Raw genomic sequence first — 57671 nt, forward strand, 5'->3', positions numbered from 1 at the left:
TTCTTGTCCCCCCCTTTTTGGTGGGTGCCCATTGGTGTCAACAACTAGGGCAAAAACCTTTATATCTCTCGTTTGTCGCGGAGCCTAGATCCCCCTAAATCCCCCTTCTTAAGGGGGACGCAAGAGCAACTTCTTGTCCCCCCCTTTTTAAGGGGGGCTAGGGGGGATCGGAGGCTAGACACAGCTCGATCGCCTAAGTGCCAAATATCAGTAAAAAAACAGCAAAAATTTCCAATTCTGTGAGATAATTTACCAAAGGCAAACACAATGCTAAATGTCCAAATCGCACCCCACCGCGAATTCTTACCAGCCGATTCCTCAGAACAAAAACTATTTGTAATGTTGAAGCTGCGGCCGAAAAAAGAAGTAGCAAATACGCGCCCGCCCACAACCTTTGTTTTTCTAATTGACACCAGCGGTTCCATGCGTGAAGTTGTCGTCGGTGATGTCGTACCCACTGGCAATACCTTTATGGTGGATGGTCAAGAGTATATGGGAGTCACCGGAGGGGAAACCAAGATAGATATTGTCATTGAGTCCCTCAACAGACTGATTCATTCTGGCAAACTAAGCGCGATCGATCGCATAGCCATTGTCAAGTTTGATGACTCGGCGGCTACTTTGATTCAACTCACTCCAGCTACTCAAACCAGTCAGTTAGAAAGTGCGATCGAACAACTCCGGGATTTTTCCGGCGGTACGCGCATGGGATTGGGTTTGCGCGGCGCATTAAGCTTGCTCTCCGGGCAAAGCATGACCATCCGGCGCACCTTGCTATTCACCGACGGTCAAACCTTTGATGAAGATGTATGCAGGGCGATCGCCAGCGAATTCGCTTCCAATAATACCCCCATTACCGCATTAGGAGTTGGAGAATTTAACGAAAACTTACTCACCTATCTCAGCGACACCACTGGCGGAATTCCGCTTCACATTGTTGCGGAAGAAAACCCAGGCGGTGCAGCAGTTTCCATTAGCAAACTGCCAGATACAATCATTCAAGAATTCACCCAAGCGCAACAAGAAGTCATCACCAATTTAGCCTTAACTGTGAAAACAGTAAAAGGAGTAAAACTAACTCGCATTGTCCGCGCCTATCCCTCTCAAGCCGAATTTTCCCTCACTCAAGACCCCTATCCCATTGGCAATGCTGTAGGAAACGATGAAACCGTTTTCATCTTAGAATTCAGCATGGAAAGTCGCGCCGCCTCCCGCGTCAGAATTGCCCAACTTGGCCTAACCTATGATGTCCCAGGACAAAACCGACGCGGTGAATTGCCCCCTGCAAATCTACTCGTACAATTTGTCGCCGGACAAGTAGCAGCCCAAGTTGATCAAGAGGTAATGGGTTATGTACAACAGTGCAGTATTACCACATTCGTTAATGAGGCTACTCGCATTGCTGAAAGCAATCCTCAAAAAGCGGAAGAATTGCTAGAAACTGCCCGTCGGATGACTGTAAGAATTGGCAATGATGCTATGACTCAATCTCTCAATCAAGCTCAAGACGAGTTGCGAAAAACCCGCAGAATTTCCGATGGAACTCGCAAAACCGTCAAAATGGGTTCCAAAGGTAAAACCGTCAAAATGGGCGGAGATATCAATGATGAGCTTTCGGAAGAACAAATTCGGAATCTATCAGGAACCTAGACAAAAATTACCCAGTTGGTTGAGCAAAGCGGCGCACTGAGCGTAGTCGAAGTGTCGAAACCCTATCCTTCGACTACGCTCAGGAACCGGCTAGTCGAATTAACACTTACAAATTCCCACATCACGCTTACAAACAAAGGAACTAAAACTATGACAGTTACTTGCCCCGCCTGTAGTTATGACAACGCCACTGATGCAGAATTTTGCGATGCTTGCGGCTATGAACTAGGATCGCCCAGCGCACCGCCTGTAAGTGCCCCTGTTAACGCCCCTTTTACTCCACCTGTATCGTCATCTTCAGCCCCTACTGTGGTTCTGCCAGACCCAATTTCTCCTCCGCCACCAATTCCCCCTACTTTCACACCTTCCACTGGAACTGCGAGGCTGATTTCCAAACAATCTAATGTGCCTACAAGCGAATTTTTGCTAGATGGAAGCAATGCAGTTATCGGCAAATTTGATTCAGATACCGGGCCTGTAGATGTTGACTTAGAAGGGTTTCCGGGAGACGAAACTATTTCTCGCCAGCACGGAGAAATTTATCAGGAAGGAGGAATGTGGAAAATCAAGGATCTTGGATCGACTAATCATATCTTTATTAAACGGGCTGGTCAGTCAAAATTCGGGGCCATGATTACCATGCCTGAAATTTTGAATAGTGGAGATGAAATTGCGATCGCCAAAATTCGCTTCCTCTTCCAAAGTCCTTAATTAGGATTGGCCGACTTCGCCAAAGAAACCGGGTTTTTATCGCATCTGCCGGCTGTAACGAATTTTTTTCGTGAAAACCCGGTTTCTGAACTCTCAATCTGCTGCCAAAATCTACAACTAAATCACTGCCTACTCCTATGACAAATACTTTGGTAATTCAAGAAAAAACTCAGTTTTCCATCGATAACTTCAAATTAGAGGTTTTATCCTATTTGGGGCAACTGAGAGCAGGAATTCACTACTTTAAAGTGAAGATTCAAGCCGATGATGATACTGCTAAAACAAACAATTTTGGATTGTTGCGTGTCGGTGCTTGCGAAGGTGCATTAAAGCAAGAAGTTGAACTAAGGGAGGTTTTGAGTGGCTATAAAATGATTGGAGAACTACTGGCGAAAACTACGAAAGATTCTGTGAAGGTAGATTGGCGATCCGTTGAACATCCTCATAATTTACAACCAGAAAAGCTGGAAAAAAAGAATGATTTAGACCAGGTAGAATCCTTGGCTAATTCAGCAGAGCCAATCTCCAATGCAGCGGAGGAAAATGACGAAAAACCTGCGAGTGCAGCCGAGAATGCTACTGATGAAACCAATCCGCAATCAGAAAGATTAGGGGAGACAGAACTTACGCCTGGGGGCACAGAAACCGGGTTTTTTGATGATACTTCGTTGCAACTCGCAGATTCCGTAAAAAACCCGGTTTCTTTGGTTGGAGTGCCTAAGTCCTGGGAGAATACTACTGATGCAACTAATGCAGCATCCGAGTATTTAGAGGAGGAATGCTACCCAGAAGAGGAAATGTGTGCAGATGAGGGCGATCGCAAACTACTACTACTAACCTATCTCCCTGAAGACAACACAACTTTAGAATCTTGGCTAGGAGAAGATAACTCCTTGGAATCCTGCTTATCCATAACCAGTCAAGTTTGTCAATTCTTTCGCTATATTCACAAGCACGGGTGGTGCTTCGTCCAAATCCTGCCCCAATTTATTGAACTAGGAACTCCCATCAAGTTTTTTGATTTAACAGGAGCTTATCCATTGAATGAAAAATTGCGATCGGGCTTATCAGAAAATTACGCCGCTCCTGAACTCGCCTATGGCAGCCATCCCATCCAAGAGACAATGAGCAGCTATACAGTAGGAGCCTTATTGTATCATGCCATTCACAAACAACCCCTTTCCTCCACCAACCAAATCGACCTGAAAATTAATCCCATTCCCCGAATTTACCAACTCCTAAAAATTGCTCTTTCTCCCTTACCGGAAGAACGTTTTCCCTTGTCTCAACTCTTAAGTCTCTTGGTAGAAACCAGGCAATCTTTACAAGGTACTAAAATTGACTGGAATGTCGCCAGCCGATCGACTACTGGTTTGTCAACCAGTCGCTTGCAAAATGAAGATAGTTATGGCATTCGTCAAATGCAGTTAAGCAATTCCGAAACCTTCATATTAGGAGTAGTTGCTGATGGCATGGGTGGAATGTCTCAGGGCGAAGTTGCTAGTAAATTGGCAGTTCAAACAGTCCTAGAAGAACCCATTCCTGCTGAATTCAACACTATAGAACAAAAAGCTGCATGGCTGGTTTCATTAGTGCAGAAAGCCAATGAATCTGTAGCTACTCAGGTGCGCGACGGTGGAACCACATTAAGTATCACTTTAGCAGTGGGACGAGATTTGGCGATCGCCCATGTTGGAGATAGCCGCATATATCTTCTCAGACAAGGAGAAATGCGCCAATTAAGCGAAGACCATTCGCTGGTAGCCATGCTGGTAGCCAGCGGTCAAATCACCCAGGAAGAAAGCTTAGATCACCCAGATCGCAATGTGCTCACAAAGTCGATCGGCTCAAAACGCAGATTAAGCGATGGCTACGTCCAACAATTAAGCCGTTCAGATCAAAACCTATCCTTAGCCTTAGAAAACGGTGACATCTTGCTACTATGTTCCGACGGCGTATGGGATTTAGTATCAAATGCAGAAATAGCTCAATTTTTTACCCATAACAAAACTTTGCAAACAGCAGTTGATGAAGTCATTAATTGCGTCCTTCAGCGAGGAGCATCAGACAACGCCACACTTCTAGCCTTAGAACTTAGCAGCCATCCAGACAACCGTTACTAAATCAATCGGAGTAGATATTAGTCATGTCAATCATCTGTCCTTATTGTGCTACAGAAAATCATGAAAATGCCCTAGCTTGTATGAGTTGCGGTGCTCCTTTTTCCGTGCAAACATCTGGCTATTACTTATCTGCTGGCAGTTCCCTCCAGCAAGGAAAGTATAAAATTGAAACCTTAATTGGCGAAGGTGGATTTGGCATTACCTACAGAGGTATTGACCTAGTAAATTCTCGGACTGTCGCCATCAAAGAAAACTGGCCAGAAAAAGCTAGCCGACAGGGAACCACAGTAGTTTGGCCCCACACAGTCACTCCAAAAGATAAAGACTGGCAACTCAAAAAAGTAGCAACAGAAGCTCAATATTTATCTCAGTGTCAGCATCCAAACATTGTCAGAGTCTATGATTATTTTCAAGAAAACAGTACCGCCTATGTGGTGATGGATTTCATTACAGGTAAACCCCTTTCTAAAATCCTGGAAGAAGAGGGGCCGCTACCTATGCAACGAGTGAAACGTTACTTACTGCAACTATCAGCAGCACTCACAATCGTTCACGGGGCAAAATTGCTACATCGAGATATAAAACCAGAGAATATTCTGATAGATGGCCAAGACAGAGCAATTCTGATTGATTTTGGTGCAACAAAAGAATTCATTGCCGGACAAACTAGACAAATGAGCGTCACCCTAACGCGGGGATACGCACCCCTAGAACAATATAGCTACAAAGCCAAGCGATGGCCTGCTACAGATATTTATGCGTTGTGCGCTTCCATGTATGAATTGCTAACAGGTCAACTTCCCCCAGAAGCAACAGAAAGAATTCAATCAGACAGCCTCACTCCACCGGGACAATTAATCCCCGGCATCGATCCTGTATTAGAGCGAGTGATTGTTACTGGCATGAAAATGCGAGTAGAAGAAAGGTGGCAAACAGCAGTGGAAATCATTGAACTTTTGACAAAAAATTCCACAGTTAAGCTAACTAACAACTCTATTACTTGTCCTGCTTGCATGACAGAAAACTCCGAAAGTGCATTGTCTTGTATTACCTGTGGCTCTTCTCTCACTTCTGCTGGCAGCAGCCGTTCATCTTCCTATCATTTGCCTGCTGGCACATTACTCAAACAGGGGCGATACCAGATTGAAAAAACTTTGGGAGAAGGCGGATTTGGCATTACTTATAAAGCTACTGATTTGACAAGTTCAGTTAAGGTAGCCATCAAAGAACTTCGGCCTGAAAAAGCAATAAGACAGGGAACTAGCATTAGTTGGCCAGATTCTATCACTTTGCAATTCAAACAGCAAGAACTATCTAAATGGCAGCGAGAAGCTCATTATTTATCAAGATGCGTTCACCCTAATATTGCTAAAGTCTACGACTGGTTTGAAGACAATAATACTGCTTATATCGTGATGGAATTCATTTCGGGTAAGTCACTGTACCAAATATTACAAGACGAACAACCTTTATTAGAAGAAAGAGTCAAACGCTATACGATCAAAATCGCAGAAGGCTTGAAAGTTGTTCACTTCCATAATCTTTTACACAGAGGTATTAACCCCGACAATATTCTCATTGACGATCGCGATCGGGCAGTTTTAATTGATTTTGGTGCAGCCAGAGAGTTTATACCAGGTATAACCTCCAAAATGGATATAACTTTAACCCCCGGATATGCTCCCCTAGAACAATACAGCTACAATGCCAAACGCTATCCCGCTACAGATATCTATGCTCTCTGTGCCTCAATGTATGAATTGCTAACAGGTGAAACTCCCCCACCAGCCACAGATAGAATACTCTCAGAAACCCTAATTCCCCCTCGTCAATTACGCCCAGAACTCAGCCCTTTAATTGAACAAATCATTTTAACAGGAATGAAAATCAAGGTAGAGGAGAGATTTCAAACAGCCGATGAACTCATTAAAGTTTTGAGAGGAAGCAGTGTCACACCCAAACTAATTCCTCTCAAATCGGTTAGTTCCATCACAGAATTTTTATTAGATAAAAGCCGATTAGTTGTAGGCAGAAGTGAGCCTGGAGGTGAATTACCAGATATCGATTTAGATAGTTTTCCAGATGCCAACACAGTATCGCGCCCCCACGCTGGAATTTATCAAGAAGCCAGAGGGTGGAAAGTCACAGATTTAGGTTCAATTAATGGAACTTTCATCAAACGCGCCGGACAATCTAGGTTTGGCAACAGAATTACTGCCCCTGAGATTTTAAATTCAGGGGATGAGATTGCCTTTGGCAAAGTTCGCTTTCGATTTGAGAACATTTAAAAAACCAACTCTCAGCCCCTGAGCGAAGTCGAAGCCGCAACCAACTCAAATTGAGAAAATTTTAACTGAGGTAACTAAAATGTATATTACTTGTCCCACTTGCATAACAGAAAACTCCGAAAGTGCATCGTCTTGTATTTCCTGTGGATCTCCTCTCACTTCTGATGGCAGCACCACCGGTTCATCTTCCTATCATTTGCCTGCTGGTGCATTACTCAAACAACGCCGCTACAAGATAGAAAAAACCTTGGGAGTAGGCGGATTTGGGATTACTTATAAAGGTACTGATTCAACAAACTCAATGGGTGTTGCTATCAAAGAACTGTGGCCAGAAAAAGCATTCAGACAGGGGAAAACTATTACTTGGCCGAATTCTATTTCTCCGCAAATCAAACAGCAACAACTGTCTAAATTTCAGCTTGAAGCGAATTATTTATCGAGATGCGTGCACCCTAATATTGCGAAGGTTTATGACTGGTTTGAAGAGAACGACAGTGCTTATATAGTTATGGAGTTTATTTCGGGTAAGTCATTATACCAGGTGGGAAATGAGGAAAAACCTTTATCAGAAGAGCGGGTGAAATGCTATATAATTGAAATTGCATCAGCTTTAAAAGTTGTTCACACTAATAATCTACTTCATAGGGACATTAAACCAGATAATATTATTATTGATAATCAAAATAGAGCTGTTTTGATTGATTTCGGTGCAACTAAAGAATTTATAGCTGGTCAAACCCGTGAAATGAGCCAAGTTTTAACGCCGGGTTATGCTCCTCTTGAACAATATAGCTTAAAATCTAAACGCTATCCCGCTACAGATTTTTATGCCTTGTGTGCTTCAATGTATGAATTATTAACAGGAGAACAACCAGCCGCCGCTACTGAGAGAGTACCATCAGAAACTCTGACTCCACCTAGACAATTACGCCCCGATATCAGCCCTTTAACTGAACAGGTTATTTTAACCGGTATGAGAATGAAGGTAGAGGACAGATTTCAAACGGCTGATGAACTCATTGATGCGCTCAAAGGTAACTTTATCACGCCTCTGCACAGGAAATCCCTGGATTTTGTCAAGCAAGGAAACTTAGCAGAAGCTGTTGAAGCTTACGAAAGATGTTTAACTACTGAGCCTAATAATGGTGAAGCAGCGGTAGAATTATCCCTGGTTTTGATTCACCTCAATCACTCTCAAACAGAAGTTGCTGCACAGAGAGCGATTCAATTGAAACCGAATGATGGCAGGGGCTATGGAGTGCTGGGTTTGATTAATTGCCGCAAATCAAATTGGCAAGAAGCGGTTAGACAATTGCAGCAAGCGGCAAATCTTTTATCTCATGAGAGTTGGGTACAAGCTAACCTAGCTTGGGCTTTGGGCAAAACTGGAAATTGGCAACAGGCAGAAAGTGCGATCGATCGCGCCATTCAAATCGATCAGGAAGGTGCTGTCGATCCCAAAATTAAAATCCAGCGTACATCACCTTTTGTACTAGGATTAAAAGGGTGGATTGCGGTGAATCACAAAGACTGGAAATTAACTATTAGTCATGCTACACCAGCTATTACTAAGTCGAAGCAGTCTAATTCTCAGGGCGATCGCGAATTGCTACGCTGGGCATATCCTTGTCTAATTATCGCCTTAGATAGAGCAGTAATTACTCAACAAGCGCGAGATATAGAGCGACGCACCCAAGAGTTTATTACTCAGGTTCCTGACAGCAGTTTTGCCTGGGGTTTTATAGGCTGGAAACAAGCTTTGCAGGGGCTATGGACTGATGCTATTCCTAATTTTGAAAAAGCGGCGCGCTATCCACAAGCCGCTGCTTGGGTATTGAAAAATTTAGGCATTGCTCGCGAACAAGTCCAAAATATTCCTGGTGCTATCCAAGCTTATGAAGCTTACAATCAGAAATTTCCACCCCATGCTTTTATCCAATTTCGTTTAGGTACATTGTTGGGGCGGCAGGGACAGTGGCGGCCAGCGCAGTCCTATTTGGAAAAAGCCGTTCAGCTACAACCGGATTATGCTGAGGCTCATCATAATTTAGCTTGGGTTTTGTTCAATCTTAAAGATAGAAAAGGTCAAATTGAGAATTTGCGGGAGATGCGATCGGCTTATCGGACAAGTTTTGAACTCTACAGCCAACAACAAAAATTTGCTTTAGCTCAGGGCATTAAACAAGCTTTTCAAGTAATCGACGTTGAGATGTAGTGCTATTAAGGGCTATATCGCAATCCTTCTAGACACCAAAAAAGAATTTTCCTCTAAACACTTGACAAAGTGACGCATATACCATACATTAGTAAATCGTGGTTGATGCGGAACTGGCGGAATTGGTAGACGCGCATGATTCAGGTTCATGTGGTGCAAGCCTTCCGGGTTCAAGTCCCGGGTTCCGCATTCTCAAGGCAGGCAGTAGTTTGGGGTGATGCCGAGGCAGGCAATAACCCCATCCACTCTGCTAAATTAAACAATGCTGACAAGTATTCAAAATCCCCTAGTCAAGGAAATCCGCAAGCTCCATAGCTCGAAGGGACGCAGGGAACAACAATTATTTTTACTGGAAGGGACTCATCTGCTGGAGGAAGCTTGTGGGGTGAATTACCCCCTGGCTACGGTTTGCAGCACTCCTGAGTGGGTTGAGCAACATGGGAAATTGTGGGAGCTGGCTTGTAGTTTGGCCGATCGCACAGAATTAGTCAATAGGAAGGTGTTGGAGTCGATCGCCACTACAGTCCAACCCGATGGTATAGTCGCCACCGCACGTCGCACCGCTACTCCACCAGCAGAATTCTCCACTTTGGGGATAGCTTTAGAAACCATTCAAGATCCTGGTAACTTGGGGGCGATCGTCCGCACGGCTGCGGCTGCTAATGCTGACGGTTTGTTACTGAGTGCAGATAGTGCGGATCTGGATCATCCCAAGGTGCTGCGAGCTTCCGCAGGAGCCTGGTTTAAACTACCCATGACAGTTACTCCCGATTTAATGGCGGAAGTTTCTCGATCGAAAAATCGAGGGATGCAAATTTTAGCCACAGTCCCTGATGCGACTTTAACTTATTGGGAAGTAGATTTGCGATTGCCGACTCTGATCGTTTTGGGGAATGAAGGCTCTGGTTTGTCAGGCCAATTGAGGAATTTGGCCGATCGACAAATCCAAATTCCTTTGAGTCGGGGCGTAGAATCCTTGAATGTGTCGATCGCTAGTGCCCTGATTTTGTACGAAGCCCAAAGACAAAGAAGTTATTATTGACAGTCCACTCTCAACCGTCAACTCTCCTCAGTCCAAAAATTCTGCCATTTTGTACACTTTGATGCAATTTTTCCGCTAGGAAAGCGGATACTCTCCTAGCATTGCAACTCATGCTCAGAGAAAATAAATGTAAAGAAATATAGCCAACCACTCTCAGAAATGTTAAGATTCTTAACATAAGTAGCATTGTTAACCCCCCAAGCAAAACCCAACCTGAGACGGGGGCGGCAGGGAGTAGCAGCTAGCTACCATAAAACGAAGCCTCTTTAAATCCAAGGAAAGCGCAAGTCCCCGCCCGCTTTCCTTCCCAGAAAAAACTAGGGGTTTGCTTTCATCAGCAAACCCTTAGAGGCACTGATCCTCAGCGGGAAAAGCTCATGAAAACTCTTAAGTCCTCAGATACAGATTCTGTTCGCGCTTACTTGCGGGAAATTGGCCGCGTTCCGCTGTTGACCCATGACCAAGAAATACTCTACGGGAGACAGGTACAGGACTCAACCGCACTGAATCAGAAAAAAAATATTTTAGCCGAAGAGTTAGGCCACGACCCAACGACGGCCGAATGGGCACAGGCAGTTGGGCTGTCTGAGGCACAGTTGCAGCGGACGATCGAACACGGGGAAAGAGCCAAGCGGCAAATGGTGGAAGCCAATCTGCGGCTGGTGGTGTCGGTTGCTAAAAAATATATCAAGCGCAACGTAGACTTACTGGATCTAATTCAGGAAGGCACTATTGGAATGCAGCGAGGAGTCGAAAAATTTGACCCCACTAAGGGTTATAGATTTTCTACTTATGCCTATTGGTGGATTCGTCAGGCGATTACGCGGGCGATCGCCGAAAAAGGCCGCACCATCCGCTTACCAATTCACATCACCGAAAAGCTCAACAAAATTAAAAAAGCCCAACGCCAACTTGCTCAACAGCTAGGCCGGGCTGCCACTGCTGCGGAGTTGTCCCAGGAGTTAGATTTAACTCCCAAACAAATTCGCGAATATCTCGATCGCGCCCGTTTACCACTTTCCCTTGACTTGCGCGTGGGAGACAATCAAGATACTGAGTTGGGCGATTTGTTGGAAGATACCGGTACTTCCCCGGAAGATTTTGCTCTGCAATCTTCCCTGCGGACGGATTTGGATCATCTGATGGCAGAATTGACTCCCCAACAGCGGCAAGTGCTGGCCTTGCGGTTTGGTTTGGAAGATGGGCAAACTCTCACCTTGGCAAAAATAGGCGATCGGCTTAACATCAGCCGGGAACGAGTGCGGCAAATAGAACGAGAAGCTTTGACTAAACTCCGCAAACGAAAGCAAGATATCAACGATTATCTAGCCAGCTAGGTAGATTGGGGACTGGCGATCGGCTTAGACTTTCGCCATCCCCAATCTAACATCGTAAAAACCGTCTCCTTGAATTCGGTTGTACCCACTTCGTTATGATCACCGTCCTGCTACATTAGTAATTACTTGGTAAGAAAGATAAGCAGCCAGTAAATAAGGTTATTGAAATTAACCGGGCTGTCTGTAAAATCAACAACTGTCTCTGAAACGGAGGTTCTCGTGAGTAATTCATCTAACAAATCCCCAGAATTTTTTGAAGAAGACGGAGAAAATTCTAATTTACTTTGGCAATACGTGCAGTCCATGGCTCCAGACACCGTTTCTCAGTTGTCTAAGCCAAATTCTCACGAAGTTTTTCAAGTAATGGAGCGAAATATTGTCGGACTATTGGGCAATTTACCTTCGGAACACTTCGGGGTTACAGTCACTACCAGTCGCGAGCATTTGGGTAGATTGTTGGCTTCGGCGATGATTAGCGGTTATTTTCTCAAGAATGCCGAACAACGAATGACTTTTGAAAAGTCTATGCAAGCTAGTGAAATACACGGTTCTGATGATTAACATTTAAAGGGCATCGCGCATCGGGCATCGAGCATTGGAAATAGTTTGAACACCAGTATTAAGATATAGAGGAGACGGCAGTGCCCATTGGTGTCAACTTAAGCTGTCAGCCCGCCAAGTCCGCCTGTCAGCCCACCAGTCCGCCAGGGGTTGAAACCCCTGTCTAATAGCGAAAGTCCTCTGAAGAGGACTAATGAGTTAAAAATTCTTCTCTTCATATCGTTTCCGGCTGCATCGGAATGATTTAACCGCAGAGAACACAGAGGACACAGAGGGAGAGAATAGAGATCTGAATCATTCAGATGCTACCGGATTTGATATCAGTCCTCATAGCGAGGACTTTCGCTTTGAGGCAGGGGTTTTAACCCTTGCCGGACTATTGGTTGTACCTTAAGTTGACACCGATCGCTATTAGATCCCCGACTTCTTAAAGAAGTCGGGGATTTGCCTGTTATTTTTTAGATTCGTCGCCCAATTCCCAATGCCCCATGCCCCATGCCCAATTCCCTGTTTGGCCAATTCCCATGCCCTATGCCCAATTCCCAATGCCCCATGCCCCATGCCCCATTCCCAATTCCCTGTTTGGCCAATTCCTATTAAATTAATATGTCTCTTTCTTCTTTACCTCACAAAGTCATCGGCGTTGCTGTCATCTGGAACGAACAAGGAAAAATTTTGATTGACAAAAGACGCGCACAAGGACTACACGGCGGTTTTTGGGAGTTTCCCGGCGGTAAAATAGAGCCTGGGGAAACCATGGAAGCTTGTATTGAACGGGAAATTATGGAGGAGTTGGGGATCGTCATCGCAGTTGGTGCGAGCTTGATGACGATCGAACACGACTACACTAATTTTACAGTGACGCTTTGCGTACACAACTGCCGCTACCTCAGCGGTGAACTGCAAACCCTCGAATGTGATGAAATTCGCTGGGTGACACTAGAGGAGATTGACCAATTTACTTTCCCCAAAGCCAACGAACAAATTATTGCTGTTCTCCGTAAAAATTATGGTGTTAACTGAAAACTAATAACTGATAACTGTTAACTAACTTTTATTTTTGAACGGGCAAAGTAAAGTGAAAACAACTGCCTTTGTCGGGGACTGAATCTACCCAAATTTGACCGTAGTGGGCGCGGATGATGCCCTGACAAAGAGACAGTCCAATGCCGTAACCGTCTTGTGATTTGTCTCGCTGCAAGCGGAAGCTGTCTTCAAAAATGCTTTCGCAATTTTCTTCAGGAATTCCCGGCCCGCTATTACCAATGCTGACTTGGACTTTGTAAGCAGTGCGGTGGAGCATGGAAATTGTCACAGTTCCTTGCTCTGGGGTATACTTGCTGGCGTTGTCGAGCAGGTTGGCAATCACTTGTTTGATGCGATCGGGATCGGCATAAACCAAGGGCAAATCTGGAGGAATGTCTGTCTCCAAGTTGAGATTTTTAGCTTGAAATTTGTCTTGAAACTGAAGCAGTACATCTTGACAAATTTTCCCCAGTTCGATTTTTTTGGGTGCCATGTGCAGTTGGGCGTTTGTACCCCTAGCTGCTTGCAGGATATCTGTAATCATGCGATCGACAATCCGAATTTGCCGCCTAGCTTGTTTCATCAAATGAGTCGCCAGAGTGGGTGTCAAACGTGATATTTCCCCCTTTTTCACCTTCTGATGCGACTCCAAAGTTTCCAAAGCCAAAGAAGCAGCCGTCAAAGGATTGCGGAGATCGTGAGCGAGCATGGCAATAATGCGGTCTTTCAACTGCAACTGTTCTTGCAGGTGTTCTGTTTCCTGTTTGAGGCGAAAAACTTCATCCGAAAGTTGCACCAGTTCCACGGCGCAAGCAACCGAATAAATCGGTTTTGGCTCTGCCCCAGTGTCAGGCGGAGATGTTGGAGACTGTTGCTGAGCGGTGTATTCTTCTACAGACAACAACCAACGGGGCCACCAGTGCTCCAATTGGGCGCTCAAATTACTGCCGGTGAGGGTTTGTCGCGGAGTGGGATGGATTTTGAGCAGGGAAGGAGTGGCTAGGACTTTAAAGTGTTCCGCCAAATCAGGCTGTTCCCCGACGTCGATGATTTGAAGTTCAAAGTCCCACTCTGCCTTCAAATCTGTTAGGGATTTGCGGATGTGTCTGGTTTGTTCCTTGGAAGAGGGACGCTTGTCTACAAACAGCAGAAGCTGTAGCACCGATTCGGAAGTGGCAGACTGTTCACGAGAAGAGTCGGTGTCACTTGTGCCGATGGTCGGAGGAACGCTATGGATCTTTTTAATCGGGTGAAAATAATTGACCATTGCCGAGCCGAGTTATTTCACTTCTACTTTAATTTAATACCTCCTTTAGATTTATGCTAATCTCCGATAATTTGATGAGGGCGGATGGATGATATTTTTGAGTGGCAAGCAAAATTCGTCGCTGCATCAGGTGATGAAGGTGGCGGCGGGGTTTTTTGTGCTGTGCTTATTACTGACGCTGCACCGCTACTACAGCTTTTATGCCACTTACGACCAAGGCATTTTTAATCAACTGTTTTGGAATGGTAGTCACGGTCGCTTGTTCGAGAGTTCTCTCTCTTCGGCTTTGTCTACTAACGTGGTTCACCAAAATCAGGTCCCAGAAGTATTTTACTATCGGTTAGGGCAGCACTTCACTCCGGCGCTGATGCTGTGGCTGCCAATTTACTCCCTGTTTCCCTCTCCTGTGACTTTGACGGTGTTGCAGGTGACTTTGATTACGGCGGCTGGTTTAGTGCTCTACGCTCTTGCCAGACACTATTTAGAGCGCCGGCTATCGGCGGCCATTGTGGTCAGCTATTACTGTGCTAATGCGGTAATTGGCCCGACTTTGGGCAATTTTCACGATGTTTGCCAAATTCCGCTTTATGTTTTTAGCTTGCTACTGGCGATGGAAAAGCGCTGGTGGCCGCTGTTTGGGATTTTGGCAACTTTAATTTTGGCCGTGCGGGAAGATGGGGGTGTGGTGTTATTTGGGGTGGGAGTTTACCTGATTTTGAGTCGGCGCTACCCTCGGACTGGCTTGGCTGTCTGCGTTCTGAGTTTTGGTTACATGATTGTGTTGACTAATGCGATTATGCCCTTATTTTCTGCTGATATCTCCCAGCGGTTTATGATAGAACGCTTCGGTCAATATGCCGATGGAGAAGAAGCTTCGACTCTCGACATTATTTGGGGAATGGTGAGCAATCCTTGGCGGTTGATTGAACAATTATTTACGCCGTTTTTTGGTAAAATCAAATACCTGCTTGGTCAGTGGTTGCCCTTAGCTTTGGTTCCTGCTTTCGCACCCGCTTCTTGGACGATCGCTGGATTCCCCCTGCTGAAGCTATTTTTAGCTAAAGGAGAGTCGGTATTGGCGATCAATATTCGCTATGCGATGACGGTGGTGCCTGGGCTGTTTTATGGGACGATCCTCTGGTGGGCTAGTCGCCAACAGGAAGAAGATAAAATTAGAAGGGGAGAACAAACCATCTTGCGTTTTCCTTCTGCGGTGTTGCCTTTCCCTTCCTCTGCAAAATTTCGCCGATTTTGGGCGTTTTGTATCTCTTTGTCACTATTTTTCACCTTCACCTCTAACCCAAATCGGACTTTTTCGTTTATTTTGCCCGATGCGATCGCTCCTTGGGTGCAGGTTCCTTTGTTCAGACAGTGGCAACACGTTTTTCAGGTGCGCCCTCTGTTGGCTCAAATTCCTGCGGATGCTAGTGTGTCAGCCACTAACACGATTGTGCCGATTTTGTCAAGCCGTCGGGAAATTCTCAGGTTTCCGATGTTGGAATTGCGGAATGATGCCAGGGAGATAGTGAAGATGGAATATGCGATCGCGGATATGTGGCAGTTACAACAGTATCAGGCGGCATTTCGCGCGGAACGGGGACAGTTGCAGGCGATCGTCCCTCAAATCGATCGAATGTCCAACTCTGGAGAGTACGGCATTATTGGCTTTGAAGACGGCACGATTTTGATGCAAAAGGGTGCTGCTTCTAACTCTGCATCGGTGACGGCTTGGGCTAGTTTTCGTCGCCAATTGGAGCCGATTTTGAACAAAAAGTAGGCACGGACTGGTGCTCGCCATGGCTGTGTCTGTGGCAAAAATCTGGCATCAACCTGTTTTTTAGTCCTGGACCCATAAATGCCAAATCAACCTGGTTTTTGACGAGCATTAAAAGCTCAAAAGCAGTATTTCCGTAAAAAACCAGGTTTTTGAGTCCAGGATGATTGTTCCGGTCATGGAGGTGGCGATCGACCAACCAATCAAAGCTTAAAATTATACAATAAAGTTGTCAACAATAAACATTAAGATCTATAAAGTATGCGGAGGGAAGAGAGATGAAAATTTTGGTATTGGCGTGGGAGTTTCCTCCCAGAATCGTAGGTGGGATAGCCCGCCACGTATCCGAATTGTATCCAGAATTGGTGAAGCTGGGCCACTCCATTCACTTAATTACTGTAGAGTTCGGCAACGCGCCGATGTATGAAGTTGTCGAAGGAATACAGGTACATCGGGTGGTGGTGGGACACGCCCGCGACTTTTTCCACTGGGTAGCCAACCTCAACCAAAGCATGGGCCATCAAGGTGGCAAACTGATGCTAGAAGAAGGGCGTTTCGATCTGATTCACGCTCACGATTGGCTAGTGGGAGATGCCGCGATCGCCCTCAAGCATAGTTTTAAAGTACCCCTAATTGCCACCATCCACGCCACCGAATACGGACGCTTCAACGGTCTCCACAATGACGGACAGCGCTACATCAACGCCAAAGAAAATAGCCTCGCTTACAATGCTTGGCGGGTAATTGTGTGCAGCGATTATATGCGGCGAGAAGCCGAACGGGTACTATCTACCCCTTGGAACAAAATAGAAGTAATTTATAACGGAATTAGAGCAGAAAAAAAACCACGCTTGCACGAATTCGATGCCAGAGATTTTCGGCGAAAATTTGCAGCAGATGATGAAAAAATTGTCTATTATGTGGGCAGAATTAGCTACGAGAAGGGCATAGCTGTATTTTTGAATGCTGCACCGAAAGTAATTTGGGAAATGGGGGGAAAGACCAAGATTATAATTGTGGGTGGTGGCAATACTGACCATCTGAAACATCAGGCTTGGAACTTAGGAATTTGGAATAAATGCTATTTTACTGGCTTCATGTTTGAAGACGACCTCGATAAATTTCAAACCGTGGCTGACTGTGCTGTTTTTCCTAGTCTTTACGAACCTTTTGGGATTGTAGCTTTAGAAAGTTTTGCAGCCAGAGTGCCTGTGGTAGTTTCTGATGCCGGTGGATTGCCCGAAGTAGTACAACACGCCAAAACCGGTGTTGTTACTCAGGCAAATAATTCTGATTCTTTAGCCTGGGGGATTTTGGAAGTATTGAAAAATCCGGGTTATGGACAGTGGTTAGTTGATAATGCTTACTCAGACTTGGAACGCCGATTTAGCTGGCCGAAGTTGGCGATGGAAACAGAGTGGGTTTATGAACGGGTGATGGCAGAAAGAGCCGAGGTTGATTGGTAAGAATGTTGACTGTTGAGTGTGAGTCAAATATTAACTTTTTTAGTTGCAGATGTTAAAAACTTGTAACACAATGTATTGTAAAACTTCATTGAGTTTATAAGCAATTATAAACAATAATGGTATTATATTGTTGTGAGTGTTGAATCAGGAATACGCATAACCCAAAAAACGCAAGTCTCAAATGCAACTAACAGAGAGGCACATCATTAAATCAACGTCACACCGTTTCGCCCAAATTAGCGATTAACTCGTTGTCGCCATCAAAAAGTTGATAATTACTTGCATCATGCTAGTCGTGTGATTGTTGCGATTTTAAATACCAAACAAATTGGGACGCTAGTAATTGGTAAGAATGCACAGTGGAAAACTGAAATTGCTCTCGGTTCGCAAACCAACCAAAACTTTGTTAGTATTCCTCACTCTCGATTAATTGAAATGTTGGAGTACAAAGCTCGGTTGGTGGGAATCACAGTAATTGTGCAGGAAGAATCATTTACATCGCGGGCAAGTTTTTTGGGTTTAGACTCAATCCCTGTCTACGGGAAAACAGAAAAAGAGCCAATGTTTACAGGGAAGCGTATTCAGCGAGGTTTGTACAAAACATCGACTGGTCAGTTAATCAATTCTGATATCAACGCTTCGTACAACATCCTCAGAAAAGCAATCCCAAATGCCTTGTGCGATGGGATAGGTCGTGGGCGTAGTTCAGCCGAGGCGGGTTAATCCGCTCAAAGTAAAAGTGAAGAGGGAGGGACTTGAAGCCTCCCATGCCTATAAATGACTATACTTTTACCAGCTATAGATACACTCGACCTTAGCTTGAGTGGACTTGGAATATTGATTTCACGGAATTAGCATCTTGAATATTTTTAGGGATATCGAACCTCAGCCCAGACGCAATTTGCTGACTTTATTCACCACAGGCTTGCTCTTCTGGTCGAGTTTAGCCTCACTTTTGCCAACTTTGCCCCTGTACGTCCAATCTGTAGGCGGTACAAAACAGCAAATTGGGTTTGTCATGGGTGCATTTGCGATCGGGCTTTTGTTTTCCAGACCGCAATTAGGTAAAATGGCTGATAGCAGAGGCAGAAAACAAGTTTTACTCTTAGGTACTTTGGTAGCTGCGACAGCCCCTCTGTGCTACCTCTTGGCTAAATCTATTCCTTTACTGTTATGTATCCGCGCTTTTCATGGGATTAGTATCGCAGCTTTTACCACAGCTTACAGTGCTTTGGTAACAGATTTGTCGCCACCAGGAAAGCGGGGTGAATTAATTGGTTACATGAGTTTAGTCAGTCCGATTGGGATGGCAGTTGGCCCGGCGATGGGCGGATTTTTGCAAGCATGGGTGGGGTATACTCCTTTGTTTTTAATGTCTGCATCTTTCGCTACAATGGCTCTATTTTGTACCAGACAAATTGTGGAACCTAGTTGGGGAGATTTAGCAAAGCAAAAGTTATTATCTGAGGATAAAGACCAAAAAAAATATTGGCAAATGCTGTGGAATCCCCGCGTTCGGATTCCCGCTTTAGTCTTATTTTTGGTAGGTTTAGTTTTCGGAACTTTAAGCACTTTTATGCCTTTGTTTGTGCAAGAAACTGAGGCTAGTTTTAATCCGGGATTATTTTACTCTACGGCAGCCATTGCTAGTTTTAGTATGCGATTAGTCACGGGAAGGGCTTCCGATAAATACGGACGAGGCTTGTTTATTTCTGGTGGCTTAATCTGTTACTTCTTTTCTATGTTTTTGTTGTATTCTGCTAACAATAGCAGTGCTTTTTTAATTGCAGCCTTGGTTGAAGGTTGTGCTGGTGGTACGGTTTTGCCGATGATGGTAACGCTGATGTCGGACAGATGCCAACCTCAAGAAAGGGGCCGATTGTTTTCGCTTTGTATTGGCGGGTTTGATTTGGGAATTGCGATCGCAGGGCCGAGTTTAGGTTTTGTGGCGGAACAAGTTGGCTATAGAAATATGTTTGGTTTTGCGGCTGGACTTGCTTGTTTGGCTTTGGTGATTTTTGTTACTCAGTGTAGCAAGAATTTGTCTCATTCGGTCAGGTTTGCGATCGGTCGAGGCAAAGATGTTTATGCTTTGAATGGTTGAATGAAGAAATTAAAAAAGTTATGAGTTTTGAATCCTGATTTGGAATCCAAAACTCATAACTTTTGATGATGGGCTTGGAGGGATTCGAACCCCCGACCTCATGGTTCGTAGGCTCTTACTAGGTAATTTACCATTTCCTCTGTCACTAAAAAAATTTACAGTTGGTCTAGTGGCGGAGGGAGAAATGGTAATGGCAAAGTTAAAAAATGGGCTAATTGATAAATATGGAAAAATTGCGATCGAACAGCATGGCAGCTCATACCGCATCCGCTGGAGCGAAGGAGGAAATCAGTATTCTCAGACGATCGGGAAAGTCTGCCCAGAAGCCCTAAAGGTTGCCAAAGCAAAAGCTCAGGAAATAAACTCCGATATTTTGCTTGAGCGGTTCGATCCCTCTTTGGCTAAATATTTCTCCAAGACGATCACAGAAAAACCGACTGAGCAATTAAATTTACTTATGTTGTGGTGCCGATACAAATTTGCCAAGAAAAAGCTGGTTGCAGCTACCACTCAAAAAGGAATCTGGCCCGAAGTTGATCGCGCCCTAAATGCTGTCAGCCCAAGATGCCTAGAGTTCACCGCTAGCTCTGCAAGTTTGCTTTTGGCAGAACTGCTAGAGCGGTACGCCGCCACGACAACTAGAAAAGTTTTGGAAAATATTCGTGCTGCTAATCTCTGGGGAATTGAGGAAGAGTTAATTTCGAAAAACTTTTACAGTCGCTTGTTTAAAAGTATCCCTAAATCCCAGAAAAGTAGTCGAAGCCGAAAATGTTTTGAGAAATACGAGATTGAACAAATTTTGGCGGCTTTCGCTAGCAATGAGTTTTGCTCTAAGTTTTCTGTGCGATCGCATTCGCATTACTACGGGTATGTGAATTTTTTGGTGCTAACTGGATTTAGACCTGAAGAAGCTATCGCGCTAAATTGGAGCGACATCAACAGTAAAAATGAAATTGTGGTGTCAAAGGCTTACAGTCAGGGAATTTTGAAATCTACCAAAACCTACGAAACTAGAAGGTTTCCAGTAAACCCTCAACTGAGTAAATTACTGGAAACCTTGCCCAGGACGCAAAGCTTAATCTTTCCCTCTGCTGAAGGCGGGTATATCAATCAGCACAATTTTGGTGAACGCTACTGGAAGCCGATCGTCAAAGGGTTAGTGGCGATCGGCAAAGTTGAGGAATATCTGCCGACTAATAATTTACGGCATAGCTGGATTACTCGGATGCTGCGATCGGGGTTGGACATCGCAACTGTGGCTGAACTTGCTGGTAACAATTCAGAAACCATTATGAGACACTACTTTGCAGCTAAAACTCAAGATTTAGTATTGCCTGATTTTTAGCTTGTATGTCACTTTTCTTGGCGACATCTTAATCTTACTACTACTTACTTGATTAGACTTACTTGATTAGGTTGTTTTTCCTAGCTTTTTTAAGTTTGAGTTTGACCGCTTTTACGAAAGGTTTCATGTCGCCTTTCTTGAAATCGTCTAACCCTTGGTGGCGTTTTTCAAGCGCAATATCCAACTCCTTCTCCCTAATTAACTGTTCTCTCTTTCGTAGAAATTCTTTACGAATTATTCCTTTACTCGTTGTTGGCTTAGTCATTTTATTCGTCCCTTAATAAGCGAACTATCGATTTAGATTCAGGTTTAAAAACCCATTTTGTGATTGGAATCTTTGACGGGCGAAGCATCTTGCCTAGTATCGCTTCCACTTCGTCATCAGTTTTCGCCTTAGCCGTATCAATTCTCTTTGGCTGTGTTTTGTCGAAACCTTTATGCCCTTCGTAAATTGTAAAGCAAGCTGGTATTTCCTCAGTGTCCAACCCAGGCTCTACGCCCAGAACTTCGGAAAGAAATTCAATTTTCCTAGTCTGTTCCGCAATTATGCTTAACAGTTGAGTGATTTGCATCATCATAGAAATTTCGTATTTCTGAGATGAGTCGCCGTTCGACATTGCTTCGGCGGCCATTTCGTAAACCTGTCCAGCCCACGCCGTCGCATTAACCGACTTCCACTCGCTACCTAGTGGTTTCGATACCGGATTAATTATTAACCCGTTAGCCAGCATCCGAAACAAAGCTTGATTTAGCTGATAATAATCTTCACAGTCCTCGGTTCCAGTCCCACCGGGAACTAGGAAAGCCTTGGCTACTTTAAACTTTTCTTTTTTCAGTTTTGCGATTCCAAGATATTTGTAAATCTCATCTACTTTTTTGCAGCAGTCCATAGGTTTTACTTTAGTTGGTTGATTGGGTAATCGGGGGGGTTGAAAAGGTTGGGTAGGAAAAACAAAACTACCAACAATATACTGAAAATAATATTGTGTCTTTCCAATACTATTACAGTCTCCACTCCCTGTACTACTCCCTACTTCTTCCCTATTTTTTGGTAAATTATTTAATCTGTTAAAATAAGCATTTATAGCACTTGCCTTGCCTACCGCTAAAATTAATGGACTCTCATTACCTATGGGTGCATAAACATTTCGAATAGCGCCGGGAGTTTTTTTAGAGGTGTCGCTATCACTAATTCTATTTGAAGCTACGATACAGAATTGAACTCCTTCAATATTCTCTATACTCCCCCTGTATAGATTTCCATAATACTCTGTAGTTTTAACTCTACTGCTACTGACGCACTCACCAGCTTTTAGTTGCCAGTAACCGTAATCAAAGTCAAGTCGGGAGCATTCTGTTGCTTCTCCTTCCCCTCTATATTTCGCCTTAAGTCGCCAACCGATATATAGAGAAATGTGTTCTGGGAGAATGATAGCAGGTAAATCTAAAGGGTCAAAAGAACCTTGACAGGAACTATTAATACCACTTGCCTTCCCCAAATGAGCGTCCATAAATGCCCCACCACATTTCCAAGGTACACCGTTGTAGTAATAGGAAGAAAAAGATATATTGTTAACGATTGTCATACAAATTGGGTCTCCGGGAACAATTTGCTTATTAACAATTGGTGGTGGTAACGGGTCTCCGGGAACAATTGGCGCAGGAGTTGGTGGTTCCGGTGCGGGAGGTGGCTCTCGTGACCACGGATTTGGTCTTGGTACTGGTACGGGTTTGGGCGGTGGCGTAGGAGTAGGACGTGGTATTTTAGGTGGTTTCGGTGTTGCTTTAGGTCTCGGTATGGGAGTTGGCTTAGGTACGGGTGTTGGTACGGGCTTTTTTAAATTAATCGGACGTGGACTGGGCGGTTTTGGCTTAGGTGGTCTTGGTGGTTTAACAGGTTTCTTCCTAATATCTGCCTTGGGTTTAGTTAAATCAATTGATGGTTTTTTCTTTAAATCAATTGATGGTTTTTTTCTAATATCAACTTGTGGTTTTTTCTTACCGTCCCTCACTAAATTAGGCTGTTTATTTTCGGTAGGCTTTGGCTGTCGTTCTGGTTTAGGACGCTCTGGCTTAGGACGCTCCCTCCGTACTTTTGACTCAGGACGTTTAGGTGAATCTGTAGGTGCACTGGGTCTCCGGGGACGAGTTGAACCTGCGTTCGGCTTAACACCTACTCCTAACCTTAAACTACCGTTGTTTTGAGGGTCTCCGTTATCACGAGAGAAAGTAGTACAGAATTCGGCGATACCGACTCCGTAACATACTTGCACCGTGACAGCACCGCTGGAGTCTCTAGCGACTTCCACCTTACCTCCGAAAGCCTCTGCGCTAATCGCTGCATTACCACCGCTATCGGCACTAATGCCACCACCAAAACCAAAAACGTTGCCACTAATACCGCCACCTATCGACTCGATTGAGCCATTTTCTCGTAGCTTAACTGAACCTTCTAGGGAACCACTTAATTTTTTTCCGACTCCGATTCCGGTATTTAGATTTGCAGTTCTTTCAGCAAAATCAACTCCACCCGACAAGCGATTACCTTTTAGGTTCAAAACACCTTCTAAGCCAACTTCTGCACTACCTTCTGCACGAATTCCCCCTAGGCTTCCTAAAGTTCTTTCGTAAGTTAAATTAAGATTTGCGTTACCAGTGTTTCTGGGCTGTCTCGATAGTGGCGGCATTTGTATTTTATGGGGGTATTTATGGGGGTAAAATAGTTATTGTCTAAATCTTTAAAAACGATTGACATAAGTTGACCTTAATTTGTGTAAGTTACAATCAGCTTACCCGGTCTATTTCCCATGCTAACAACAGCGTCGGGATGCAAACTGATGTAAGCATTATTAGACCATTGATACAAACTCCACAGTTTAGTATTAGCGTAAGTAGTCCCACCATAATGATTAGGTTGAAACCAGTCTGTAGAGCTAGCTTGTATCATCCCTGTTATTGCTACTATTTTATCCATTGCAGGAAGAAGCCCATTAGCTACAAGAGTATTAGCTGTGGTTGTGGGACTGGTAAAATTAATTACCTTACATTTGATCCCAGTATTGCTGTCACCTAAAGAAGTGAATCCGCCTGTATTTAGATTTCCGCCAACACCTAAACCGCCTGTAATTACCAAAGCCCCTGTAGTAGGAGAGGTAGAAGGAACTGAGATAGGTATTTGGACGTTGGAACTACCAACTAAAAGCTTTGTTGCAATCGCGATGCCATTAGTGCCAGTAGCTAATCCAGAATCGTAACAAAAAGCGATTCCCGGCTGGTAAAAATTAATTCCAACAAAACCTGATGATGGGTTATTTGACAAAAGTGCGTTGCCATTCCAACTATATCCAGAATAAAAACCTATCTGAGAACTGGCTGTAGATAACACTTCACCTCCTGCGCCAAATTTAGTGCTACCATTGCTAAAAGTTTTAGCACCACCGATTGTTTGGGTTCCAGTCAGCGCAACATAACGAACGTCGGCGCGGGCATTAGTTAGGTAATTGCCATGCTCATCACCATTTGTGTGTTGTGCAAAAACAGTCGCTAAGTCTACTTGCTCGACAAACTGAGTCTGTGAAATTACTTCTACAGTGCCGTTGTTTGCTGAATTACGCCCTAGTAAAGTGTTAGAAGGTAAATTTATTAGTTTACCTTCTAAAGCTAACTCTAGCGACGCAATTCGTGCTGACAATTCCGTTAAATCATTTTTTTTTGACACGTCAATTGTGCAACCAAACGAAAGGCCAATTAAATCTTTATCCCACAACAAACCATCGCCGTAATCCACCAACTGTACGCCAATCGCGTCATTAAGTTCTAACAATCGAGAGGGGTAGCCGAGACGACCACGAAAGTCTGGATAATCCTTTCTCCCGTAGTTAAGTAAGATAAATTCGGCTATTTCAGTCCAATTTCCGGTGTTGTTCTTACGGGTTAAAAACTTTAGTCCTAATTTGTTAGAGTTAGATTCTGCTTTTGTTAGGGCTAGGGATTTCTCGATATCAGTTTCATCCCCAGTTAAGTCAGGAACTTTCCCAATGTTCATGCTATTTAAATCTACACAGCCAGTTGCTTGATCTAAGTAAATAGCTACAAGTTCGTCACTTTGAACCGTTAGACCCCTAAAGTGAATAACTTCGACAACGCTATCGACTACATAGGCTGGAAGTAATTGTACTGAAAAAGTTTTTGACTGTAGTACCATTTTAGGTTCTGTTTGTAATTTCCTTCATCTTATCTTAAATCATCGTTATACAATCGTTAAAGGCATCGGAAGCACCTTCTTTTAAACCTTCCAATAAGTTCCCTAGAGGTGGATTTTCCTCCGTAATCTTTTCTATTTTGTCATCAATCTTTTGTGAAATTACAAAGCTCTCTCCTTCTTGTAGTCCCCAATTTTTAATTTTATTGTCAATTGCAGGGATACCAGTTCTCACGTTGTTTCTAGCAAATTTACGCAATTCTAGGTATCCCAACTTTGCAGCTAAGTTGCGCGCGTAGCGAATAAATATGTTAGCCATTTCTGACATCGCCTCAATCAATTCGTCAGAAATATCGTCATCGTCCTGAATCTCTTTTGTAATCGATAGCGCAGCAGCAGCCGTGATGTTTAAAGTTAACCTAGGATTAGTTTTCCCGCCCCCGAAAGCCATTACGACCAAAGTTCTACCTAGTGATTCCCCAACCTGATTTAGAAAAGCTAAATAAGAACTGTTTAATTCTGCCAAAATCGCTTTATCCGACTGCGCCCAATCTAAATTCATTACAGTGTTCGTAGTTCCTAAAATTGCTTGTTGTAGCGTGGGCAACATTGCCCCAACCGCGAAACCGCCTAACTTTATTGAACCTAACGAAGTCCACATTGATGCAATTCCGCCACTAATCACACCAGTTAGTCCTGTTGCGCCAGCAACGAAAAATCCCGCAACCGCAACCGCTCCAGCACCCGCAATTGCACCACCGGGGTCATCTTTAAACCAGTCACCAAAGATTTTCCAATCACCACGAGCGATCGCCTTTACCAATTCTTTGCCTCCCTCAAACATTCTTTTGCCGAGGTCTAAAGCACTTTGTAGTCCAGATTTTATGGCCGTCCAAACCGCGCTGGCTGCTTCTTGTACCCACTTGTCAGGTACAATCCCTTCGGTAGAGAATGCTAGCGCGGAAGATTCTAGGGTAACTCCAAAACTTGTAGCGCTCATAAGTTTCCTTAAGTAAATAATGTATAATTTACCCCATAAATAAGGGGGTAAATAGTGATTAATTAAGTCAACAGCCACTCTGTAGCCGATTCGGAAATTGCGCCGTTAGAGCCTAATACAGTAGCATAAGGCAAAGACAGGCTACCGGAGTAAGTCGCCTCAGCCCAATCAAAATCTAAGGCAATTCCTGTCACTTTTTGCACGTTCTTGGCACCATTGCGTTGCCAAGTTAAAAGGTAGAGACAGCACTCAATAAAATACGCAGAAAGTGTTGTAGATTTAATCGTACCGACTGGACTACCAGCACTAAAAGTGACACTTGCCAAATACGGTAGTGGGGATTCTACAAAAATTCCCGTAGCGGGTGTATAGACTATTTGACCTGGCAATTTAAATGTTGACGTTAAGATTCCTTCTTCGGATTTGTCAAGTGAAAACTTATTGTCACTAGCACCAACCGCTGCTTCGGATGCGTTAATCAGGTGAAGTAATTGAAATAGCTGTCCCTCTATTGTTCCAGCGTTAATTGTGGCACTTGTGCCTGGTGTAATAGTTGCCATAATTATCTCCCTATTGCCCCTAAACTTAAAGTTTAAATCCAGAATTTCTTGCAATCATTTCTTCAATTTTCTCAAGTCGCTGTTCGTAGAATTCTAATCTGGCTACCAGCATAGCCCTATCAATTGCGTTTTGTTTGACTTGGGTTAGAATTTTGTCGAGATAACTCCAAATCGGAATTAAAGCAGCAATTACTCCAATTATCACAAAAATATCGACTTTTAAAGAAAGAGGGTTCATAGCATCACACTATACTCCTATATATTCATAAACTAACAATTCTCCTGGAGAGGCAACTTTGAGAAATAAATCGAACGACAATTGATATTGAGAGGCAATAGGGAAAATAACAACACAAAGTTCATCAGAAAATATTAAACGGTTCTTTGTAACTCTAGCCAATCCCTTCCCTATTAATCCCGTATCAATGTGCTGATTTACGAATCCTATTGTCTGTCTATTCCAATAAGGTTGTGTAACTTTTGCTGCTATCGCGAGAACAGGCTTCTCTATCAAGGTAGGTGAGAAAACTCTCGGTAAGGCCGATTGAGAACTATCGAAGGATAGGCTCCAGATTAATTCCCAATTTTCGGCTACGCCATTAATAATAGTCATTTTTTAGCGCACTACAGAAATAACTTCACCCCGATAGAGTAATTCAGCATAACTACCTTCTTTGGCTATAAGTGTTTTCCCCGACCCAGTTTCGCTGAATAGCGCGTTAAAAGCTGATTTTGCCTCCTTCATCGTTGGACTCGTATCAGCCCCAAGCGAAAATGGTAACTGATAGCTGTTGCTAATCATATCAACCACTCGCGTTCCCCATGGTGTATTTTTTGGTTGTGGTGTCGCATTGGCCTCATTAATACGAATCCGTAATACTTGCCTGTGGGCTGCTTTAAACTCAAAAATCTTTGCAGCCAAGAGAGCCTCCGCTGCTGTTTGCGTCAACCAGCCTAGCGCATCTTTAATAGCAGTGGCTTTTGTAATTGATGTTTTAAGAACCAACATCTTTACAATTACAGTATCGTCTTCAAACGACCTGACGTACACGGTATCGCTGTCGCCTTTTGGCTTATATGGTTTTGCAATTGGATTTTTTGCTTGAGCCTCTCTGTAGGCTTCTCTAGCCTTGGCTTTAGTCAAACGTCTTTCGAGTTGCGCAGCGGTTAAGAATTTTCCCATGATTGCTTATTTCCTATTTGAATTTTAACGATAAACTCATTATCATCCATCAGCCTTCTTTTTGTATCGATTATTTGCTCATATTTTCAAAATCAAACCATATAGGTTTGAGAAATATTTTGTCGTATACTAGGAATATCAAATATCTTTTATCAAAGCAATGACAACATCTAAAAAAACACCTAAAGCGGTAACGGTAGATACCTTACTTTTGCCACCAGAAGAACCCTCTGCACTTTACGCACAGCGTGAGCTTATACGTACCAACGGTATAGACTTTGAAGCGTGGTGGGGAGAGTTTAGGACGGGCTTTGTTAACGGCAAGCGCGATAAAGCCACCAATTATCGAACGGCATTGTGGACTAAGCCTAAATACAGCGATATCACACCTTCAACCTCGGTTAGCGGTGCACGGACAATCGAATATTGGCCTGACAAAGATAAGCTGGAGGATAGCTATTTACTGTCTGGTACAACGAGTGATTTAATTACGGGTATTATGGACATAATGCGCCAAAAAGCCATTGAAGCGCAAACGGTAAGTGGTAAAGGTAGTAAGCCCCTATTGCGGGGCTATCCTTGCATTAAGCTACTATTTATTTCAGACGAAGGTATCAAAGGAATCAAGCAAATTCGGTGTGTCGGTTTTACTGAAAACCCAAAAATAGCTGCGGTTAGTACCGGAATCAAGTTGTTGACAACAACCGAAGTTGGTAAATGGTCAAACCGGATTAAAGCTATTTTTGGCGACAAAGAATTTGTTTGGAGCAAAGGGACTTCCTGCCTGAGTTATTCCGGGATGGTTGCCCGATTGCAGGGTTTAGAGGGATATGCCTACGTCAAAACTCAAGCCGACGGTATAAATTTATTTACGGCTATGCTTGATATATTTGGGCATAAGCCCGATATGGACGGCTTTAATTACAGCGAGAAAACTAACGTGTCTCAGTTTACAAAGGGTCAGAAAGAAACAAGATTGATTTTAAATCAGAAAGTCAAGATACCAGAAAAGCGTCCAGTCGTAAATTGTAAGTTTGTAAGTGCTAGTTTAATTTTGGACGGATTAAAAAAACCCGTACCATTAGTACGGGGGAAGTATGCTTTTGATTTGAGTGATGTTGTACTGAGTAATTAAGGATCTGCCACTACAACAGATCGGCGACAGATTCTTTGCCGAGGCGATAAATTATTTCTCTCAAGACAGTCCTGAGCTTTGCGCGCGGAAATTTTTCCAGTTTGCCCAAGGCCTCAAATAAATCTTCCTGAGAAATTTCTGACTCTAGTTTTTTGGGAAACTTCCGTGGCACATCTATATATTCTTGCGGTAGCCATGAAATATCGCTGGGGTTTTTATCCTCCCCTAGCACCAGAGCTAAAATTTTCTTAGGCCGCGTGAGTGCCACATAAAGTAGGTTGTCTTCCTGAGCTTTTTCCTCTGCCGTTTGGCCCTTGTGAAAAAACGGCATCAGTTCTGGCTCAATAATGAAAGCGACGTCGCCTTCTCCTCCCTTGCCTGAATGGATTGAATAAAGATTGATGCACCGCTTCCCGTCGCTTTCATCAAAAATCCTTTCAATTAAAACCTCCCAATCGTGAAAACTTTCTGGCTGGTACGCATCAAAAAGCGCCAACACCGCCGCTAACATATCGGTCAAAAGCGAGATTCGTGCTTCACGGTCTTTGTATTTCAGTAATTTATTATACTTTTCCGATTTATAATTCGATAAAGCTTGAAAAAACGTACCGCAATCGTAGGGAATCTTGGAATTAATGATAATTCGCTCAACTTCATCCAGGACCCGCTTGCCCAAACTACGGTCTTTGATTTTCACCGGCTTTCCGACTGCCAAAAGTTTGATGGCAAAAACCAGTAACGGTGCATTTTTTCGGCACACACCTATGTAGGATTTCGACTCATCCTGAAACAATGACAGAAAGTCGCCATGCTTCAAAACTTTAATTTCCCCTTCCCCCGCTCCTTCCCACGGTTCGATCGGAATGCTTAGGAAAATCTTTCTCACAAGTTCTAAATGCGATCGCCCGCAACGGTAATTCACGGGTAATGGCAAAATTTTACAGTTGAATAATTCAGTGAATTTTACCATGCCATCAGACACGCAGCCCCGAAAGCTGTAAACTGCCTGATGCCTGTCGCCAACGGCAACTAGAAAGTTTTTGGCTGGATTGATCAACAACGACAGAATATTTAATTGGAGTTGGTCGGTGTCTTGGCATTCGTCAACTGCAATCATCCGAAATTGCGATCGATATTTTTCAAGCGTCCCCGCGCATAGTTCCCGATTTTTCCACAACACCCAACTCATATCGGTGTAATCCAACCAATAAGCGCTTAAGGCTGTTTGATTACCAACTGACAAACACTTGTCAGCAGCTTTTACAACTTCCTCAGAAATGATAATTTCTAATTGATGTAAGATTGTCAGCTTGACTAAATTCTCTACGGTTGCATCAAGGCAGTAAAGCCTTAAAAGTTCCAGTAGGGTCAAGAAATCGCACTCAAATTGCCTCACAATATCTTCAGGGCAATTTTTAAACAAAGTTCCGGGGAACTCTTTTCTGTCTCTCCCCCATCCTTCGGAGTATCGAACAAATTTAAAATCGGAAGCAATGTCGCGATACTTCCAACTTTCAATCTTAAAAATTTTACTGGAAACATTAAGTGCCTCCCTTAAAATTTGAAAACTTAGCGAGTGTAAAGTGCTTACCGAATTTTTCCAGTTATTGCCTACTTTTAATCCCAATTTATTGGCAAGGTCAGTTTTGTTTTTCTTGCCAAAAACTACCAACCGCACTTGATCGGGGCTAACGCCAGCAGATTCAAGGAGTGAACAGATTTCGACCAACATAAAACTTTTGCCTGTTCCCGCCAACGCTTCTATCAAAAGTCCTTTGATAGCTTCACATGGCGGCGTATTGATTCGCTGTTGCACGGCTTGCAGAATATCTGCCTGATATTTTGATAATTCCATTTTTAGCTCCTATTAATCAAGAAAGTCTCAGTCCCGGCTGTTACACCGGGAACAATTGCTAGTTACCAGTCAGATTTTTCCCCTTTAAGTAATAATCGGCGCACAGCATCGACAGCAGCAGCCTCGCGCTTGGAGTATCCACTACCGGGGGTAATTTCAGAGACATCGTTGACCCAAGTGGCGGGCAGTGGGGAAATTGCTACCCGACTCCACACGCTGAATTTCAGTTGCGACGGGCAGTGTGTTACCCGATACTCAGGATTATCGAAATCGAAATCCTCAATTTTTTCAAATTTAAAATCATTTACCTTGTAACTTTCCACGGTCTGTGAGCCGGACAACAGACTTACGGACATTTGCGATCCTCCGAAGATTTTCAATTCTTCTTCAAAGCGCGATCGCATCTCTTCCTCAGTACCCTTTGCCAACTCGTAAGAATTGACTATTACGCTCGAAATTCGAGCCACGGTTGGTGTCGGCAGCACTTCAATCGGAACTGACTTTATTTCGTTGGGTAACAGACTAAAATCTTCCTCAGCTAATTTTTGTAATTGCCCGATCGAGAATCCAGTGATTTTAATTTCGTAACTAAACTGTTGCTTAGTTCCTGGTTCTGCCTCCATTCGGGCAATCTTACGTGGTTCTTCCACCTTCCAACCACAACTTTCATAAGTGCTGCGCAAGTATTCAGCCCATTTTTTTGCTCTTACTTTTGCGAAAGTTAGGACTTTCTGTCCAGCGCTATCGCGATTGGCGAATGCTGCGTAGGCAGCCAGCAATTCACTATTGTCTTTTCTCTTGAGATAGCCTACTGCTGGGGTGAGTTTCACCAATTCGACAAATTTATCTTCTTCTTTGGCGTAGGGATTAGCCAACTTTTCCAGTCGAAAAGCCTCCTTATTTTTGTACTTACTAATCAAATCCCATGCACGAGTTTTGTAGTCAACGCCACCAAGTTCGGAGATCGTTAACGAGTTGGCAAAAACAACCTTACCATCAGCATCCAAAAATCTAAAGGTCACACCTAGTGGCAACTGAGGATGTACTCGAACATTGAAACCCATCGCCTCAAATTCTTCTATTTTTGAGGATTCCGGCTCTACAGGTTCGATCGACTGATGTTCACCATCAGCTTTGTATTGAGTAATTTTTTCTTTGATTGCTGCGTCTTTTTCCAATTCTCGGAGAAAGTGCTGAACGTAACCTTCTGCTGCCTGATAAAAGCTACCTTCGTATTGATATATGAATACGTCGGCATCTACATAATATTCGCGAGATTGATTGTGACCGCGAATAGTTATCAATACCTCTTCCGACTCAAATTCCACCGTGTCGTCTGCTGGGGCAATTACTGATTGAAAATTGACAAGCACACCCAATTCTTCAAAACAAAAGTCTCTGTTGTCTATTAACAATTTTTGCAGTTTGGTTAGCCCTGGCATGGGTTTTTCTTCGTCTTCCCAGTTACAGCCCAACTCTTCCTCTATTTGTTCAGTCGTGGGTTCTGGAAATTCCAAACTGAGTTGACCAGAAACTACAGAAATGGTCTCGACCACTTCATTAATTACTTTTCTGATCCAAGCGACAATTGCGTCGCCATCACTAAAATCTTCGGGAAATGTCGGATCGTCGTCACCAATCATTTCTGTGCTGGCATCCCAAAAACCAAACTCTTCATGGTGAAGACCAATACCCGTTATCCCGTTGTCGTGAAATTGGCGATAACTTGCCCAGCCCCTGTAGTTCTCGTATTTTTCGTCCTCATCGTATACGCCATTTACTTTCATGTGCGACATGAAAAATCCGTGAGAGTAGAGAATTTTTTCGATCAAATCGACCACTTCTTCCGACTCAGGCTTGGGTTCAGGGCTGGCTTTCGATTTTTCCAAATGCTCCAACTCTGCCGCGATCGACGTTCCAGTCCATTTCCATATTTTTTGACCGCCTGACGCCTCAATCGGTGGAACGACAGTCCGAATAATTTCGAGTACCCAAGCAAACCGCCCTGGTGTCCAGTCACCGCATTTCAACTCTTGTTCCGATTGTTGAGCGATAAATTCTGGTGTGATTTCTACGCAATCAATCAAATTTGCGATCGCCACGACAACACCTAGAGGGAATTCACAATTACCCCTAGGTGTCCAAATATCCTCATCTGGTAGCAAGTTGCGAAGGTGGGTGATTTCACCCGGATTAATATCTCTCTTTGCTGCGTGAATTGCGATCGGGCCCCGATAATCGGTTAACCAACTCCGAGTTTCTACCCGCTTAACTTCTTCGGCGATGAGGGAAGCCCAAGGCTGCCAAAGGGTAAGAGCGGGGATAGAATCAGGGGATGCCTCAGATTTTTCGATCACATTCTCACTGGAAAATACAAATGAATTTTGATTGGTCTTAATTAGCTGTACGGACAGCCCTCCATTGGTTGCCTCGACTTGATCACCCACAGACAAAGCTTTAGCCCCGCCCATTTTGTCCAGCGCCTCAATTGCCAGATGAAAGCCTTTGTAAGGGGGTGACGATTCAGGGCCGCGACTTTCTGGTGTAGAAATTTGTGCAATCTGCGATCGCAGATTCTTTACTGCCAATTCAGATATGGCGGCTGCTGCACTCCACTTTTCCACCTCCTGTTCCAGTCTCTCGTTTTCAGCTTGCGCCGCCTCCCACTGCCGTAACTCATCGGCCGCCAAAGGTTGCGCCGACAAATTATACTGACTGCCAATCGCCAAAATCTCTTCCCAAATCACCGGGAGTTCTTCCGAAACTTCTTCGGCATAATCTGCCAGCAACAAAGTTAGTGAGTTTTTGACCGGAGCGGCCGCGGATTCCAGTTTTTCGAGTCTGACGATTTTTGCGTCTAGAGCTTCTTTTTCGGCAAGGATTTTTTGAATTCGAGTTTGTATGCACATATTTTTGGTGTAGTGAGTGGTTCCCAGGAAGTGCCTGGGAACCGTGGTAAATTACGCAGGTTGTTGAGTTTTAAGGAATTCTAGAAATTCCCCAAGCTGTTTGAAAGTGAGGTTATTGCGAGTTTCAACGCTAAATTGAAACTTGAGAACTTTTTTACCTTGTTCCGGCGTCCATTTAAGTCGCCGAACCTCTGCCGAGGTTTCATCAAACAAGGTCAAGTAATCAAGAAAATCCAGCACTTCGTCGTCGGTTAATTCGGCGACGTTGATTTTGTTGAAATTAACTGTTAAGCAATTCTGGATTTGAAAGTTAGTCCAGCACAATTGGAGTAACTTTGCACCGACAGTGTTGATGGTTGTTGGCGGTAGAACCTCAATAGGTCGAGATGTCTGCTTTGTTGGCTGACTGGTTTTCGCAGGTAAAGGCTGACGATCAAAAGATTCTTGCTCTGCCGGGAATTCCTCACTGGTGTAAATCCCCGAAAGTTCAGCGGGGAAGGCTTTTCGCAGAGCCAAGCTTTCGGCACATTTACTAAGCATCAGATGTGGCATCTTCGCCCAGGTGTCTGTTAGCTTTCCGTTGTAGGCTTGGGAATACTGAACCCAACTAGCAGAAGCGGTAAATGGGCAACGAGTGCCATCTACTAATTTCCAAACTGTTACAGTGGCGACTGTTGGCTGTTTGCGATCGGTTTGGAAATGCTGATACAGATTCAAGCCTTCATCAAAAATTGCATCATCAGAGCCGGCGTATTTTTTGGTGCGTTCGGCAATTAGTCGGTAGCCATCAATGGAAGTCTGAAAGGTTAATTTTCCCTTTCTGCGAATTCCGTAGATTTGCCTTGCGAACGGATCTAGTCCGGTCCGAGAGCAAACTAAGGAAAATAATGCTAATTCGTCATTGGTTGTCTCGCTGTCGAGAATCGTAGTTTTTAGCAATCGCACCTGTGAATCGTTAAAGGTGATTTCTGGGCGCTGCTGGACTGGAACAATATCAGAGGTCATCGTTAGGTACCTCTACTAATTCAATATTGTTCAGGCTTTCACCTCTGCACTGGCGGTACAGCAAGGTGTTGTCATTGGTGATTTTTGCATGGAAGGTATTGAGGGCGAAAAATTTACCGTTCCAAGCAATCACACTGGGGGCTGTCAATTTTGTTGTCGCGATATTGGCTTCTCTAACCGTTCCGTCGTAGGCTGTGAGCTTGATTTTCATGAGTGGGTTGGTGAGATTGACTGAGCCGAACCGCCAGCAGGTCTTTGGTCTTTCAGGCTGCTATCCCTGAATGTGGGCGGTTTTTTTTGGCTATGCCGTTAGTTTACATATAATTTGCGGATTGCGCAAGTCGCAAGCTCTAAAAACTGTCATGTGCCAATACAGATTTTTGCCAAAAAAATTCAGCCTCCCAGGCGCCAACCTGAAAGGCTGAATTGACCACCCGTGAAGCTGCAAACTCATGAAAATTCCATTTTCTAAAACGCATCGAAGCGGTCAAAGTGCCAATTCGCAGGAATTTTGCGATAAGCTTGCAGCTTCCATGCAAGCTTGTGGCTTAACAAAAGTCGGGGGGTGGAATCGAACCACCATCTTGTACAGCTTATGAGACTGTCGAGCGTCCACCGCTCACCCCCGGCATGGCCCCATTTTAACGACTTGGGTGTCGCCTGCATTTTTTATGAATCGCCATGCAAAAGGCGATCGTGAATCACTACAATTCCATTATACAGGCAAAGGTTCTGTGCCGTTGATTTCGGCTAGCAAGATTTCAAGTTCGCGAGAAAATTCGGCATCCGCCTCTTGTTCGCGAGTTTCTTCATCTTCCAAAATGGTAATACGAGCAGCCAGTGCATCTTGCCGTTGTTTCTGAGTCTTCAAATATTCGATAATCGCCTGCATAGTTAATCCTGTTATTCAACTAATTACAATTAAGAGTGTATCACGCAATTGCAAAAAAAAAGCAACTACTTTAGCCAATAGTTGCCCGCACACCAAATGTAAAAAACTCGTTATCGCTTAATTTTATTATACCATCAATTTGTCGCCAAGGGTAAATTAGCTAATTTCCCCTTCACTGATTACTTATTTCTTCAATTAAACGATCAAGGTATTGTCGAGCTTCTACATACTTATAGTGATTAGTGCCGCCCGACTTGATACCCCAAAGGTGTAAAATTCTTTTTTCTGTCCTCAACTCTCGCTCAATAACTAATCTCGCTAGCTCAAACTTTTTAGCATCTGACACCCCCCATTCGCAGCCGTAAACCGTGAGGCTTCCGCTACTGTTCAAGATTTTAGCTAAAATAGCTTCTAACTCTAGACCCGGCATTCTACCAGGGCTTCCAGAGCTTTTCGATTTCAGTTGGAAGGCTTCGATCGAACTTCTTGGTGTGCTATCGGAAGCTTCGATCGGTTGCTGTGAAAGCTTGTCAGAGTGCCTCTCGATCTTCACCAAAGTCCGATCGCTCAACGCCTGTCCTGGCATTTTAACCAATGCCTCAAACCTCGGTGTTGCTCTCTCAGTTACCGGATTATAATCGCCTAATATTTCCACTTCGAGCATTGACTCGTCCCTGAGTGAAGCAAACCCTTTGGCATCGCCTAACCCTGCTAAAGTGCGCGTGTGGGTGACAATTATTGAATAACACTCAACTTTGCGAATATCAGAATTTACGGTTTTGAAATGCTCACCACTATTTTTGCACCGGGTACTCCAGTTAGTAAATTCCTCAGCAAGAATTGTTAAAGGCTCAAATTTGGGATTAGCCTGAGTTTCTCGAAGTTTGTAACGTCGCTTGTTTTCCTCTTCAAACAAAACCATTTTCGCATCAATCGCCGCATAATCCATACCGGCACCCACAACCTCACAACCTTCCCATTGCCCAAAAGCTGCATGAGGATCGAGAACAATCACCCGGTGGCCGGCCGCTAATCTCTTCCGAACCTCTTCCTCTGTGAAAGTTGTTTTCCCAGCACCGGGAATTCCATAAATCAGGATCGAAGGATACCAACTCAGCCCTGGCATTTTTTCATAATTTGTGCGATCGCCGTCGGGTAAATTTTCCTTTTCTGGCGGTGCTGACATTTGGATCTGTGGAGGTCCTGGTAAATATTCAGTGGCAAATTGCTCTCTGACTGGCTGATGCACCGGGACCTGATAAATTGGCGGTAAGTTCGATTGTGCAATTTGCTCAATCCAGGCACCGCTTACCATTTCTGATGAAGTTCGCCACGCCGATCGCACCCCGGCCCCCTGTTCGTGCTCTGTAATTAATCGGATGGAATTTATGCCGGCCCCGACACCAAGAGCTGCACTCAAAAATTTGAATGAGGTGAAGTCGGCGCTCGAAAGCCCATAACAAAAGGGGATGCACAATGCACCCGCCGTCAAGTTGGCGATTCCCCATAGGATACGATCGGATCGAATATCTAAAGCAGCCATACTACCCCCCCTAAAAGGATAATTACAGAAACCAAAGCCAACCACGGGCGGGTACTGGGGGCGAAAAATGCAATGACCAGAGCGATCGCCCAAAATCCCAAAACCGCAAATAGTGCGCCTAACTGAAGCGCCGGAGAATACTTAATAAAAAGGGCTAGCAAAAGTGCGGCATTCCATCCAGTCACTAGCCAGCCCGTAAAAATTAAAATCTTAGAGTTCACGCCCTCTCCTTCTTCGCTTCAAAAATTCCAAAAACTTTCTGCTGACCCTGTGGCAACTGCGAATCACCTCTAAATTTAGCGATCGACGCAGCTATATTTTCTCGCAAACTTGACAGGAATCCTTGGTGACGGGCTTCTGCCTGCTGAAGCCTACCCGCATACCGAGCCTCTTCCTTTTCTTGGGCTAGTAGGTGAATTTGATTTTGATAGGCGATTTCCTTGGCAGTTTTGAAGCCTGTCAAATTCACATCGTTTCGGGTTTGAGTCATCAAAACTTGAGTTGCGGACTGGTATTTCGCCCAAGCTTTTGCTGCTTCTGCCTTCAATTCATTCAGCTTCTGCTGTGTGAGAATCCCTTGTTCCCGGCGCTTATTTTCCTCCTCTGCAATTTTGGCGATCGCATTGGTGTAAATTTTCGTAGCTCCGGTTAACTTCCGTTGTAAAGCGAGTTGAGCTACTTCGTTCTCAGTGGCTTTCTCGAAAGCTGCGACACTTTCATCAGTTAGCCGTCCGGTTGGGACTCCCAGACTTCCTAGAAGGCGATCGCCCTGAGATTGTCCGATATTCAGCTCCGCATCAAAACTATTCTGAGCATCACCAGCCAACATTGCTGTAAAAAAGTCGTCACTTGCCATCTTGCCCTCCGTTTTCTGAGCAAAATTTATCAATCTTTGACTGCATAGCTTGTCGTTGCAACTGTTCAAGCTTCAGTGAATCCTGAGCATCCGCAACTCTCCGGTCTGCGCCAATTGTTCCGATCGCAATCCCCGCGACCAATCCGAGAAAAAGAAGTCCAGCACCGAAAACCAATGAAACTTTTTTAATAGATGGCTGCACTTGTGGCGGTGAAGAAACCACCACGGTGCCACCAGTTTCTAGGTTGAAAATTGGGTGTTGTTGGTGTACTCTTTGGTTTTGCATTAAAACATCACCAGCGCATACAGGGGAACGGTTGCAACGATTGGTTGACGCATTTCTCGCCACAGTGATTTAATAAAGTCGAGCATTTCTTGATTCTCCTGAATTTTTTGGTTTTGGGCTGCTGACAAAATTAGAAACATCAGCAGCCGATCGTTGTTTATTCGGCTACTGCCGCTGACAACATCATTGGCGCCCCTGACTGAGCCAATGCCGGCAAGAAATTCCCGGCATAATCGAGTTTTCCCAGCGCCGCCTCCAACACCCTGTCCTGCGAGGCTTCCAAAATTTGTGACACTTCAGTTGGCAAGTCGCTGAGGCAGAAACCTCCGTCTAGGAGTTGCGCTAATACATCATTTTCTGTTTCGCGGATGGCCACGGCGCGTTTAACTGCCCGCATTCTTGCGATCGCCAAATCTTCCTGAGCTATCGCAACATTTCCCAATTCCTTGCCAACAACAGCGATTGAATTTGTAGCCACTTGTTCGCGGGGGTTGGAGCGAATTTCAGCGGCAATTCCTTCTTTGTAAGCTTTAGCCGCTGCGACAACTGAGCGTTCGCTGCGAGTCTTCATAATTCCCACAACTCCAGCTACTTGAGCTACTTCTTCAGGGGTAAAGCTGCTTTTTTCTTCATTGAAGAGTGCCTTTGTAATTGTAGTAATGCGGCCAGGGGTAACTTGGAGTTGCTGGGCCAGACTTTTGATAAATTCCATTTTCAGATTCCTTCTTTGATGAGTATATTTTTGACTTGTTGCTTGCTTAGACCCCGGCGATAAAGTTGAGCAACTCGACAGAGAGCTGCGAAACTTTCCGGGCTATAAACTTTCTCGTGATTCTGATGCTGAAATTCTTCGGGTGCGGATTCGGTGAGTAATTTTCTGTAATTTCTCAATGTCGTTTCCGAGATTTCCAACTCTGCCAGAATTTCCGATTTAGTCCGGTAATGGTCGCAGTTGACCGATTTCACATCTTTAAATTGCTCCTTTAGTGTTGAATAGTTGCGGACTGGGTAGCGGGTGCGGTGCTACGCTCAATGATTCCGCACCCGAACAACACCAACAATAAACCCCTCGCCGGGGAGGGGTAAATGGTAAAATAGCTAGTCTTATTAATGAGTGAAGTCAACTAAACATCCTAGAAAAAACCCCGCAATCTCTCAAAGGTTGCGGGGTTTTTTCTTACTTAAATCCCCCACATTTTCTTGAGGGTAGCAGCCCGAATTCGAGCTTGCCTGCTTGGTTTCTGTCCGTATGTCCACTTGTAAATGGTTTCGTACCGCCAGCCGAATACATCAGCGAAATTGTAGACCGTCCAGCCAAACTTTCCCTGAGCTAGCCAGAGTAAATCTACAGGGCTGAATTCTTCGGGTTCGACAATTTCTGGTACGAACACCTTATCTGCTAGACTTGTTGTCATAAGTTTAGTTTGTAGTCCTGAATTGAGAATGGTATCGCCCTGAGTTTTGAGTACAGCAGGGCGGTTTTTTTTGACTCTAGTTGACCGCGCTATCCACAATTAATCCATGTCGGCGGGCTCTAAATTTAGAATTTCATCCGCTTCGATCAAATCTTGTTTGAGCTGCAAATCATCTGAATCTTCGATTTGTTTTCTGCAATCAGCGATCACAGAAATGTCACCAGTAACGACGGCAGTAACATAGCGATGAATTGCTACTTTTCTGGCTGTCAACTCCTCAACCCACTGAGAATTCAACCGAAGGAGAGGCATAGGATAGTCGTCGGTAGTTGTGGAAAGCCAGAAAGAATCGCCTTGACTTTCAATCTCTTTCTCGGCTTGAATGCACTTGATGATTACTTCAGTTCCGACCGAAGTAATCGAAGTCCAAGCCCCTTCATCAAATGGGTCCGCCGGATAGAAACGCTTTTTGAAATTATCAGCAGCATACAGCGCTTCGGTTTTGTGCTGATATTCGAGTGTTTTTTCGTCAGTTTCGTTGGTCATCATTATTGTTTTCAGGCTTTTGCTAACTAATGGTTCTCGCTGGCGCACCCTCAAAAATTTCTATCAATTCATCAAGGGTGCAGCCATAGAGCTCCATCATTTTTTTAATAACAGAGGGGGGGACATGAGGGACTTTGCCGGTTTCCCAGTTACTTAAGGTAGATTCCCTAATTCCTAATTTTTTTGCTGCTTCTCTCTGGGTAAGCCCCAGTTTCTTTCTTAGTTCCACAGGCGTTACTTGTTGCTTTTTTCCGGTTCTTGTCATAGTATAATTGAGTTGACTAATTTGCGCAATACGCAAATAGCAATATTTCCTGGTAGACGACTGGGCGGTAGGGCTGGAAGCCACGCTAGACCTACCGCTTCCCTTCAATATCGCTCATCACAAGGCACAAAACTCAGGTAAATTACCGCTTATTTAGCCAAACCATGAATAGCAATCACAGCCCGAATCTCGGCAAAACCCTTGCGGATGCCATAGCCCAAATGCCCCCAGATTGGGCTCTCACCCCGTGCGTGGGAAAACAAAATGTTTGGCCTCAGTGGTCGTCGCAGAAGCTGGATCGCGATACGCTAATTGAAGCTGTGCGATCGCAAACCAACCACGAAGGCAAGCGCTGTAAGTGGACTGGCATATCAGTTATTACCGGCCCGCTTTCCGACGGCCTGATGGCGATCGATTTCGACGGACCCACAGCTTTTGACAAATATTTGGAGTTCAGTGGTGGTGAAGGTTTACCAGAAACCCCGCGCTGGACTTCCGGCAGAGATGGGCACTTTCAAATTCTCTTAGATGTGGTGCCTGAGAAGTGGGAGGGGCTGAAACCTCAAAAAATCGAATTGCCCAATGGGGACAAATTGGAGCTTCGTTGGAATCAATGCAGCACCTTACCGCCCAGCATCCACCCCGACACAAAAAAGCCTTATTACTGGGAAAAGAGTGATTGTGCGATCGCAGCTTGCCCCGATTTTATTCTCGACTTGATGCGCGAATCTCCAGCAGTAACGTTGCCGGAAAAACCAATCGAGAAAAGCACTATATATATAGGTGAAGAAAAAAGTCTGGTTGATATTTTAGAGAATCAAATTCTACCCCATCTGGATGCTGAGAAGTTTTACGGCAACTGGGTAGCACTTAAAAAGTCTGGCAGGAATCTCAAAGGCCTGTGCCCTTTCCATGATGAAAAAACTCCCAGTTTTTCCGTCACAGCGGACACCAAGCTTTTTAAATGTTTTGGTTGTGGTGTCGGTGGCGGGCCCGTGCAATTCCTGCATCAGATTAAAGGCGGCACCAGCTCCCCGACCGGGAAAGAATTCGTCGAAGTGGTGCGAGAGTTGGCACACAAAGTTGGGGTACAGATGCCAGACTTTCAGCCCAAATCTCAAAATCCAAAATCTAATTCCCAAAATCTAAAACCGAATAATTTACTGAAGCACCCCGCCACTTACGCACCAGAGCCGGAACCCGCTACAGAAATTATAAAGTACGCCGACAACCTACTAGAAGAAGAACTCACGCCAACAAACCAGATTATTGGGGCGATCGCAGCAGCCAAACGTGCCGGGTTATCTCCCAAGGATTTTAGAGAAATTCTGTCACTGCGTCAGGATGAGCAAGATTTAGATTGGGCATTGATCGAATCTAGAGAAAATTTTCAACGTCTCTATCAAATTGAGAAGACTCAAATCAACTTGCATGAAATTTTCCCGCCAGCGCTAGCCAAGGCACTCTTGAGTAAAGCTGAAAGCGATCGCGTTGATCCGGTCCGAATCCTGCAAAGCCTTTTGCCCGTGGTTGGGACAACACTCGGAGGCAGAATCGGAATTGAGCTCAAGAAAGGGTACACGGTCAAAGATAGCCACATAGAATATCCAATTTTTTTCACGGCTGATATTGGCCATCCCAGTACCGGAAAATCCGCAACTCAAGGCACTTTGGTGGAGCCATTGCAGGAAATGCAGGATGCCGAACAAGAACGATTGGATGAGGCGTTGATCGAGCTTGTGCAGTTGGAAGATGCTTGGAAATCAATGCCGAAGGAGCAGAAGGCTGAAAAAGCCGAGAGTGATGAAAACCCGCGCATTTACCAGGAAAAATATTGCAAACCCAAAAAATGGCTACTAGATGAGGCATCAGCTCAAGCGTTGACCAAACGAATAGCAGAGCAAGAATCTAAGCACGGCTGCCTGTTGTTACAAGATGAACTTGCAGGATTGTTTGAGAGCTTCGATCAGTTCACCGGTGGAAAAGGTGGCCAGCGCCAATTTATTCTGAAAGCTTGGAACAAGCCACTACGGGGAAGTGTCGATCGGGTTGATTTGAATGCCAGCTTTTTCTTCAGGTCGCAGACTCTCTCACTAACCGGTACAATTCAGCCGGACGTTGCTCGTAAGATTTTTAACGTTGCCAGTGACCCTGACGGGATGCTTTCTCGGTTCCTTCCGGCGATTGCATCTATCCCGGACAATTTTGCTCAGCGTCCGACGGTTCGGGTCAATGTCTACGATGCCATTAAATCAGTAATAGAAAATTTGCAGCGGTTGCCTGAGACTTTGCTGACACTGCCGCCGGCGACATCGGAAATATTTTGGAGTTATTGGGAAAATTTACGCAGCGCTCAAAACGCAAATTTCGACAGCAATCCCGCTTACTCCTATTTTTTGGGAAAGCAAATTTCCTATGTTGGTCGCTTCGCGATCGTGATTCACTGTCTGGAAAATCTAGCAGCCACAGAATTACCTTCCGACGTCAGCGCTGAAACGATGCGTAAGGCTATGAGGCTCTCCCAGTTCTACTGTTCCCAGTTTTTACTTCTCCAGTCCAAAAGTGCTCAGCAACAGCCACTAGAGGGTCTACTGCTGGATATCCTCAAATTTATCCGGCAGTCGGGCGGTCAAATTTCTACTCGCGATTTATGCCGATCGAGATTTCAGAGAATTGCAGTAGAAGGTAAAAAAATGACAACCGCAACCGCTGCAAAACTTTTGAGAGAAATTGCCGCTGCCGGTTTCGGAAGTTTTGAGGAAGCTGGAAATAAGAAAATTTTTACTCTAAATTCTGGACTGTCATCAACTGTCATCAACTGTCATCAAGTTGATGACAGTTCCAAACCCAGTCACAGTAAGGATTCCGATATAGACTGTCATCAAATGACAAAAGTATATGTCTCGGAAAATTTTGAGCCTCGCGTGAGTCCCCCCTCCGAGCACCTTATTGACGGGTCTGTTTTAAATTCTGTGGAAAATTCTAAAAATTTAGAAGATATACAGTTTTGTCATTTGATGACAGTAGAAGCTCAAACTCAGTCACCGCAAGCATTAGAGTTTGATGACAGTTTGATGACAGTTGATGACAGTGATGACAGTTCGACTCTAAATGTTGACGAAATTGAACTTTTGGAGATGCTTCAAGCGGTTGTCGCAAAAAAGGACGCAGAATTTGCTAAGGACGTGCGGGGAATTTTGAAAGATGTTTGCGACGCCGGTGCGGCTGATCGCAAAAAAGTTTGGGAAGCCCTGGGGGATGCCTCACAGAAAATTTTCACAGAATTGCTGGCAGCGGAGTCACCCGAAGTGACGGAACCCGATTCCTTGGAAGTAACTATCCAGAAAATAACCGATGGCCTGGTAGCGGCACTGGATGACGGGCCCGCAGCGGTAGTCAGCTATGCTGCTCAATTTTTATCTGAGAATGTCGAAAGGGCGATCGCGCTGCTGGAAAGTTTGAAGGATTGGGATGCGGTCGAGGAAATTCGGGATGCACTGAGTTAACCATTTTGCCAGTTCAACACACCCAAATTTGTACGATTCTTGTACAGACTCTTTATCATCGTTAACTAAAAAGTCTGTAAGCTAGTGGGCTTGGAGGGATTCGAACCCCCGACCTCATGGTTCGTAGCCATGCACTCTATCCAACTAAGCTACAAGCCCCTGTTAAGTCCAGATTTAATCTAAGATTGATTAAGTTCTTTTCCCACAGAATCTAACAGTAACACCATTTTCAAAATAATGCAAGACCTTTCGCAAACTTTTTCTAAATTGCCCGATCGCCCACAGCTAACTCACCTCAATAATAGCGGTGAAGCCCAAATGGTGGACGTTTCAGCTAAGGTGGCTACAGCGCGTCAAGCTGTGGCGGCTGCGAGGGTGCGGATGTTACCGGAGACTTTCGCGGCGATTGAAGCTGGGAATGCGCCCAAGGGTGATGTGTTGGGTACTGCGCGCTTGGCGGGAATTATGGCGGCGAAGCAGACGGCGAATTTGATTCCTCTGTGTCATCCTCTACCGCTGAGTAGTGTGGAGGTGCTGGTGATACCGGATGCTGAGTTGCCGGGGTATGAAATTCGGGCTACGGTGAAAATTAAGGCGGAAACTGGGGTGGAAATGGAGGCGCTGACGGCGGTTTCGGTGGCGGCGCTGACTTTGTATGATATGGCGAAAGGTTTAGAAAAGTCGATCGTCATTGAATCAATTCGACTTGTGAGTAAAACTGGTGGCAAATCTGGCGATTATCAGAATTTAGAGGCATGAATTTTCTGTCGGGAGAGGGATGCAGCATTCAAAATGCTGCATTTATGCTTAGAATAGGCACTGAACTACTAACATACAGTGAAAAACTATGCCTCCTCGTTGGCCCCGTAAACCCGATCGCAACGATCCAGAATACCGCCGTTTAGATGATCGGATGAATTTTGCCATTCACGTAGGTCTTTTTTCGGCTTCTAATTCGGGTTTATGGTTTATTCACAATTTGCAGAAGGCTGATTGGCCTTGGGCAGTTTCGGTAACTGGTTGGTGGGCACTGTTAGTGTTGGCCCACGCGATTTACATTTTTGCGATCGCCGATTATTCGCCCCTAACTAAAGATTCTGGTTGAAGGGAGTTGTCGGCGATTTGTTAACTGTTGTGAATGATAACAAATTAAGTTTTGGGTTTTTAATATGGCTAATACTACGACAAGGGCGATCGAATCCTTAGCAGCCGAAATCGGCGAAAATGTCTATATTGACATTGCTAAGTGGCATTTATATCTGAAAGATGCCCACCTCGATAAGGTGGTGGCTGAACAACTTTATTCCTTGCTGGAAGATGGCAATTTAGATGCCGACAGAGTTGCACAAGTTTTGCAAAGTATTCCCGTTAAGTTAGGTGCTGGGAAGCGGGAAGTGCCGTTAGCTGATTTGATTCCGATGCAGTGTCAAGTTCAGTTGATGGATGTTTTGGAGGAGTTTCAGCGGAAGATGTGATATCAATTCTGGTGCAACCGGAATGATATAGAGGAGACGGCACTGCCGTCTCCTCATGTCGGGTAATATTAATTTCGATAGTTATCGGCTACTGAATTGAGGGAAAGGTTAGGGTGAATTCCTGAATGAAGACTGTTTGAGTATCCATAAAGTGCGATCGCCCTTTGTTATCTTTTTTGATCGAAAGGGCGATCGCACTTTTCATTTCTTACAAGAAGGAGCTACTCTTGAGAGCCGTTGGATTCAGATTATAAACCACTCCCAAGTAGTCATTCCCAGATTTGATTGCGGTTGATAATACAGCAGTTGCACCATCTAAAACCACACTAATTGACTCAAAAGTTAGTTGACTGAAAGTGACATCAATCAACTTGATTTTATCGTTCGATGTAAAGTCAGTAATCAGATCGGCTTGAGATAGTTCCGTAGCCGTATCTTGTAATACAAAGTTATCATTTCCTGCGCCACCTGTGAGGATATCAAAACCGGAATCGCCATTCAGGAGATCGTTACCAGCACCGCCTGATAAGATATCATCTTGCTTACCACCGCGCAAGGTATCATCGCCATCACCACCTAGCAGGATATCGTTGTTATTATTCCCACTCAAAAAATCGTTGCCAATACCGCCATCGATCGCATCTGAACCTTTGCCGCCAAATAGTTGATCGTCACCACCTCCACCCACTAGAGTATCTTCTCCTTGATTCCCAAAATAGATATCTGCTGATTCTGAACCTGTTAATGCGTCGTTACCAGAGAGAGCAAATATGGTTAAACCTAATGCTGCTGCTGGGATGCTGGTATCGTTGCCATCTGTTAGTAGGTAAACATCTCCTAATCGGGTGTTTTCTGGTAAACCCGATCGCACGTTACTTGATACCGATGGTTTTGGCGTTGCGATCGCAATTTGTACTTCCCCTGTTGCTGAAAGTGTCGGTAGTGCGATCGGAGTTGGAGTTGGTGTTGGAGTTGTTGTTAGAGTTGGTGTTGGAGTTGTTATTGTTAGAGTTGTTGTTGGAGTTGGAGTTGGTGTTGTTAGAGTTGTTGTTGGAGTTGGAGTTGGTGTTGTGAGAGTTGTTGTTGGTGTTGTGAGAGTTGTTGTTGGTGTTGTGAGAGTTGTTGTTGGTGTTGGCGTATCAGTTGGAATTAGAGTTGGTGTATCAGTTGGTGTTGGAGTTGGCGTTGGAGTTGTTATTGGTGTAGGAGTTGTGACTGGCGTTGGAGTTGTTATTGGTGTAGGAGTTGTGACTGGCGTTGGAGTTGTTATTGGTGTAGGAGTTGTGACTGGTGTAGGAGTTGTGACTGGTGTAGGAGTTGTGACTGGTATTGGAGTTGTGACTGGTGTTGGAGTTGTGACTGGTATTGGAGTTGTGACTGGTGTTGGAGTTGTATTACCACCATTCAAAATTTGTGCGTCTAACGCAGTACCCGTGTTTTCTGCAACTAGAGAATCAAGGGTTTTTTGACCGGCACCAAATGCTTTAAAGTCTTCAGTAGTTGCACCTAAAGCAACTTTTTGGACTACTGCTACTTGTTTTTGCAGTTGTGTCAGATCGGTATTAGTCGCGATCGCACTAACGATCCGTTGATTAGATGCTGCGATTACCTGGGCTAGTGCTGGTGCCGCCACTGATATCTCTTGGGCGTTAAAATTAGGATCGATCGCCTTTACCCGATCGCCCACTTTTCCAATTAAATCCGCCAGTTGTTCAGGTTTGGTGAAATCTAAGGTTCCGGTTTGGATGCGATCGGCGATCGTGCTAACTATTTGCTTAACAGCATCACCCAGAGTCAGATTACTTGCACCTTCAATTAATCCCGCCGTTTGAGTGATCGAGTTTTGGGCTACCAGCATCGCCGTTAATGCAGCTTTAGCACCCGGTTGTCCACTTTGAGTAGCTGCGATCGGATCGAGATAATTCAGCGGTATGTTGCTGGGAATACCGAAAGCGCTAGTGACTTTGGCATTGGCTTCATTCACGGTTAAACCGCGATCGGCTAATTCAGCTACCATGCTAGTCAGTAAATTAATTACTGTGGCATCTGGTGTGGATTTGAGGGGAGTTTCTAGGGGTAAACCTGTACCGATATCAGTACCACCAAAAGCAACTAAATTACCTTCACTGGGATCGAGTTTATTATTTTTATTCGTGTCAAAAGTGCTGAAAGGAATATCAAAACCAAATGCACCTTTACCGTCAGTTGTCCCTTTGGGTTCGTTCGGATCGGCGATGCCATTTTTGTTAGCATCCCAGAAGACATTAGCACCGGCAATATAGTCGTCAATCACAAAACCCGTGTAGTTCCAGCCTTGAAGATGCAATAATTCACTGACACTCTTACCGTTACTGCTAGTAGCTTTAACTTCTACCCATTGCGGTAAAAATAAATTATTTCCTGCTACTTGACTGAGAGTCCGGGTAGTGGGGTCAAATTTTAGCGCAGCATTCGGCCCGTCAAATATTCCCGGAATAGTAGTTACGGAAGCATTTTCGGTTTTCCGCTTGTATTGACCGCCATTTGTGCCTTGCGTCCAAATATAATCTTGTCCCTCGGCGACAGTATTATTATCTAGGGCGGTGACTGTATAGGTAATAGTATTGCCCGGATTTGGAGCGATAAATGTGTCAGAAGCAAAGACAAAAGCGGTATTGCTAGAAAATCCAGTAGCACGACTTTGATCCCATATTGGTTTATTGACAATGGGTAGTTGGTTGTCAAGAGGTGGTGTTGGAATCGGAGTTGGCGTGGGTGTTGGAATTGGCGTTGGAGTTGGAATCGGAGTTGGAATTGGAGTTGGAATTGGAGTTGGAATTGGCGTTGGAGTTGGAGGTGGCGTTGGAGTTGGCGTAGGTGTTGGGATTGGAGGTGGAGTTGGAGTTGGAATTGGAATTGGAATTGGTGTTGGAATTGGAGGTGGCGTTGGGACCGAAATTGGAATCGGAGTTGGAGTTGGAATCGGAGTTGGTGTTGGAGGTGGCGTGGGTGTTGGAGGTGGAGTTGGAGTTGGAATTGGAATTGGTGTTGGAATTGGAGGTGGCGTTGGGACCGAAATTGGAATCGGAGTTGGAGTTGGAGGTGGCGTGGGTGTTGGAGGTGGCGTGGGTGTTGGAGGTGGCGTGGGTGTTGGAATCGGAATTGGAGTTGGAATTGGTAACGTAATATTAGCGGTACGATTTAGTTGAGTTGCAGCGGTATTATTATTACCCGCAGTATCCGTAGCTTTAGCCGCCGGGACATCAACTGTGACATTACCACTAGCACTGGGAGTGACATCAAATTTGTAGGTTTTCGCATCAACTGTGACAAAATTACCGACAGTAGCATTGGCTGCGGTGATATCAGTATTATCAAACCCAATGACATTTTCACTAAAGGTAGCGGTGACGCTAAATAAACCGTTGACTGTTGTTGCGGAAGTTGATGTTAAGGCAACTGTGGGTGGGGTAAAATCAGCAGTGCGAGTCAGTTGAGTTGCAGCGGTATTATTATTACCCGTAGTATCCGTAGCTTTAGCCGCCAGGACATCAACTGTGACATTACCACTAGCACTGGGAGTGACATCAAATTTGTAGGTTTTCGCATCAACTGTGACAAAATTACCGACAATAGCATTGGCTGCGGTGATATCAGTATTATCAAACCCAGTGACATTTTCACTAAAGGTAGCGGTGACGCTAAATGGTGCGTTGACTGTGGTTGCTGAAGTTGATGTTAAGGCAATTGTGGGTGCAATGTTATCAACTATCGTGGAATCGATAACTATGGCTTTGCTACCACCTAAAGATTGTGCTGAGGCTAAAGCGGGAAGAGTTAAGATGGCATCCACAGCCAAATTATCTTTAATCGTGCCGCCGTTGAGAGTGAGGGCATTTGTGGCGAGATATTCTAAGTCGGCAGAGGCGTCTCCTGCTTGGACTACATAGTTGAAGGTGAGGGCTGTAGTGCCACTACCAGAGGCGTAGTTGGCAAATTGGTCAGTTGTGCCTGTTTCTAATTGCAGTTGGGGTGTGCCGGTGACGGTGACATTTTGATCGAAGGTGACGGTGATGGCGATGATTGCACCGACGCCGTAGCTGCCGTCAGGGGTGGTGGCGGTGACAGCAGTAACTTTAGGGGTGGTGTTGAGCAGGATGGAGACGGTGTTGCTGCCGACGTTCGTCGTTGCTAAGTCAGGTTTCCCATCGCCGTTGATGTCGCCGATGCTGACGGAGTAGGGGTCAGGGCCAGTAGTGAAGTCAACTTTGGGGGCGAAAGTGGGGGTGGTGGCTCCTGTGGCGGTGGTGTTGAGCAGGATGGAGGCGCTGGTGCTGCCCGCGTTCGCCACAGCTAAGTCTGGTTTACCGTCGCCGTTGATATCCCCGATGCTGACGGAAAAGGGGGTAGTGCCAGTAGGGAAGTCAACTTTGGTGGCGAAGGTGGGGGTGGTGGCTCCTGTGGCGGTGGTGTTGAGCAGGATGGAGGCGCTGCTGCTGGCGTTGTTCGCCACAGCTAAGTCTGGTTTACCGTCGCCGTTGATATCCCCGATGCTGACGGAAAAGGGGCTAGTGCCAGTAGGGAAGTCAACTTTGGTGGCGAAAGTAGGGGTGGTGGCGTTGGTGGCGGTGGTGTTGAGCAGGATGGAGGCGCTGGTGCTGGCGTTGTTCGCCACAGCTAAGTCTGGTTTACCGTCGCCGTTGATGTCGCCGATGCTGACGGAAAAGGGGTTACTGCCAGTAGGGAAGCCAACTGGGGTGGCGAAGGTGGGGGTGGTGGCTCCTGTGGCAGTGGTATTGAGCAGGATGGAGGCGGTGCCGTTGTTGAGGTTCGTTAAAGCTAAGTCTGGTTTACCGTCGCCGTTGATGTCGCCGATGCTGACGGATTCCGGGCCAGTACCGCTTACGAAGTCAACTTTGGTGGCGAAGGTGGGGGTGGTGGCTCCGGTGGGCGTGGTATTGAGCAGGATGGAGGCGGTGCCGTTGTTGAGGTTCGCTACAGCTAAGTCTGGTTTACCGTCGCCGTTGATGTCGCCGATGCTGACGGAGACGGGGGTAGTGCCTGTTGTGAAGGGGACCTCGGGGGAGAAAGTGGGGGCGGTGGCTCCTGTGGCGGTGGTGTTGATGAGGATGGAGGCGCTGGTGCTGTTCTGGTTCGCCACAGCTAAGTCTGGTTTACCGTCGCCGTTGAAGTCGCCGATACTGACGGATCTGGGGTTATTGCCAGTAGTGAAGTCAACTTTGGGGGCGAAGCCTAGCACGCCACTGTAGGTTTTGAGGGTGGTTTCTACGATCGCAAGTTTGGGCTTTTGGTTCGATGGGGGGATGAGTTGGGGGATGTCCCAGGTGCCTCCGAGTTTGCTATTACCTGTAGGTTGGGAGTTAGCGGCGATGTTTGCGCCTGTGAGTTGGTTCAGTTGAGTCAGGAATTGATGCCCGGATTTCCCGGCTGCTACGTTACAGCCATACAAGATGATGCTGGCGTTGGCTGTGAAACTGTTTCGCCACTGTTGCAACTGTTGGCTGTAGTTTTCGATGTTGCTGCTGTTGAGTTCTGTTGTGCCTAAGTAAATCTTGCCGGGGCTACCGTGGGTGATGATGTGTAGCGATTCGATGCCTGTATGCTGAGCTAGGAATGTGGTGATTTGCTCGATCGCATCGGTCTTATTTTCGAGTATATAGGTGGCTGTATCTGGTTTGATGCCGTCGGCTATGCGATCGCTCTCTGGTACTGTGGGGTCAAGGATGGCGATCGAGCTTAGTTGGTTGCTAGTGGAACCCACAAAGGGATTTTTTTTGTTAAGTTTAGTTAGGGTGTTCATCGGTTTTTCCTTTCAGTAGAATTACTGATTTTTTAAATGCAAAATGCGTGAAGCGAAGCTATCCCGAAGGGAATCGCCCGATTCGATTTGCGATCGGTCGTATTTCTATTTCGTAGCGGATGACACCCTAAGCTTTTAAATACTAGGAGCTTAGCAGGGTGCGATCGTACTGTCAGTGCTTTAGATCGTTTATTTACAAGTCTTTATATTGAGTTGGTATTTTACGCAAATTTATCTTAAGCTTTGAGTCCAACCGGGGTTCAAACCCCCCTCTTATAGCTAAAGTCCTCTAAAAGAGGACTAATGAGTTGAAAAATTCTTCTTCTTAGTCCTCTTTGAGAGGACTTGCGCTTTGAGGCAGGGGTTTAAACCCCTGCCGGAATGTCGGTTTAACGTGTTTGTTGACACCAATGGGCAGTGCCGTTTCCCGAAAATAAATCGGGCGATGGTGAAATCTCTCATCGAGTGCTGATGATTATTTTGGGGTAGAGAAACGGCATTGCCGTGTCCGATTTTGCTAAAGAAACCAGATAATTTTCCGATATCTATTTGCCAAAACGTCCCCGAAGGCGATCGACAAACATATCAACTTCCGGCAATTTCATCTGACTAACAAACACCGCAAAAACTCCTAGCCCAGCCAAACTTGCGACACCCAACTCCACCAATTGAATTACCAAACCTTCTGTACCCAAAACTCTTTGACATCCTTGCAGAGTCGCCAACGCCACAAAAGCCGTGAGAGAACTCCCAGAAGCTAATCCCAGAAATGGCAAACTCCACTCCCCCCAAGGCAAGCCGCCCAGCTTTTTATCTAATAAGTACAAAAACATAATCATCGAAACAATATTCACTCCCACCGTCGCCAAAACTAATCCGGGCGCACCAAAAGCCCCTACTAACAAATAGTCCAGCAATCCATTCAGAAAAATATTGATAATACTGACACGAAAAGGCGTTTCTCCATCTCCCAAAGCATAAAATACCCTCACCAAAACATCCCGCCCTAAATACACAAACATTCCAATACTGTAAGCCATCAATATCGGTGTGACAAACTCAGAAGCTGATTGACTAAAAGCATAGCGTTCATAAACAACCCGCACAATCGGTTTAGCCAGTGTCACCATTAAAGCGCTCAATGGCATCATTGTCAGGGCAGTTAAAATCAAAGCTTGACGAATTTTATCTTTTAATTCCTGCCAATCTGCGGGTTCCGTGAGGCGAGAGAATATTGGCAAAAATGGCACGAGAATTACATTAGAAATGATGCCTAAAGGTGTCATTACCAACAAGCCCGCATACCCCATCGCAGATGCAGCTTGAGGGATGTAGGATGCGAAAAATAGGTCTGTGTAGACATTAATTTGTAACATTCCTGATGATAAAGTAGCAGGAACCATTACCTTAACTACTTCTTTGACTCCAGGACGTTTAAAATTAAACCGCAAACGCAATTTTCCCAAACCTGCACGCCACTGGGCTACCAGTTGCACTAACCACTGCAAAATTGCTCCGGCGAGAGTGCCCCAAGCTAATACTAAACCACCCATTAGTGCGTATTCTGGTTGAATAATTTTGTCTCCTAGTTGTAGCGCCAGAAGTCCTAAACCGCCGATTAGTGCAACGCTGGAAAATAAGGGGCTGATGGAAGGAAGCCAGTACATATCGGCAGCATTAAGAGTACCAAAACCGATGCCGATCAAGCCTGAAAGTAAGGCCATCGGTGCCATGATCCGAAATTGTTGAATGGCGATCGCTTTTATTTCTAAACCTTCTGCTGTTCTACTTAATCCCGGTGCTACCAAATCGATCATCGGATCGGCAAAAATAATTAAAGCGACTGTTACTAACAGTAGCAAACCACCGACTAAAGTGGTGATAGTTTCAACTAGAGGTGCTGCTTCTTTTTTATCCAGACGGGCTAAAACACTGACGATCGCGCTGTGAAACGGCCCGTTTATACCTCCGAGTAAAATAAATAAGAAACCGGGGATGACGTAGGCGTAGTTGTAAGCATCGACGGCGACACCGACTCCAAAGGCTGCGGCGATCGCGATTTGGCGCACTAAGCCAAAGACTTTGCTAATCAAAGTGGCGACTGCGACAATGCCGGCAATTCCAGCTAGGGAACGAGAGGGTTTCTGTAATTGGGACACAAAGGGTTAAAAACGCTAACAGTGAAAGGTTTCACTTAGTTTAATCGGAAATGTTGACTATAGTACCATGAATTCATAAAAAATCTCTTATCAATTACCTAGGACTTACACATTTTGCTGATGACTGGTATATTGATGACTGCCAACAAATCACTAATTAGCGATAAATGATGAGCGATTTTATTTACACCTATCCACCTCTGTTGCCGGGTATTTTAATTAAACGATACAAGCGATTTTTTGCAGACATTGAACTAGATTCGGGAGAAATTATCACCGCCCACTGTCCGAATACTGGCCCGATGACTGATGTTTATCTTCCCGGTAATCCCGTTTTTGTATCTCCCAGCGATAATCCTAAACGCAAGTTAGCTTATACTTGGGAATTAATTAAAGTGTGCGATACTGTACCAACTTGGGTGGGAGTTAATACGGGATTGCCCAATCGAGTGATTAAGTTAGCTTTGCAATTGCGATTGTTTCCTGAGTTGGGTAATTACAGTGTTATTCAACCGGAAGTTGTGTATGGTCAAGATAAAAAAAGTAGGGTAGATTTTTGGCTAACTGGTGAGCAAACTCCTATTTTTTTAGAAGTCAAGAATACAACTTGGGCTAAGGAAGAATTAGCTCTATTTCCTGATACAGTTACTGAGAGGGGACAAAAACATTTGAGGGAATTGATGGAAGTGGTGCGGCTGGGTTCTAGGGCTGTAATGCTGTATTTTATTAATCGTGGAGATTGTACTGATTTTGCGCCTGGGGATAGTGCCGATCGCCTTTACGGAGAATTGTTCAGACAGGCTATAAATGTAGGTGTAGAGATTTTGCCTTGTCGGTTTGATGTGACACCGGAAGGTATTCGTTATTTGGGATTGGCAAAATTGAATCTAGGGGAATAGCGAATTGGGAATGGTGATAACTTAAAACTGAAACCCATAATAAATGTCGCTTTCAGTCTAGTCTAGATCCCCCTAAATCCCCCTTAATAAGGGGAACTTTGAGAAGATTTCTTGTCCCTCCCTTATTAAGGGGGGCTAGGGGGGATCTAGACTTAAATACAAACAAGAAATACCGTTGGTTTGATGTTAAGTTATCACTAAGGATTAGCAATGCCCAATGCCCAATTCCCAATGCCCAATTCCCAATATTCTAACGACCTTGCTGGGAAAAATTAACTAAATCTTGAGTTCTATCTTCGGTCATCCGAATCAAGGAAAGTTTGCTGTCACCATTAGATAGATAACTCTCAAATTTGCTGTTAGCATCACGGAAACTAATCCAGGCTCTTTGTGCTATCTTGAGTTGAGATTGACGGGAGACAGAAAGATTGTCGATCGTATTTTGATAAACTTGATTTAATTTGCGATCGACTGTTTGATAATTGCGACTTTTCGGCTGAGGCATCTGGTTTTGTAGATAACTGTTCAATTCCGAGACCCGCTTTTTAGTCAAATCTGTCCGACAGTTATTAGTAATTAACGGTGCTATTGTGCCACCTGCAAATGCACTTTGGGCAAATTTGCAATCGGCATCGCGAAAGGAAATCCAAGCTTTTTGTGCTAGAATTAGTTGGGGGCGATGACTCGCAGAAACAAGACCGCGAACTTGATTGTAAACTTGGTTGAGTTGTTGGTCGGCGCGCCGATAGTCTATTCCCGAACAAATGTTTAACTCGGTTTGAGTTTGGGGATTTTTGCAATTAGGTTGCTGTGCTACATAGGTTTGAGGAAAATTTTGAGGATTCGTGGCGATCGCCTTTGTGCTCAAACCGATAAATGTTGCTAAACTGAGGCTGGTTCCCAATAACAATTTTGACAATTTCATATAAAGCCCTCTAATTTCAGAGATAAGCGAGACTACACAGCCATCCAGACTCAAACCGGATATTTTGCTATTTCTTTAACTTGTACTTTCAGTAACTACGAATGGTTCGCTTACAATTACAATATGTAGCATCTAATCAAAAAAAAGGCGATCGCACTATGGGAATGACTCTCACCGAAAAAATATTAGCCAAAGCATCAGGGCGCAGCAAAGTTGAGCCAGGAGAAAACATTTGGGTAGAAACCGATGTATTGATGACCCACGATGTTTGCGGCCCCGGCACTATTGGCGTATTCAAAAAGGAATTCGGCGACGATGCTAAAGTCTGGAATCCCGACAAAATCGTGCTAATTCCTGACCACTATATTTTCACCAACGATGAACGGGCTAATCGCAACGTCGATATTCTGCGGGATTTTGCACAGGAACAAGGGATAAAATACTTTTACGACATCACGGATCGATCGAACTTTAAAGCAAATCCCGACTACAAAGGCGTTTGCCACATCGCCCTCGCCCAAGAAGGACACACACGACCGGGCGAAGTCTTATTCGGTACAGATTCCCACACCTGCAATGCCGGCGCTTTCGGACAATTTGCCACCGGCATCGGCAATACAGACGCAGCTTTTATCTTGGGAACCGGTAAACTGTTAATCAAAGTTCCGGCCACCATGCGGTTTATCTTCAACGGTGAATTACCCGATTATTTGTTAGCAAAAGACCTGATTTTGCAAATTATTGGTGATATTGGCGTCGCCGGTGCCAACTATCGCGCCATGGAATTTGGCGGCGATACTGTTGAGCGTTTGACCATGGAAGAACGGATGACGCTGTGCAATATGGTGATAGAAGGTGGTGGCAAAAACGGCACGGTGGCCGCTGACAAAACAACCTTGGATTACGTCAGTGCTCGGACTAATGTGCCCTTTGATGTATTTTGCAGCGATAACAATGCTAAATTTTATAGCGATCGCACCTACGATGTCACCCAATTAGAACCCGTAGTCGCCAAACCGCATTCTCCCGACAACCGGGATTTAGCACGGAATTGTCGCGATGTCAAGATCGATCGAGTTTACATCGGTTCCTGCACCGGCGGCAAAACCTCCGACTTTTTGAATGCAGCGCGAATTATTAAAGGAAATCAAGTCAAAGTTCCGACTTATTTAGTGCCAGCAACTCAGAAAGTTTACGAAGATATGTTTACCACCAAATACGATGGTCAAACCCTGTCGGAAATCTTCTTAGCCGCCGGCTGCATCGAACCAGCAGCACCTTCTTGCGCCGCTTGTTTAGGCGGGCCAAAAGACACTTTTGGGCGGATGAACGAACCCGAAATTTGCGTGTCTACAACCAACCGAAATTTCCCAGGTAGGATGGGAAATAAGGAAGCTCAAGTTTATCTCGCTTCGCCTTATACAGCCGCAGCCTCTGCTTTGACTGGATATGTCACGGACCCGCGGGAATTCTTGTGTTAGAAAGTTTACTAAAAACTTGAGGTAAGGTGCGCATCGCGCACCTTACCAAATTCATGTAACCGATGATAAAAGCAAGTACAATTCTTGCTATATTTTTGATGCTCTACCCGCGTTGAGCATCGGAAGATGGGTTATTGAAGCGTAACCAAGTTGCTAAAACTGCTACTGCACAGGTTGAAGCCAAACTAAAAGTCAAGAAAGTTTCTAAAGCTGACATAAGCTACTCTAATTTTTTGAAGGAACAAACAAGTTTTGCTATTCATTTTTATATCAGGCTCCATCGAGCTTTTCAAGCGATCGCCCACAAAGTTCTCACTACTTAACTTTTTGTAATATTTAGAAAAATAGCATTACATTATTCCCATTTATCGATGATTCCTATCAATTCTTGGGGATGTTCAATCAAAAAATCGGGATAATGTGCAGCCAAAGCTGACTGAGAATTAAAACCCCAACTTACAGCAATTACTTTAATTCCCGTTCTTTTAGCCGCCTCTATATCTCTAACTTCATCTCCGACATAAACCACTTGTTCAGGATGGAATTCATGTCGTTTTAACCATCTATAAATAACTTTGTGTTTGCCGAAAGTTGTCCCAGAATCAATAAAATCAAAACAGCCTTCCAAACCGTTTTTTTTCAGAGATTCTAAAACATTTTCTCTAGAGTTAGAAGTAATAATACCTAGGATAAAATTTCGGTTTTTTAACTCTAATAAAACTTCTGTAATTCCCGGAAAGAGTTGAATTTGGTAAATTTCCTTGCGTAAATTTGCTTTTAATTTTCTAATCACAAACGGTAATTTAAAAACAGAAATCCCAGAGTAATTCAAGATTTGCCAAGCATTTAAATTGCTCAGTTTAGCA

Annotated in this window: 48 protein-coding genes, 3 tRNA genes and 1 pseudogene (1 of these 52 running past the window's edge); 23 read left to right on the forward strand and 29 right to left on the reverse strand. The window is 44.7% G+C overall.

Annotated features, from left to right (window positions below; translation table 11 throughout):
• Positions 1 to 267 precede the first annotated feature (267 nt).
• The 10 genes from ACBR23_RS12440 (at position 268) to mutT (ending at position 12950) form a co-directional block, all read left to right on the forward strand.
• Positions 268 to 1650 (forward strand): VWA domain-containing protein, encoded by a 1383-nt coding sequence (locus tag ACBR23_RS12440; protein ID WP_371119379.1) that lies wholly within the window; start codon positions 268 to 270, stop codon positions 1648 to 1650.
• 150 nt (positions 1651 to 1800) lie between these two features.
• Positions 1801 to 2361: an FHA domain-containing protein gene (locus ACBR23_RS12445; protein ID WP_371116149.1), complete on the forward strand. Its 561-nt coding sequence runs from the start codon at positions 1801 to 1803 to the stop codon at positions 2359 to 2361.
• A 137-nt stretch (positions 2362 to 2498) separates the two neighbouring features.
• Positions 2499 to 4484 (forward strand): protein phosphatase 2C domain-containing protein, encoded by a 1986-nt coding sequence (locus ACBR23_RS12450; protein ID WP_371116148.1) that lies wholly within the window; start codon positions 2499 to 2501, stop codon positions 4482 to 4484.
• A gap of 23 nt (positions 4485 to 4507) precedes the next feature.
• Positions 4508 to 6772 (forward strand): protein kinase, encoded by a 2265-nt coding sequence (locus ACBR23_RS12455; RefSeq protein ID WP_371116147.1) that lies wholly within the window; start codon positions 4508 to 4510, stop codon positions 6770 to 6772.
• Between the two features lie 79 nt (positions 6773 to 6851).
• Positions 6852 to 8987, forward strand: a complete 2136-nt coding sequence (locus tag ACBR23_RS12460) for a protein kinase (protein ID WP_371119378.1) — start codon at positions 6852 to 6854, stop codon at positions 8985 to 8987.
• Between the two features lie 107 nt (positions 8988 to 9094).
• Positions 9095 to 9176, forward strand: a tRNA-Leu gene (locus tag ACBR23_RS12465).
• Between the two features lie 73 nt (positions 9177 to 9249).
• Entirely contained in the window at positions 9250 to 10029 is a 780-nt protein-coding gene (locus ACBR23_RS12470; protein WP_371116145.1) for a TrmH family RNA methyltransferase, read from the forward strand.
• 377 nt (positions 10030 to 10406) lie between these two features.
• Positions 10407 to 11366 carry an RNA polymerase sigma factor, RpoD/SigA family gene (locus ACBR23_RS12475; RefSeq protein WP_371116144.1) on the forward strand — a complete coding sequence of 320 codons (960 nt, stop codon included), beginning with the start codon at positions 10407 to 10409 and terminating at the stop codon, positions 11364 to 11366.
• Positions 11367 to 11585: 219 nt separating this feature from the next.
• Entirely contained in the window at positions 11586 to 11927 is a 342-nt protein-coding gene (locus ACBR23_RS12480) for a DUF760 domain-containing protein (protein ID WP_340518474.1), read from the forward strand.
• A 606-nt stretch (positions 11928 to 12533) separates the two neighbouring features.
• A complete protein-coding gene (gene mutT, locus ACBR23_RS12485; RefSeq protein WP_371116143.1) occupies positions 12534 to 12950 on the forward strand; it encodes an 8-oxo-dGTP diphosphatase MutT in 417 nt (138 codons plus the stop codon).
• Positions 12951 to 12981: 31 nt separating this feature from the next.
• Here mutT and ACBR23_RS12490 read toward each other — a convergent pair whose 3' ends face one another.
• Positions 12982 to 14220, reverse strand: coding sequence for a histidine kinase (locus ACBR23_RS12490; protein WP_371116142.1), 1239 nt, complete (start codon positions 14218 to 14220; stop codon positions 12982 to 12984).
• A gap of 88 nt (positions 14221 to 14308) precedes the next feature.
• Between ACBR23_RS12490 and ACBR23_RS12495 the strand changes: the two genes are divergently transcribed.
• The 5 genes and pseudogenes from ACBR23_RS12495 to ACBR23_RS12515 all read left to right on the forward strand — a co-directional run bounded on the left by ACBR23_RS12495 (position 14309) and on the right by ACBR23_RS12515 (position 20909).
• Positions 14309 to 15997 (forward strand): DUF2079 domain-containing protein, encoded by a 1689-nt coding sequence (locus ACBR23_RS12495; RefSeq protein ID WP_371119377.1) that lies wholly within the window; start codon positions 14309 to 14311, stop codon positions 15995 to 15997.
• Positions 15998 to 16272: 275 nt separating this feature from the next.
• Positions 16273 to 17460 (forward strand): glycosyltransferase family 4 protein, encoded by a 1188-nt coding sequence (locus ACBR23_RS12500; RefSeq protein ID WP_371116140.1) that lies wholly within the window; start codon positions 16273 to 16275, stop codon positions 17458 to 17460.
• Between the two features lie 240 nt (positions 17461 to 17700).
• Positions 17701 to 18241 (forward strand): annotated as a pseudogene (locus ACBR23_RS12505) (IS200/IS605 family accessory protein TnpB-related protein); the annotation flags it as partial.
• 78 nt (positions 18242 to 18319) lie between these two features.
• On the forward strand, positions 18320 to 19564 hold the full coding sequence (locus ACBR23_RS12510; RefSeq protein WP_371116139.1) for an MFS transporter: 1245 nt from the start codon (positions 18320 to 18322) through the stop codon (positions 19562 to 19564).
• Between the two features lie 190 nt (positions 19565 to 19754).
• Positions 19755 to 20909: a tyrosine-type recombinase/integrase gene (locus ACBR23_RS12515; RefSeq protein WP_371120855.1), complete on the forward strand. Its 1155-nt coding sequence runs from the start codon at positions 19755 to 19757 to the stop codon at positions 20907 to 20909.
• Between the two features lie 58 nt (positions 20910 to 20967).
• On the opposite strand, the gene ACBR23_RS12520 is transcribed toward ACBR23_RS12515, so the two are convergent.
• The 8 genes from ACBR23_RS12520 to ACBR23_RS12555 all read right to left on the reverse strand — a co-directional run bounded on the left by ACBR23_RS12520 (position 20968) and on the right by ACBR23_RS12555 (position 27853).
• Complete coding sequence (locus tag ACBR23_RS12520) at positions 20968 to 21174, reverse strand: hypothetical protein (RefSeq protein ID WP_371120856.1); 207 nt, start codon at positions 21172 to 21174, stop codon at positions 20968 to 20970.
• Between the two features lies 1 nt (position 21175).
• Complete coding sequence (locus ACBR23_RS12525; RefSeq protein ID WP_371120857.1) at positions 21176 to 23596, reverse strand: hypothetical protein; 2421 nt, start codon at positions 23594 to 23596, stop codon at positions 21176 to 21178.
• Between the two features lie 77 nt (positions 23597 to 23673).
• Positions 23674 to 25113, reverse strand: a complete 1440-nt coding sequence (locus ACBR23_RS12530) for a hypothetical protein (protein WP_371120858.1) — start codon at positions 25111 to 25113, stop codon at positions 23674 to 23676.
• A 34-nt stretch (positions 25114 to 25147) separates the two neighbouring features.
• Positions 25148 to 26110, reverse strand: a complete 963-nt coding sequence (locus ACBR23_RS12535; protein WP_371120859.1) for a hypothetical protein — start codon at positions 26108 to 26110, stop codon at positions 25148 to 25150.
• A gap of 62 nt (positions 26111 to 26172) precedes the next feature.
• On the reverse strand, positions 26173 to 26670 hold the full coding sequence (locus ACBR23_RS12540) for a hypothetical protein (RefSeq protein WP_371120860.1): 498 nt from the start codon (positions 26668 to 26670) through the stop codon (positions 26173 to 26175).
• A 25-nt stretch (positions 26671 to 26695) separates the two neighbouring features.
• The gene (locus ACBR23_RS12545; protein ID WP_371120861.1) at positions 26696 to 26908 is read right to left on the reverse strand and encodes a hypothetical protein; all 213 of its coding nucleotides are present in this window, start codon (positions 26906 to 26908) and stop codon (positions 26696 to 26698) included.
• A 9-nt stretch (positions 26909 to 26917) separates the two neighbouring features.
• Entirely contained in the window at positions 26918 to 27283 is a 366-nt protein-coding gene (locus ACBR23_RS12550; protein ID WP_371120862.1) for a hypothetical protein, read from the reverse strand.
• 3 nt (positions 27284 to 27286) lie between these two features.
• Positions 27287 to 27853 carry a hypothetical protein gene (locus ACBR23_RS12555; RefSeq protein WP_371120863.1) on the reverse strand — a complete coding sequence of 189 codons (567 nt, stop codon included), beginning with the start codon at positions 27851 to 27853 and terminating at the stop codon, positions 27287 to 27289.
• Between the two features lie 160 nt (positions 27854 to 28013).
• Between ACBR23_RS12555 and ACBR23_RS12560 the strand changes: the two genes are divergently transcribed.
• A complete protein-coding gene (locus ACBR23_RS12560; protein WP_371120864.1) occupies positions 28014 to 28988 on the forward strand; it encodes a hypothetical protein in 975 nt (324 codons plus the stop codon).
• A gap of 10 nt (positions 28989 to 28998) precedes the next feature.
• Here ACBR23_RS12560 and ACBR23_RS12565 read toward each other — a convergent pair whose 3' ends face one another.
• The 15 genes from ACBR23_RS12565 to ACBR23_RS12635 all read right to left on the reverse strand — a co-directional run bounded on the left by ACBR23_RS12565 (position 28999) and on the right by ACBR23_RS12635 (position 40596).
• Entirely contained in the window at positions 28999 to 30843 is a 1845-nt protein-coding gene (locus tag ACBR23_RS12565) for a UvrD-helicase domain-containing protein (RefSeq protein WP_371120865.1), read from the reverse strand.
• A 62-nt stretch (positions 30844 to 30905) separates the two neighbouring features.
• Positions 30906 to 33752, reverse strand: coding sequence for a hypothetical protein (locus ACBR23_RS12570; RefSeq protein ID WP_371120866.1), 2847 nt, complete (start codon positions 33750 to 33752; stop codon positions 30906 to 30908).
• A 51-nt stretch (positions 33753 to 33803) separates the two neighbouring features.
• Positions 33804 to 34757, reverse strand: coding sequence for a phage recombination protein Bet (bet, locus tag ACBR23_RS12575; RefSeq protein WP_371120867.1), 954 nt, complete (start codon positions 34755 to 34757; stop codon positions 33804 to 33806).
• Complete coding sequence (locus ACBR23_RS12580) at positions 34747 to 34968, reverse strand: hypothetical protein (RefSeq protein WP_371120868.1); 222 nt, start codon at positions 34966 to 34968, stop codon at positions 34747 to 34749. The genes bet and ACBR23_RS12580 overlap by 11 nt, the downstream gene beginning before the upstream one ends.
• A 345-nt stretch (positions 34969 to 35313) precedes the next feature.
• Positions 35314 to 35387 (reverse strand) — tRNA-Met (locus tag ACBR23_RS12585).
• A gap of 85 nt (positions 35388 to 35472) precedes the next feature.
• The gene (locus ACBR23_RS12590; RefSeq protein ID WP_371120869.1) at positions 35473 to 35649 is read right to left on the reverse strand and encodes a hypothetical protein; all 177 of its coding nucleotides are present in this window, start codon (positions 35647 to 35649) and stop codon (positions 35473 to 35475) included.
• Positions 35650 to 35821: 172 nt separating this feature from the next.
• Positions 35822 to 37192, reverse strand: a complete 1371-nt coding sequence (locus tag ACBR23_RS12595; protein ID WP_371120870.1) for a hypothetical protein — start codon at positions 37190 to 37192, stop codon at positions 35822 to 35824.
• Complete coding sequence (locus ACBR23_RS12600; RefSeq protein ID WP_371120871.1) at positions 37180 to 37413, reverse strand: hypothetical protein; 234 nt, start codon at positions 37411 to 37413, stop codon at positions 37180 to 37182. Before ACBR23_RS12600 ends, ACBR23_RS12595 begins: the two co-directional genes overlap by 13 nt.
• Entirely contained in the window at positions 37410 to 38048 is a 639-nt protein-coding gene (locus tag ACBR23_RS12605; protein WP_371120872.1) for a hypothetical protein, read from the reverse strand. The genes ACBR23_RS12600 and ACBR23_RS12605 overlap by 4 nt, the downstream gene beginning before the upstream one ends.
• Positions 38038 to 38334, reverse strand: coding sequence for a hypothetical protein (locus ACBR23_RS12610; protein WP_371120873.1), 297 nt, complete (start codon positions 38332 to 38334; stop codon positions 38038 to 38040). The genes ACBR23_RS12605 and ACBR23_RS12610 overlap by 11 nt, the downstream gene beginning before the upstream one ends.
• 157 nt (positions 38335 to 38491) lie before the next feature.
• Positions 38492 to 39046: a hypothetical protein gene (locus tag ACBR23_RS12615; RefSeq protein WP_371120874.1), complete on the reverse strand. Its 555-nt coding sequence runs from the start codon at positions 39044 to 39046 to the stop codon at positions 38492 to 38494.
• A gap of 2 nt (positions 39047 to 39048) precedes the next feature.
• Positions 39049 to 39300 (reverse strand): MerR family transcriptional regulator, encoded by a 252-nt coding sequence (locus tag ACBR23_RS12620; RefSeq protein WP_371120875.1) that lies wholly within the window; start codon positions 39298 to 39300, stop codon positions 39049 to 39051.
• A 215-nt stretch (positions 39301 to 39515) separates the two neighbouring features.
• Complete coding sequence (locus tag ACBR23_RS12625; protein ID WP_371120876.1) at positions 39516 to 39749, reverse strand: hypothetical protein; 234 nt, start codon at positions 39747 to 39749, stop codon at positions 39516 to 39518.
• 99 nt (positions 39750 to 39848) lie between these two features.
• Positions 39849 to 40298 (reverse strand): hypothetical protein, encoded by a 450-nt coding sequence (locus ACBR23_RS12630; protein ID WP_371120877.1) that lies wholly within the window; start codon positions 40296 to 40298, stop codon positions 39849 to 39851.
• Between the two features lie 19 nt (positions 40299 to 40317).
• Positions 40318 to 40596, reverse strand: a complete 279-nt coding sequence (locus ACBR23_RS12635; protein WP_371120878.1) for a helix-turn-helix domain-containing protein — start codon at positions 40594 to 40596, stop codon at positions 40318 to 40320.
• A gap of 128 nt (positions 40597 to 40724) precedes the next feature.
• Here ACBR23_RS12635 and ACBR23_RS12640 point away from each other — a divergent pair, with 128 nt between their 5' ends.
• Positions 40725 to 44066, forward strand: a complete 3342-nt coding sequence (locus tag ACBR23_RS12640; protein WP_371120879.1) for a DUF3987 domain-containing protein — start codon at positions 40725 to 40727, stop codon at positions 44064 to 44066.
• A gap of 85 nt (positions 44067 to 44151) precedes the next feature.
• Here ACBR23_RS12640 and ACBR23_RS12645 read toward each other — a convergent pair.
• Positions 44152 to 44225: transfer RNA gene (locus tag ACBR23_RS12645), tRNA-Arg, on the reverse strand.
• A gap of 78 nt (positions 44226 to 44303) precedes the next feature.
• Here ACBR23_RS12645 and moaC point away from each other — a divergent pair.
• The 3 genes from moaC to ACBR23_RS12660 all read left to right on the forward strand — a co-directional run bounded on the left by moaC (position 44304) and on the right by ACBR23_RS12660 (position 45541).
• The gene (gene moaC / locus ACBR23_RS12650; RefSeq protein WP_371119009.1) at positions 44304 to 44825 is read left to right on the forward strand and encodes a cyclic pyranopterin monophosphate synthase MoaC; all 522 of its coding nucleotides are present in this window, start codon (positions 44304 to 44306) and stop codon (positions 44823 to 44825) included.
• Positions 44826 to 44913: 88 nt separating this feature from the next.
• A complete protein-coding gene (locus ACBR23_RS12655) occupies positions 44914 to 45171 on the forward strand; it encodes a 2TM domain-containing protein (protein ID WP_371116137.1) in 258 nt (85 codons plus the stop codon).
• 64 nt (positions 45172 to 45235) lie between these two features.
• Entirely contained in the window at positions 45236 to 45541 is a 306-nt protein-coding gene (locus tag ACBR23_RS12660; protein ID WP_341735369.1) for a DUF3181 family protein, read from the forward strand.
• A 208-nt stretch (positions 45542 to 45749) separates the two neighbouring features.
• On the opposite strand, the gene ACBR23_RS12665 is transcribed toward ACBR23_RS12660, so the two are convergent.
• Both ACBR23_RS12665 and murJ read right to left on the reverse strand, forming a co-directional pair.
• Positions 45750 to 51341 (reverse strand): FG-GAP-like repeat-containing protein, encoded by a 5592-nt coding sequence (locus tag ACBR23_RS12665; RefSeq protein WP_371119010.1) that lies wholly within the window; start codon positions 51339 to 51341, stop codon positions 45750 to 45752.
• A gap of 545 nt (positions 51342 to 51886) precedes the next feature.
• Entirely contained in the window at positions 51887 to 53500 is a 1614-nt protein-coding gene (gene murJ, locus ACBR23_RS12670; protein WP_371119011.1) for a murein biosynthesis integral membrane protein MurJ, read from the reverse strand.
• A 170-nt stretch (positions 53501 to 53670) separates the two neighbouring features.
• On the opposite strand from murJ, the gene sfsA reads away from it, so the two are divergent.
• Positions 53671 to 54399 (forward strand): DNA/RNA nuclease SfsA, encoded by a 729-nt coding sequence (gene sfsA, locus ACBR23_RS12675; protein WP_371119053.1) that lies wholly within the window; start codon positions 53671 to 53673, stop codon positions 54397 to 54399.
• Positions 54400 to 54649: 250 nt separating this feature from the next.
• On the opposite strand, the gene ACBR23_RS12680 is transcribed toward sfsA, so the two are convergent.
• A complete protein-coding gene (locus ACBR23_RS12680; protein WP_371119012.1) occupies positions 54650 to 55324 on the reverse strand; it encodes a lysozyme inhibitor LprI family protein in 675 nt (224 codons plus the stop codon).
• A gap of 158 nt (positions 55325 to 55482) precedes the next feature.
• Here ACBR23_RS12680 and ACBR23_RS12685 point away from each other — a divergent pair, with 158 nt between their 5' ends.
• Positions 55483 to 56805 (forward strand): aconitase/3-isopropylmalate dehydratase large subunit family protein, encoded by a 1323-nt coding sequence (locus tag ACBR23_RS12685; RefSeq protein WP_371116131.1) that lies wholly within the window; start codon positions 55483 to 55485, stop codon positions 56803 to 56805.
• Positions 56806 to 56939: 134 nt separating this feature from the next.
• Positions 56940 to 57128, forward strand: coding sequence for a hypothetical protein (locus ACBR23_RS12690; RefSeq protein WP_371116129.1), 189 nt, complete (start codon positions 56940 to 56942; stop codon positions 57126 to 57128).
• Between the two features lie 32 nt (positions 57129 to 57160).
• Here the strand turns inward: ACBR23_RS12690 and ACBR23_RS12695 are convergent, their stop codons facing one another.
• Positions 57161 to 57671: the 3' portion of an HAD-IA family hydrolase gene (locus tag ACBR23_RS12695; protein ID WP_371119013.1), read on the reverse strand. It continues 122 nt past the right edge of the window; only the last 511 of its 633 coding nucleotides appear in the window; its start codon lies beyond the right edge, outside the window — the gene reads right to left on this strand; its stop codon occupies positions 57161 to 57163.

It is taken from the genome of Microcoleus sp. (assembly GCF_041354475.1).
In the GTDB taxonomy this organism is placed as follows: domain Bacteria; phylum Cyanobacteriota; class Cyanobacteriia; order Cyanobacteriales; family Microcoleaceae; genus Microcoleus.

What these genes read in the sequence shown, in the direction of transcription:
- ACBR23_RS12440 (WP_371119379.1), top strand. Translation starts at nt 268, where the DNA reads ATGCTAAATGTCCAAATCGCACCCCACCGCGAATTCTTACCAGCCGAT.
- ACBR23_RS12445 (WP_371116149.1), top strand. Translation starts at nt 1,801, where the DNA reads ATGACAGTTACTTGCCCCGCCTGTAGTTATGACAACGCCACTGATGCA.
- ACBR23_RS12450 (WP_371116148.1), top strand. Translation starts at nt 2,499, where the DNA reads ATGACAAATACTTTGGTAATTCAAGAAAAAACTCAGTTTTCCATCGAT.
- ACBR23_RS12455 (WP_371116147.1), top strand. Translation starts at nt 4,508, where the DNA reads ATGTCAATCATCTGTCCTTATTGTGCTACAGAAAATCATGAAAATGCC.
- ACBR23_RS12460 (WP_371119378.1), top strand. Translation starts at nt 6,852, where the DNA reads ATGTATATTACTTGTCCCACTTGCATAACAGAAAACTCCGAAAGTGCA.
- ACBR23_RS12470 (WP_371116145.1), top strand. Translation starts at nt 9,250, where the DNA reads ATGCTGACAAGTATTCAAAATCCCCTAGTCAAGGAAATCCGCAAGCTC.
- ACBR23_RS12475 (WP_371116144.1), top strand. Translation starts at nt 10,407, where the DNA reads ATGAAAACTCTTAAGTCCTCAGATACAGATTCTGTTCGCGCTTACTTG.
- mutT (WP_371116143.1), top strand. Translation starts at nt 12,534, where the DNA reads ATGTCTCTTTCTTCTTTACCTCACAAAGTCATCGGCGTTGCTGTCATC.
- ACBR23_RS12490 (WP_371116142.1), bottom strand. Translation starts at nt 14,220, where the DNA reads ATGGTCAATTATTTTCACCCGATTAAAAAGATCCATAGCGTTCCTCCG.
- ACBR23_RS12495 (WP_371119377.1), top strand. Translation starts at nt 14,309, where the DNA reads ATGATATTTTTGAGTGGCAAGCAAAATTCGTCGCTGCATCAGGTGATG.
- ACBR23_RS12500 (WP_371116140.1), top strand. Translation starts at nt 16,273, where the DNA reads ATGAAAATTTTGGTATTGGCGTGGGAGTTTCCTCCCAGAATCGTAGGT.
- ACBR23_RS12515 (WP_371120855.1), top strand. Translation starts at nt 19,755, where the DNA reads ATGGCAAAGTTAAAAAATGGGCTAATTGATAAATATGGAAAAATTGCG.
- ACBR23_RS12520 (WP_371120856.1), bottom strand. Translation starts at nt 21,174, where the DNA reads ATGACTAAGCCAACAACGAGTAAAGGAATAATTCGTAAAGAATTTCTA.
- ACBR23_RS12525 (WP_371120857.1), bottom strand. Translation starts at nt 23,596, where the DNA reads ATGCCGCCACTATCGAGACAGCCCAGAAACACTGGTAACGCAAATCTT.
- ACBR23_RS12530 (WP_371120858.1), bottom strand. Translation starts at nt 25,113, where the DNA reads ATGGTACTACAGTCAAAAACTTTTTCAGTACAATTACTTCCAGCCTAT.
- ACBR23_RS12535 (WP_371120859.1), bottom strand. Translation starts at nt 26,110, where the DNA reads ATGAGCGCTACAAGTTTTGGAGTTACCCTAGAATCTTCCGCGCTAGCA.
- ACBR23_RS12540 (WP_371120860.1), bottom strand. Translation starts at nt 26,670, where the DNA reads ATGGCAACTATTACACCAGGCACAAGTGCCACAATTAACGCTGGAACA.
- ACBR23_RS12545 (WP_371120861.1), bottom strand. Translation starts at nt 26,908, where the DNA reads ATGAACCCTCTTTCTTTAAAAGTCGATATTTTTGTGATAATTGGAGTA.
- ACBR23_RS12550 (WP_371120862.1), bottom strand. Translation starts at nt 27,283, where the DNA reads ATGACTATTATTAATGGCGTAGCCGAAAATTGGGAATTAATCTGGAGC.
- ACBR23_RS12555 (WP_371120863.1), bottom strand. Translation starts at nt 27,853, where the DNA reads ATGGGAAAATTCTTAACCGCTGCGCAACTCGAAAGACGTTTGACTAAA.
- ACBR23_RS12560 (WP_371120864.1), top strand. Translation starts at nt 28,014, where the DNA reads ATGACAACATCTAAAAAAACACCTAAAGCGGTAACGGTAGATACCTTA.
- ACBR23_RS12565 (WP_371120865.1), bottom strand. Translation starts at nt 30,843, where the DNA reads ATGGAATTATCAAAATATCAGGCAGATATTCTGCAAGCCGTGCAACAG.
- ACBR23_RS12570 (WP_371120866.1), bottom strand. Translation starts at nt 33,752, where the DNA reads ATGTGCATACAAACTCGAATTCAAAAAATCCTTGCCGAAAAAGAAGCT.
- bet (WP_371120867.1), bottom strand. Translation starts at nt 34,757, where the DNA reads ATGACCTCTGATATTGTTCCAGTCCAGCAGCGCCCAGAAATCACCTTT.
- ACBR23_RS12580 (WP_371120868.1), bottom strand. Translation starts at nt 34,968, where the DNA reads ATGAAAATCAAGCTCACAGCCTACGACGGAACGGTTAGAGAAGCCAAT.
- ACBR23_RS12590 (WP_371120869.1), bottom strand. Translation starts at nt 35,649, where the DNA reads ATGCAGGCGATTATCGAATATTTGAAGACTCAGAAACAACGGCAAGAT.
- ACBR23_RS12595 (WP_371120870.1), bottom strand. Translation starts at nt 37,192, where the DNA reads ATGGCTGCTTTAGATATTCGATCCGATCGTATCCTATGGGGAATCGCC.
- ACBR23_RS12605 (WP_371120872.1), bottom strand. Translation starts at nt 38,048, where the DNA reads ATGGCAAGTGACGACTTTTTTACAGCAATGTTGGCTGGTGATGCTCAG.
- ACBR23_RS12610 (WP_371120873.1), bottom strand. Translation starts at nt 38,334, where the DNA reads ATGCAAAACCAAAGAGTACACCAACAACACCCAATTTTCAACCTAGAA.
- ACBR23_RS12615 (WP_371120874.1), bottom strand. Translation starts at nt 39,046, where the DNA reads ATGGAATTTATCAAAAGTCTGGCCCAGCAACTCCAAGTTACCCCTGGC.
- ACBR23_RS12625 (WP_371120876.1), bottom strand. Translation starts at nt 39,749, where the DNA reads ATGACAACAAGTCTAGCAGATAAGGTGTTCGTACCAGAAATTGTCGAA.
- ACBR23_RS12630 (WP_371120877.1), bottom strand. Translation starts at nt 40,298, where the DNA reads ATGATGACCAACGAAACTGACGAAAAAACACTCGAATATCAGCACAAA.
- ACBR23_RS12640 (WP_371120879.1), top strand. Translation starts at nt 40,725, where the DNA reads ATGAATAGCAATCACAGCCCGAATCTCGGCAAAACCCTTGCGGATGCC.
- moaC (WP_371119009.1), top strand. Translation starts at nt 44,304, where the DNA reads ATGCAAGACCTTTCGCAAACTTTTTCTAAATTGCCCGATCGCCCACAG.
- ACBR23_RS12655 (WP_371116137.1), top strand. Translation starts at nt 44,914, where the DNA reads ATGCCTCCTCGTTGGCCCCGTAAACCCGATCGCAACGATCCAGAATAC.
- ACBR23_RS12660 (WP_341735369.1), top strand. Translation starts at nt 45,236, where the DNA reads ATGGCTAATACTACGACAAGGGCGATCGAATCCTTAGCAGCCGAAATC.
- ACBR23_RS12665 (WP_371119010.1), bottom strand. Translation starts at nt 51,341, where the DNA reads ATGAACACCCTAACTAAACTTAACAAAAAAAATCCCTTTGTGGGTTCC.
- sfsA (WP_371119053.1), top strand. Translation starts at nt 53,671, where the DNA reads ATGAGCGATTTTATTTACACCTATCCACCTCTGTTGCCGGGTATTTTA.
- ACBR23_RS12680 (WP_371119012.1), bottom strand. Translation starts at nt 55,324, where the DNA reads ATGAAATTGTCAAAATTGTTATTGGGAACCAGCCTCAGTTTAGCAACA.
- ACBR23_RS12685 (WP_371116131.1), top strand. Translation starts at nt 55,483, where the DNA reads ATGGGAATGACTCTCACCGAAAAAATATTAGCCAAAGCATCAGGGCGC.